The 57,671-nt window shown below is 51.8% G+C and carries 50 protein-coding genes and 1 pseudogene; 23 read left to right on the top strand and 28 right to left on the bottom strand.

What is annotated here, in order from left to right; genetic code table 11:
* Positions 1-3 precede the first annotated feature (3 nt).
* A complete protein-coding gene (locus SGBXF1_RS12290) occupies positions 4-696 on the bottom strand; it encodes a B3/B4 domain-containing protein (RefSeq protein ID WP_186426894.1) in 693 nt (230 codons plus the stop codon).
* A 43-nt stretch (positions 697-739) separates the two neighbouring features.
* On the opposite strand from SGBXF1_RS12290, the gene SGBXF1_RS12295 reads away from it, so the two are divergent.
* Positions 740-1,342, top strand: a complete 603-nt coding sequence (locus tag SGBXF1_RS12295) for a helix-turn-helix transcriptional regulator (protein WP_061806244.1) — start codon at positions 740-742, stop codon at positions 1,340-1,342.
* A 19-nt stretch (positions 1,343-1,361) separates the two neighbouring features.
* Here SGBXF1_RS12295 and SGBXF1_RS12300 read toward each other — a convergent pair whose 3' ends face one another.
* From SGBXF1_RS12300 to SGBXF1_RS12315, 4 genes are read right to left on the bottom strand one after another with little or no spacing between them, the layout of a single operon-like run.
* On the bottom strand, positions 1,362-2,243 hold the full coding sequence (locus tag SGBXF1_RS12300; protein ID WP_061806245.1) for an efflux RND transporter periplasmic adaptor subunit: 882 nt from the start codon (positions 2,241-2,243) through the stop codon (positions 1,362-1,364).
* Between the two features lie 7 nt (positions 2,244-2,250).
* Positions 2,251-2,463: a DUF1656 domain-containing protein gene (locus SGBXF1_RS12305; RefSeq protein WP_037415290.1), complete on the bottom strand. Its 213-nt coding sequence runs from the start codon at positions 2,461-2,463 to the stop codon at positions 2,251-2,253.
* A gap of 1 nt (position 2,464) precedes the next feature.
* The gene (locus SGBXF1_RS12310; protein ID WP_186426895.1) at positions 2,465-4,402 is read right to left on the bottom strand and encodes an FUSC family protein; all 1,938 of its coding nucleotides are present in this window, start codon (positions 4,400-4,402) and stop codon (positions 2,465-2,467) included.
* Positions 4,399-4,863, bottom strand: a complete 465-nt coding sequence (locus tag SGBXF1_RS12315) for a MarR family winged helix-turn-helix transcriptional regulator (RefSeq protein WP_061806247.1) — start codon at positions 4,861-4,863, stop codon at positions 4,399-4,401. Before SGBXF1_RS12315 ends, SGBXF1_RS12310 begins: the two co-directional genes overlap by 4 nt.
* A 474-nt stretch (positions 4,864-5,337) precedes the next feature.
* Here SGBXF1_RS12315 and SGBXF1_RS23860 point away from each other — a divergent pair.
* A pseudogene (locus SGBXF1_RS23860) lies at positions 5,338-5,727 on the top strand (nuclear transport factor 2 family protein).
* Positions 5,728-5,943: 216 nt separating this feature from the next.
* Here SGBXF1_RS23860 and SGBXF1_RS12320 read toward each other — a convergent pair.
* Both SGBXF1_RS12320 and dsdX read right to left on the bottom strand, forming a co-directional pair.
* Positions 5,944-6,552 carry a class I SAM-dependent DNA methyltransferase gene (locus SGBXF1_RS12320; protein ID WP_186426896.1) on the bottom strand — a complete coding sequence of 203 codons (609 nt, stop codon included), beginning with the start codon at positions 6,550-6,552 and terminating at the stop codon, positions 5,944-5,946.
* Between the two features lie 485 nt (positions 6,553-7,037).
* Positions 7,038-8,375 carry a D-serine transporter DsdX gene (dsdX, locus tag SGBXF1_RS12325; RefSeq protein ID WP_061806259.1) on the bottom strand — a complete coding sequence of 446 codons (1,338 nt, stop codon included), beginning with the start codon at positions 8,373-8,375 and terminating at the stop codon, positions 7,038-7,040.
* Positions 8,376-8,582: 207 nt separating this feature from the next.
* Here dsdX and dsdC point away from each other — a divergent pair, with 207 nt between their 5' ends.
* Entirely contained in the window at positions 8,583-9,524 is a 942-nt protein-coding gene (gene dsdC, locus SGBXF1_RS12330; RefSeq protein ID WP_061806260.1) for a DNA-binding transcriptional regulator DsdC, read from the top strand.
* On the opposite strand, the gene SGBXF1_RS12335 is transcribed toward dsdC, so the two are convergent.
* Positions 9,487-10,449, bottom strand: a complete 963-nt coding sequence (locus SGBXF1_RS12335; RefSeq protein ID WP_186426897.1) for a 2-hydroxyacid dehydrogenase — start codon at positions 10,447-10,449, stop codon at positions 9,487-9,489. The two genes, dsdC and SGBXF1_RS12335, sit on opposite strands and share 38 nt — an antisense overlap.
* Between SGBXF1_RS12335 and SGBXF1_RS12340 the strand changes: the two genes are divergently transcribed.
* The 3 genes from SGBXF1_RS12340 (at position 10,448) to SGBXF1_RS12350 (ending at position 13,589) form a co-directional block, all read left to right on the top strand.
* Complete coding sequence (locus tag SGBXF1_RS12340) at positions 10,448-10,714, top strand: hypothetical protein (RefSeq protein ID WP_130380742.1); 267 nt, start codon at positions 10,448-10,450, stop codon at positions 10,712-10,714. The genes SGBXF1_RS12335 and SGBXF1_RS12340 overlap by 2 nt on opposite strands.
* A 121-nt stretch (positions 10,715-10,835) precedes the next feature.
* Entirely contained in the window at positions 10,836-11,303 is a 468-nt protein-coding gene (locus SGBXF1_RS12345; RefSeq protein WP_130380744.1) for a DUF2946 domain-containing protein, read from the top strand.
* Between the two features lie 306 nt (positions 11,304-11,609).
* The gene (locus tag SGBXF1_RS12350; protein ID WP_420329905.1) at positions 11,610-13,589 is read left to right on the top strand and encodes a TonB-dependent copper receptor; all 1,980 of its coding nucleotides are present in this window, start codon (positions 11,610-11,612) and stop codon (positions 13,587-13,589) included.
* 21 nt (positions 13,590-13,610) lie between these two features.
* Here the strand turns inward: SGBXF1_RS12350 and SGBXF1_RS12355 are convergent, their stop codons facing one another.
* A complete protein-coding gene (locus SGBXF1_RS12355) occupies positions 13,611-14,519 on the bottom strand; it encodes a LysR family transcriptional regulator (protein ID WP_186426899.1) in 909 nt (302 codons plus the stop codon).
* Between the two features lie 86 nt (positions 14,520-14,605).
* Here SGBXF1_RS12355 and SGBXF1_RS12360 point away from each other — a divergent pair, with 86 nt between their 5' ends.
* Positions 14,606-15,382, top strand: coding sequence for an NAD(P)H-dependent oxidoreductase (locus SGBXF1_RS12360; RefSeq protein WP_186426900.1), 777 nt, complete (start codon positions 14,606-14,608; stop codon positions 15,380-15,382).
* A 57-nt stretch (positions 15,383-15,439) separates the two neighbouring features.
* On the opposite strand, the gene SGBXF1_RS12365 is transcribed toward SGBXF1_RS12360, so the two are convergent.
* The 3 genes from SGBXF1_RS12365 to SGBXF1_RS12375 form a co-directional block, all read right to left on the bottom strand.
* Positions 15,440-16,417, bottom strand: a complete 978-nt coding sequence (locus SGBXF1_RS12365) for a bifunctional helix-turn-helix transcriptional regulator/GNAT family N-acetyltransferase (protein WP_061806266.1) — start codon at positions 16,415-16,417, stop codon at positions 15,440-15,442.
* A gap of 157 nt (positions 16,418-16,574) precedes the next feature.
* A complete protein-coding gene (locus SGBXF1_RS12370; protein ID WP_037415319.1) occupies positions 16,575-17,207 on the bottom strand; it encodes a helix-turn-helix transcriptional regulator in 633 nt (210 codons plus the stop codon).
* Between the two features lie 131 nt (positions 17,208-17,338).
* Complete coding sequence (locus SGBXF1_RS12375) at positions 17,339-18,796, bottom strand: amino acid permease (protein ID WP_037415322.1); 1,458 nt, start codon at positions 18,794-18,796, stop codon at positions 17,339-17,341.
* Between the two features lie 619 nt (positions 18,797-19,415).
* Here SGBXF1_RS12375 and SGBXF1_RS12380 point away from each other — a divergent pair.
* The gene (locus SGBXF1_RS12380) at positions 19,416-20,690 is read left to right on the top strand and encodes a Glu/Leu/Phe/Val family dehydrogenase (RefSeq protein WP_037415325.1); all 1,275 of its coding nucleotides are present in this window, start codon (positions 19,416-19,418) and stop codon (positions 20,688-20,690) included.
* Between the two features lie 56 nt (positions 20,691-20,746).
* On the opposite strand, the gene SGBXF1_RS12385 is transcribed toward SGBXF1_RS12380, so the two are convergent.
* Positions 20,747-22,285 (bottom strand): long-chain-fatty-acid--CoA ligase, encoded by a 1,539-nt coding sequence (locus SGBXF1_RS12385; RefSeq protein WP_186426901.1) that lies wholly within the window; start codon positions 22,283-22,285, stop codon positions 20,747-20,749.
* A gap of 216 nt (positions 22,286-22,501) precedes the next feature.
* Here SGBXF1_RS12385 and SGBXF1_RS12390 point away from each other — a divergent pair, with 216 nt between their 5' ends.
* On the top strand, positions 22,502-23,068 hold the full coding sequence (locus SGBXF1_RS12390; protein ID WP_037415334.1) for a DJ-1/PfpI family protein: 567 nt from the start codon (positions 22,502-22,504) through the stop codon (positions 23,066-23,068).
* A gap of 119 nt (positions 23,069-23,187) precedes the next feature.
* Here SGBXF1_RS12390 and SGBXF1_RS12395 read toward each other — a convergent pair whose 3' ends face one another.
* The 5 genes from SGBXF1_RS12395 to SGBXF1_RS12415 all read right to left on the bottom strand — a co-directional run bounded on the left by SGBXF1_RS12395 (position 23,188) and on the right by SGBXF1_RS12415 (position 31,179).
* Positions 23,188-23,565 (bottom strand): DUF1493 family protein, encoded by a 378-nt coding sequence (locus SGBXF1_RS12395; protein ID WP_061806269.1) that lies wholly within the window; start codon positions 23,563-23,565, stop codon positions 23,188-23,190.
* Between the two features lie 184 nt (positions 23,566-23,749).
* Positions 23,750-25,204: an efflux transporter outer membrane subunit gene (locus SGBXF1_RS12400; RefSeq protein WP_130380754.1), complete on the bottom strand. Its 1,455-nt coding sequence runs from the start codon at positions 25,202-25,204 to the stop codon at positions 23,750-23,752.
* Between the two features lies 1 nt (position 25,205).
* A complete protein-coding gene (locus SGBXF1_RS12405) occupies positions 25,206-28,361 on the bottom strand; it encodes an efflux RND transporter permease subunit (RefSeq protein WP_186426902.1) in 3,156 nt (1,051 codons plus the stop codon).
* 2 nt (positions 28,362-28,363) lie between these two features.
* Positions 28,364-29,518, bottom strand: a complete 1,155-nt coding sequence (locus SGBXF1_RS12410) for an efflux RND transporter periplasmic adaptor subunit (protein ID WP_061806271.1) — start codon at positions 29,516-29,518, stop codon at positions 28,364-28,366.
* Between the two features lie 146 nt (positions 29,519-29,664).
* Positions 29,665-31,179: an MDR family MFS transporter gene (locus tag SGBXF1_RS12415; RefSeq protein WP_037415354.1), complete on the bottom strand. Its 1,515-nt coding sequence runs from the start codon at positions 31,177-31,179 to the stop codon at positions 29,665-29,667.
* A 43-nt stretch (positions 31,180-31,222) separates the two neighbouring features.
* On the opposite strand from SGBXF1_RS12415, the gene SGBXF1_RS12420 reads away from it, so the two are divergent.
* Together SGBXF1_RS12420 and SGBXF1_RS12425 are read left to right on the top strand one after the other, a co-directional pair.
* Positions 31,223-31,921, top strand: a complete 699-nt coding sequence (locus tag SGBXF1_RS12420; protein ID WP_037415357.1) for a TetR/AcrR family transcriptional regulator — start codon at positions 31,223-31,225, stop codon at positions 31,919-31,921.
* 98 nt (positions 31,922-32,019) lie between these two features.
* Complete coding sequence (locus SGBXF1_RS12425; protein ID WP_037415360.1) at positions 32,020-32,223, top strand: hypothetical protein; 204 nt, start codon at positions 32,020-32,022, stop codon at positions 32,221-32,223.
* A gap of 94 nt (positions 32,224-32,317) precedes the next feature.
* Here SGBXF1_RS12425 and SGBXF1_RS12430 read toward each other — a convergent pair whose 3' ends face one another.
* A complete protein-coding gene (locus SGBXF1_RS12430; RefSeq protein ID WP_186426903.1) occupies positions 32,318-33,445 on the bottom strand; it encodes an agmatine deiminase family protein in 1,128 nt (375 codons plus the stop codon).
* Positions 33,446-33,593: 148 nt separating this feature from the next.
* Here SGBXF1_RS12430 and SGBXF1_RS12435 point away from each other — a divergent pair, with 148 nt between their 5' ends.
* Positions 33,594-34,457 (top strand): LysR family transcriptional regulator, encoded by an 864-nt coding sequence (locus SGBXF1_RS12435; protein WP_186426904.1) that lies wholly within the window; start codon positions 33,594-33,596, stop codon positions 34,455-34,457.
* Between the two features lie 142 nt (positions 34,458-34,599).
* A complete protein-coding gene (gene ggt, locus SGBXF1_RS12440) occupies positions 34,600-36,273 on the top strand; it encodes a gamma-glutamyltransferase (protein WP_186426905.1) in 1,674 nt (557 codons plus the stop codon).
* A 49-nt stretch (positions 36,274-36,322) separates the two neighbouring features.
* On the opposite strand, the gene SGBXF1_RS12445 is transcribed toward ggt, so the two are convergent.
* Positions 36,323-37,219: an SDR family oxidoreductase gene (locus SGBXF1_RS12445; protein ID WP_238320963.1), complete on the bottom strand. Its 897-nt coding sequence runs from the start codon at positions 37,217-37,219 to the stop codon at positions 36,323-36,325.
* 75 nt (positions 37,220-37,294) lie between these two features.
* A complete protein-coding gene (locus tag SGBXF1_RS12450) occupies positions 37,295-37,693 on the bottom strand; it encodes a GlcG/HbpS family heme-binding protein (RefSeq protein WP_186426906.1) in 399 nt (132 codons plus the stop codon).
* A 100-nt stretch (positions 37,694-37,793) separates the two neighbouring features.
* On the opposite strand from SGBXF1_RS12450, the gene SGBXF1_RS12455 reads away from it, so the two are divergent.
* Positions 37,794-38,708: a LysR substrate-binding domain-containing protein gene (locus SGBXF1_RS12455; RefSeq protein ID WP_061806277.1), complete on the top strand. Its 915-nt coding sequence runs from the start codon at positions 37,794-37,796 to the stop codon at positions 38,706-38,708.
* A 46-nt stretch (positions 38,709-38,754) separates the two neighbouring features.
* On the opposite strand, the gene SGBXF1_RS12460 is transcribed toward SGBXF1_RS12455, so the two are convergent.
* Both SGBXF1_RS12460 and SGBXF1_RS12465 read right to left on the bottom strand, forming a co-directional pair.
* Complete coding sequence (locus SGBXF1_RS12460) at positions 38,755-40,692, bottom strand: DUF3857 domain-containing transglutaminase family protein (RefSeq protein ID WP_186426907.1); 1,938 nt, start codon at positions 40,690-40,692, stop codon at positions 38,755-38,757.
* A 134-nt stretch (positions 40,693-40,826) separates the two neighbouring features.
* Entirely contained in the window at positions 40,827-41,396 is a 570-nt protein-coding gene (locus SGBXF1_RS12465) for a helix-turn-helix domain-containing protein (RefSeq protein WP_037415387.1), read from the bottom strand.
* Positions 41,397-41,524: 128 nt separating this feature from the next.
* Between SGBXF1_RS12465 and SGBXF1_RS12470 the strand changes: the two genes are divergently transcribed.
* From SGBXF1_RS12470 to SGBXF1_RS12510, 9 genes are all read left to right on the top strand, one after another.
* On the top strand, positions 41,525-42,430 hold the full coding sequence (locus SGBXF1_RS12470; protein WP_186426908.1) for a DMT family transporter: 906 nt from the start codon (positions 41,525-41,527) through the stop codon (positions 42,428-42,430).
* Positions 42,431-42,631: 201 nt separating this feature from the next.
* Entirely contained in the window at positions 42,632-43,582 is a 951-nt protein-coding gene (locus SGBXF1_RS12475) for a 2-hydroxyacid dehydrogenase (RefSeq protein ID WP_037415392.1), read from the top strand.
* A 90-nt stretch (positions 43,583-43,672) separates the two neighbouring features.
* On the top strand, positions 43,673-44,980 hold the full coding sequence (locus SGBXF1_RS12480; protein WP_037415394.1) for an MFS transporter: 1,308 nt from the start codon (positions 43,673-43,675) through the stop codon (positions 44,978-44,980).
* Positions 44,981-45,068: 88 nt separating this feature from the next.
* Positions 45,069-45,803, top strand: coding sequence for a MurR/RpiR family transcriptional regulator (locus SGBXF1_RS12485; protein WP_130380770.1), 735 nt, complete (start codon positions 45,069-45,071; stop codon positions 45,801-45,803).
* A 128-nt stretch (positions 45,804-45,931) separates the two neighbouring features.
* Positions 45,932-47,368 carry a 6-phospho-beta-glucosidase gene (locus SGBXF1_RS12490; protein WP_130380772.1) on the top strand — a complete coding sequence of 479 codons (1,437 nt, stop codon included), beginning with the start codon at positions 45,932-45,934 and terminating at the stop codon, positions 47,366-47,368.
* A 406-nt stretch (positions 47,369-47,774) separates the two neighbouring features.
* Positions 47,775-48,662, top strand: a complete 888-nt coding sequence (locus SGBXF1_RS12495; RefSeq protein WP_130380774.1) for a PhzF family phenazine biosynthesis protein — start codon at positions 47,775-47,777, stop codon at positions 48,660-48,662.
* Positions 48,663-49,008: 346 nt separating this feature from the next.
* Complete coding sequence (gene pcaH, locus SGBXF1_RS12500) at positions 49,009-49,737, top strand: protocatechuate 3,4-dioxygenase subunit beta (protein WP_186426909.1); 729 nt, start codon at positions 49,009-49,011, stop codon at positions 49,735-49,737.
* Positions 49,737-50,360, top strand: a complete 624-nt coding sequence (gene pcaG, locus SGBXF1_RS12505; RefSeq protein WP_186428505.1) for a protocatechuate 3,4-dioxygenase subunit alpha — start codon at positions 49,737-49,739, stop codon at positions 50,358-50,360. The genes pcaH and pcaG overlap by 1 nt, the downstream gene beginning before the upstream one ends.
* A gap of 97 nt (positions 50,361-50,457) precedes the next feature.
* The gene (locus SGBXF1_RS12510) at positions 50,458-51,393 is read left to right on the top strand and encodes a LysR substrate-binding domain-containing protein (protein ID WP_186426910.1); all 936 of its coding nucleotides are present in this window, start codon (positions 50,458-50,460) and stop codon (positions 51,391-51,393) included.
* Here the strand turns inward: SGBXF1_RS12510 and pcaC are convergent.
* The 5 genes from pcaC to SGBXF1_RS12535 all read right to left on the bottom strand — a co-directional run bounded on the left by pcaC (position 51,390) and on the right by SGBXF1_RS12535 (position 57,512).
* A complete protein-coding gene (pcaC, locus tag SGBXF1_RS12515) occupies positions 51,390-51,779 on the bottom strand; it encodes a 4-carboxymuconolactone decarboxylase (RefSeq protein ID WP_037415408.1) in 390 nt (129 codons plus the stop codon). The two genes, SGBXF1_RS12510 and pcaC, sit on opposite strands and share 4 nt — an antisense overlap.
* Positions 51,769-53,136 carry a 3-carboxy-cis,cis-muconate cycloisomerase gene (locus SGBXF1_RS12520; protein ID WP_186426911.1) on the bottom strand — a complete coding sequence of 456 codons (1,368 nt, stop codon included), beginning with the start codon at positions 53,134-53,136 and terminating at the stop codon, positions 51,769-51,771. The genes pcaC and SGBXF1_RS12520 overlap by 11 nt, the downstream gene beginning before the upstream one ends.
* Positions 53,137-53,270: 134 nt before the next feature.
* The gene (locus SGBXF1_RS12525) at positions 53,271-54,449 is read right to left on the bottom strand and encodes a 4-hydroxybenzoate 3-monooxygenase (RefSeq protein WP_186426912.1); all 1,179 of its coding nucleotides are present in this window, start codon (positions 54,447-54,449) and stop codon (positions 53,271-53,273) included.
* Positions 54,450-54,458: 9 nt separating this feature from the next.
* Positions 54,459-55,811, bottom strand: coding sequence for an MFS transporter (locus SGBXF1_RS12530; protein ID WP_186426913.1), 1,353 nt, complete (start codon positions 55,809-55,811; stop codon positions 54,459-54,461).
* A gap of 339 nt (positions 55,812-56,150) precedes the next feature.
* Positions 56,151-57,512, bottom strand: a complete 1,362-nt coding sequence (locus tag SGBXF1_RS12535; protein WP_420329906.1) for an MFS transporter — start codon at positions 57,510-57,512, stop codon at positions 56,151-56,153.
* Positions 57,513-57,671 lie beyond the last annotated feature (159 nt).

Consider the following 57,671-nt stretch of genomic DNA (forward strand, 5'->3'; position numbering starts at 1 on the left):
GTGCTAGGCTCCCGGCCCAATAAGTTGCCGTTGGATTTCCGCCCCAGGCATCATCGCCAACAGTCCCTCAATCAACATATCACCGGCGTCATGCAATGCTGATAAGGGCATTTCTGGCAGGCTTTCCAGGATAAACCACATCTGCTGACTTTCTACACTAAGGCGCGTTCTTACACCTTGGCGCCAGTTCCATCGCCGGCAGGTCACGCCCACATCATCACGCCATATCACTTCGCCAGATTCTGGTGACTCATAAGCAGGCAAACCTTCCTTCATGGTATCGAACTGTTCGCTTGCGTCTGCCAGGGTCAACCGTGGTGTGCCAACATAGGCTGCCAGATTTTCTCCACCCACCGGGATGGCATAACGCAGACTGACTGCATTATAAAGATCAACGATAGGATCGAGCCCCGTCAGCTCACCATCACGGAGCACTCTTTTACGCAGTGCTTCGGCAGAACAGGGGGTGCGCTTAGGTTTAGCACCAAAGCGTTTGAATACTTCGGCCCATGCTGCCAAGTGGGCTTCTGCCCATTCAGGTTCGCCAACGGAAACCGCTTGGCAGGCCTGTTTCAGCGCAAGCTCACCCATCTCAGGATGGGTTACTGGCGCGGCTTTAACCAGGATGCTGAGCGCCCGAAACCCCGGAGCCATATTGGCAATATCGGTATCAATTGACGGAATAACAGAAAACATCGGATAATCCTATAATGACTAATTTATTTCATGATATCGACCAATGACCAATAAAGTCAATAAATCGACCGACTCTGGCGCGGACATTCATTTAGTCAGCGAAGCCGTCGCTGAGCGGATTAAAGCCTTTCGTAAACAGAAAAAACTTTCACTCGATGAGCTTTCACGACGTGCCGGTGTCAGTAAGGGCATGCTGGTAGAAATCGAAAAGTGCCAGGCCAACCCCAGCATTGCCATGCTGTGTAAGATCGCGGCGGCTATGGGGTTGTCGGTGGCAGATATTGTCGATGTGGCCAGCAAGCCGCCGGTGCATCTGATCCAGAAAGAGGAGATCCCAATTTTATGGACAGGCGAAAAGGGGGGAAGTGCCCGATTGCTGGCTGGCACCAGTGGTCCGGATATGGTTGAACTCTGGCGTTGGCACATGCATCCTGGTGAACAGTTTTCTTCTCCTGGGCATCCTGTCGGCACCTGTGAGCTGTTGCATGTGGAAAAAGGGACACTCCAACTTTCTGTCGGCGATACAACGTTGATCGTTCCAGCCAGTTGTTCAGCCGTAGCCAAAACGGATTTTCCACACCAATATGCCAACAACAGCCATGAAGAGCTTGTCTTTACTATGACAGTTGCAGAATTGCACGCTTAAAACTGCACTGTAAGCTCGTCTACTGTGGGGGCATTTCACTTAGGCTGACCGTTGCCGTACGCCCGGCGATCAAGGTTATGCCGCTGGGCACTTCATCAATGGCAACACGCACCGGAATACGCTGAGCCAAACGGATCCAGCTGAAGGTTGGATTGACGTTAGCGAGCAGATTGCCAGTGGCAGTGGTGCGTTCACTGTCATTGATGCCAGCGGAAAGTCCATCGACATGGCCATACAGTGGCCGTTGTTCACCCATGATGCGAATAATGACCTTATCACCGTTTTGAATTTGCCCCAGTTTGGTTTCCTCGAAATATCCGGCAATGTAGAAGCTGTTGGAATCTACCAATGCCATGATCGGCTGGCCTGCGGTCGCGTAGGCACCAGGCCGTAAAGAGAAGTTGGTGATGACACCATCTACCGGCGCATAGAGATCGGCACGCTGCAGGTTGATACGTGCTAACGCCTGATCGGCCAGGGCTTGGTCCAGATTGGCCTTGGCCAGCGACTGTGCATCACGGTGGTTGTCGCGCTCCTGCTGCGAAATCGCCGATTGCAATGCCTGATAACGCTGGTTCTCACGTCGTGAGGAAGCCAATTGTACGCTGGCGCGTTCCACGGCGGCGTCTGCCTGTTCCAGCGCGTTACGTAGACGCACTTTATCCAAAGTGAGTAGAAGCTGCCCTTTGTGCACCACCTGGTTATCGTGGATATGTACAGTGTCCACTTTACCGGAGACATCCGTAGCCAATGGCACCACGTCGGCGCGGATCTTGCCGTCACGGGTTTGCGGCGCATAGGTGTAATAGAGGTAAAGCTGCCACAACACCCATAACGCGGCCAACACGGCAATAAGGGTCAGCGCGGGGCGCAGAAGGACGACGGTACGTTCACGAAACATGGAATCCTCAGGGAGTAGTTAACAATTTAAGGCCATAGAAAAACAGTCCGGCCAAAATGAGAAATAAGGCGGTGTCGAATAATGGGCGCTGTGCCACCAAACGGTAGACCCCCGCGACACTCAACATCCATGACAGCACCATGCGCAGGAAAAATGCGCATACCAAACACAGCAGCAGCGGCGAAATGAAAACGCCATCAATATTGATTTCACCAATCATATTATGGGGTCCAGTGCAAAGCCGTAGGGAAGTGCAGCAACCGTAGTCGCGTGAGCGGCCGCAACATACGCCGGTCATTTTGCTGCCAGGCTTGTTGCAGCCCAGCGTCGATCTGGCTCAACAGCGTCGACGGTGTTTCTGCGGACAGGGATAGTTGGCGGAACGCAGTAAGTAACCCAGCGAGCCACACAGTACCGTTGTTGAATTCACCGGCTTGCTGCAACCGAATCAGATCGATGCCGGTCTTTAATCTGACCAACAGCTGCGGACTGCGATCGGACTGACCGATGGCGGACAAGCGACTTCCCAGGGCTGTAATGCGATCTAAGGTCCGTGCCTGATAGCGCTGCAAGTCTCGTTCGGAAACGTGCCGATTGATGCGCAGCATCTCGTGAGCATCTTGTCGCATCAACCGAACGACTGCCTGGTCGGTACCCCAGCGTCGGAACAGCGCCGCGCACAAGAAAGCGACATAGACGCCGATCAACGTACCTGTGGTACTTTCCAGATACAGTCCCATATTGTTTGCTGCGTAGTGCCCCTGAAAGTTGACGTTGCTGAGTGACAGCGCGATCGCAAGCGTAGCCAGCGGATTGCTTGCAGCCCACACACCCAGTGGCAATAGAAAAAGGCCCATCACAACCAGGAAGCTGCCGTAATCTCCGGCCAACGGCAACAACACGTAACTGAGCAGGGCGCCAAGGGCCATGGCGATGGCAGCGAAACGTCCAAAGGTCGCAATGGTGGTACCGGGGTTATCGCCAGAACCGAAGAAAGCAATAGCGACGATCCCCATCAGCACCATGTTGGCACCCTGTTCCCAGCCAGTGAAATACCATAAGCCGCACAGCAGGATGTAGGTTGTCAAAATACCAGCGAACATACGTACTGCCATGCCAGTATCTGGCGGCGGTGAGAATACGCGGTTGCGCATCATCTGCGACTGAAGTGCCGCAGGCAAGGGTTCGCCATCAAGAAAAGCATTCAATTGTTGAACCTCGGTCCATAGCGTCAACCATTGATCGATGTGTTCCACCAGTTCGTCGACAATCAATTTCTCCCACGGCGAAAGTAATTCGTCGGAGGGTAACAGGGCGAACAAGGGCTTAGATTTTTGCGTGTTTTCGCCGGCCTGATGGCGTACACCATCCAACCAGGGGCGCAGCACCGGACGTAGGCTTATTGGCAAAGCAGCAATGCTGCTACCTATGGAAGAAAGCAGCGGCACGATTTGCAATACTCGCTGCTGTATCGATATTGCCGCCTGGCGGGTGCTTTTATCGACCGAACTGTCATAACCGAGAGTGGTCATCATCTGATTAAACGAAGCGATATCGCTCAACAAGCGAATGCGATCCGCTTCAGCCTGTACGTCGCCAGTATTGCCATCGAGACTGTCTTTTTGCCAACTTTCCAGGTCAGATAACCAGCCTTTCAACCGTGTGCGCAATACTGGCGCCAAAGACGAAGGGAACAGCACGCTATCTACCAGCGTTACCGCCAGGATCCCTAGGCAGATCTCTGTGACGCGGGTTACCACCATAGTGAACATGGTGTCTGGGTGGTTAATGTAGGCAATGGCAACCAGCATCATGGTGATGGCGCCCAACTGAAAGAAGTAAGCACGCGGCGTGCGATCGAGGTAAGAGATACTCAGCATCACCGAAGAGGACAAGCCAGCAACAGCAATCAACAGCACCGGGGTGTTGCTGAGAAAGGCCGAGATCGCCAGCGTCAGCACGCCAGCAAATAGGGTGCCGCAAAAACGGTAGGTAGCACGGGCGCGCACGGCGCCACTGACCGGATTGCTCAGCACGCAGCAGGTTACCATTGCCCAATAGGGATTTTGCAGACCGATGTTTTCCGCCAGCGCAAAGGCCAACATGGCCGAAATAAATAGCTTTACTGCATATAACAGTTGCGGTTTGCCTACTCTCATTCCTCATTGCCAGCTTGTTGCAGGTATTGACTGGCGCGATCTTCGAACAGACGCAGAATGCGTGTGGCAGTTTCGATATCTTCCAACGGCACGTCGTGCATCAGCTCGACCCGCAGTTTGTCCGCTGCGGCTTCGATTTTTTTTGCCAATTCGGCACCGGCAGGCAGGATACGTAGGGTTTTAAACCGACGATCGCCTGCCGATTCCTGTCGTTCAAGAAAGCCTAGCGCCGATGCCTGATCCAGCAGGCGCACCAGCGCACCAGGATTGACGCCGACTTCTTCCGCCAGATCGCGCTGATTAATACCTTGCGGATTGCGGTGTACCCATACCACGACGGTTGCCAGCGACATAGAGATGCCGGATTTTGCTATCACCAACGTCGCAGCTTGCTTCCACACTCGGCGAACCGGTTGCAGTGCATTGGTGAGGGCATAGAGGGATTTTTCTTTTGATAACATGGGGGACCTCAATAAACGGTGCATATAGATTAAATGGCAACAGTTGCTTTGGCAATTAATTTTACACATCAAAATCAGTGATCATCGAGAGTGAAAAACGCGATAAAAGTGACGACGTCACATAAAGTAGATCTTAAGTGAATTATGAACCCATCGTATTTATCAGCTCTGAATGTCAGCTGTTATTAAATGGGCACTGTGTACTCAACGTGACTATTGACAGACCTATCCTGATGAGGAATTTTATAATGAACAAAGATTAGCTTTATTCATTACCAACAACCCCATGATCTCTTTAATAACCGGAAGCGGTACGTTAAGCATTGGGCAAGATGGCCCCGAGTTTGAACATATCGCTGGTCTGACACAGTGATAAAGGTAGGTTGGTACGGCGCGTTTTGAAGAGATCTGCAGAGGGATGAGTGCCAAATGTTTTCAGATTTCACGTAGCGCGATCAAAAAAAGGAGGGTGTTTTGACCGATTCGACACAACTATTGGCATTAATCCAATCCCTGGAAGTTAAGCTGCACCAGTCAGCAACGAGAAACAGCATCACGTCGGTTAGTGAGTTGCTGCATGATGAATTTGAAGAGATTGGGCGTTCAGGTAATTACTATGATAAACAGTAAACTCTGGCAGCACTTCAAATAGAACGTGGTCAGGCACCGATTTATTCCGAAGGGTTTAAGCTAGCCATCATTGCCGAAGGTGCGGTATTGCTGACGTATCGTAGCTTTCATCGCAGTGATGATGGTGGTGTTACTCGATGCACATTGCGCTCATCGATCTGGTTGTTATCTGCAAAAGACAATGGCGATCAATGGCAGATGCGTTTTCATCAGGGCACGCCGACGAGTTGTTGACACGGTAAATGTTGAGCCACAAATAATCACCAATGAATTGACGTTGGGTTGCTGACAGAACCGCTAAAGAGAAAAGTGAGGCGAGTTATAGCCAGAATGGACAGCCTGGTGCGTAGCTATCAATGTAATTTAACATAATATACATTATGCGCACCATAGTGGCGTTACGTGATATCTACAGTTTTGGCTTTGTCATGGCCTTCATCCATGTAATGTTCAGGCTGTTCTTTGCGCCAGCCACACTGTACGACCTTGGCATTCAGGATCTTCAAAAACCATATACACGATATCAAAGCCATTTTCATGCAGTAACTGCTGATACTCTGTTGGCGCCAAACTTGAATGATACAGTGGCTCCCCTTGAAACTCGCCAATGGCTTCGCCATCGCTGGTGCCGCTGGTAAACATCAATGCCGCTTTACTCTTGGCATGTGCTGCGAAAATTTTAAACATCTGGCGTTGGTCATCACGCGGTAAATGAAAAAAACTATCCCAGGCGATCAGCCCATCAAACATTTCATTGAGCGCTAATGTGCGCATATCTATCACGCGCCACTGCTGATGTGGGGATTTTTTCTGGCATGCATCAATCATCGATTGCGAACTATCAATCCCCATAACGTCGAAACCCCGCTGACTAAAATATGCAGCAATTGGCATGCCGTTCCCACATCCGATATCCAGTAACTTCCCGGTTACTGGCACCAAACTCAAAAATCTGTCCAACCATGGCTGCTCAAAGAGATCCGTTGGTCGTAGTTTTTCCCAGGCTTCGGCATGCTGCTCATATAATGAGATGATTTTCCCTGCTGAAGAATGTGTCATTTACCCTCCCATATTTTCAACATGTGCTTGAATCGACGGAATTTTATGATGACCGGACATAAATTTACTGTTATCTGCCTCAACCCTTGGTTACTGGCTTAAATATAGCCTCAAAACCCGCTCTTTTTTGATCGCGCTACGTGAAATCTGAGACATGTTGGCTGTATTATCCTTGCAGAATTCACCAAAACGCACCGTTATAAGCATCTATTGAAAGCATAAAATGAGGCTTTTACATGACTGTGTATCAGATGCCTTAACTGAAAGATGCGTTCTAATTTGGAACAACAAGAAAGGTTTTGTGACGTTGTCACATGGCTATCTGCCAGGCAGATTCTCTGTAGCCTACATACTCAGGATATTTGTGGTCTATTACGGGTTGAATGCCAACTAAATCAGCATTAATTCGGATGGATTTAGGTGACCTTGTCACTAAAATCCATCCTGTTACCTACTTTATAGATACAGTCCTTACCGGCTCAGTTTCAGATTACATATGAAAGCAAGAAGGTCATTCCCAGTGCCAATACTGAAGCGATAAAGGTTGCTGTGGTGTAGTATTTGAAGGTTTCATTTAGCGTCGCACCACAATATTGCTTCACCAACCAGAATAACGAATCCGTCACGATGGTACAGCCTATGGCGCCAGAGCCAATGGCAATCGTCACAATCTCCGGGCTAACATTGGGATAAAGCGATAACATTGGCGCGACAATCGCTGTCGCCCCCATCATGGCAACGGTGGCGGAGCCCACGGCGGCATGTAAAATGAGTGCAACCAACCAAGCCAGCAGAATCGGATGCATATGCAGGTTGGACAGCATCAGTGCCAGGGTGTCCGCTAACCCGCTGGTTTTCAAAATACTATTGAATGCCCCGCCAGCACCGATGATCAACAAGATATTGGCGATAGAAGAAAAACCGGTTTCTGTGTGGCTCAACAGGGCGCTCATCCCCATATGGCGGCGTATCCCAAGCACGTAATAAGCCACGAACACAGCAATAAACATGGCGATAATCGGGTTACCGATAAACTCCATTGCAGCAAACAAGTGCCCTTCTTTACTCAGATTCAGCTCAGCGACCGTTTTAACAAGCATCAGCACGATCGGCAGCAAAACGGTAAACAGCGTTGCGCCAAGGGATGGTAATGTATGTTCTTCCCGCACGGCCAGATTTGAAAACTCTGGCGGTACCGCTTTAAACGGCAAGCGTTTACCCAGCAATTTCAGGAACAACGGCCCCCCGACCAGTGATGCCGTCAGCCCGACGATCAGCCCATAGACAATCACCGTGCCCACGTCTGCACCCAGCTTGTTTGTTACAAACAACGCGGCTGGATGAGGAGGAACGACGCAGTGCACCGCCATCAGCGCAGTACACAAAGGAATCGCCAACTTCAGCAATGAGGTATTGGTTTTTCTGGCGATGGAGAATGCCAATGGGATCAGTAAAACCACGCCCACTTCAACAAACAGGGTGATGCCGCAAACCAAGCCGACCAACACCATAATGACATCGACAGAAAGCCAACGGCAACGCTGCAGCGCAATACCAATTCGCTCTGCCGCACCAGAAACCTCCATCATCTTGCCCAGGATGGTGCCCAATCCTATGACAGCAGCCAAGAAACCTAACGTGCTACCAATGCCATTTTCGATGGCATTGACCATATCAATCGGTCCCATGCCCATCATGCCACCGACAAAAAAGCTCGCTAGCAACAACGCCAAAAATGGGTGAAATTTAAATTTAACGATAGTCAAAATGATAAGCGCAATACTGGCGATCAGCGTGACAGCAACCCAAACGTGTGAATCCATAGCCTCTATCCCCTGCAATTAACCTGCCTTCATTGGACAGGAAAACGGCGATCGGTGACAAACGATAAAAATCCACGCTCACATGAGTAAAACAGAATCAAACGAGTGACTTACGCCAAGAAATGGTGCAATTTAGCGACATGGGTCAAGTTTACTCACCAGACTAGTGCGCTAAGCGCAGATATTTTTTAAGTTCCAGGGGGCGTTATGGCGGTAAATCACCTGCTAACAGGTCAACATCGTTCACTTAATGGTTGGCAATTATCACGGTTGTATACGTTTGAAGTCGCTGCGCGTCATGAATCTTTTGCGATGGCAGCTGATGAGCTTTCAGTCAGTCCTAGCGCGGTCAGTCATAACATTAATCAACTTGAGGCAAACCTGGGTATTCAGCTGTTTGTCCGCTCTCATCGTAAGGTGGAACTCACCACAGAAGGCAAACGGGTTTTTTGGGCGCTGAAGTCTTCATTCGGTACTCTGAACCAAGAGATTTTGGATATCAAAAATCAGGCGTTGTCAGGATCGTTAACCGTTTACTCACGGCCGTCGATTGCCCAGTGTTGGATCGTGCCGGCACTGGCGGATTTCTCTCGCCGTTATCCTGCCATTAATCTGACCATTCTAACCGGTAATGAAAATGTGAACTTCCAGCGGGCGGGGATCGATCTGGCGGTGTATTTTGATGCGACGCCGTCTTCACAGCTCCATTATCAATACCTGATGGATGAGGCGATTATTCCCGTATGTAGCCCGGAGTACGCAAATAAATTTGAGTTGGTCAACTTTCCAGGCAACCTCTCCCATTGTACTCTGCTTCATGATCGGCAAGCCTGGAGCTATGACTCCGGTACCGATGAATGGCACAGTTGGGCGCAGCATTTCGGCGTGAATCTGGATACATCTCCGGGCATAGGATTCGATCGTTCCGATCTGGCCGTCACTGCGGCCATGAACCATGTCGGCGTTGCTATGGGTCGTAAACGTTTGATCGGTAAACAACTCAGTACCGGTGAACTCGTGGCACCCTTCCCCAAAATGGAACTGAAATGCGATCAACACTACTATGTGTCGACGCTTTCCGACCGCCAGTGGCCCAAAATTGATGCGTTCATTATTTGGTTAAAGGCATTGGGAGAACAACCCGCGTAATTGCCGGCTCCCCGCGAAAATATGCGTTGAGGTTATCGAGAACCAACTGCGCCGTTGCCGCTATCGCTTCAGGTGATCGTCCTGCAATATGCGGTGTCAGAATCACATGGGTAGACTGGGTTAACTCGATATGTACCGTGGGTTCACCCTCCACCACATCCAGCGCGGCGCCAGCAATCCGATGGTGCTTGAGGGCATCAATCAAGGCTGACGTGTCCACCACACTGCCGCGGGCAATGTTGATCAAAAATCCGCTGGGACCGAGAGCCGTCAACACTGCTGCGTCCACTATATGCCGGGTAGCGCTGCCGCCTGGCGTCGCGATAACCATAAAGTCAGCCCACTCCGCCAAGGCAATCAAGGTCGGGAAATAGAGGTAAGGTGTGTCTGCGCGCGGCCTACGATTGTGGTAAGCCACCGGCATGCCAAACCCCATGGCTCCTCGGTGAGCAATTTGCATACCGATGTTGCCTAGCCCAAGAATGCCAAGCTTTTTATCGGAGATCATGGGCCGCGCTTGCCGTGCTTGCTTCCATTCGCCTTTGCGCACTGCTGCATCAGCCTGCGGGATCCCACGAGCAATCGCCATCAGCAACGCAATGGCGTGATCAGCGACCGAGGCATCATTCGTACCGTGACCGTGGGTCACAATAATGCCGCGCGCTTGCGCTGCAACAACATCAACATTCTCATAGCCAGCGCCCTGCGCACAGATGATCTCCAGGGCTGGCAACATAGCCATTTCGTCTCTGCTAAGCCCTGTAGAACCGTTGGTGAGTACGGCCTGGATCTTGGCAGCAATATTTGGCGCTAGCATGACCCAATCTGCCACCGAGGTCGCGGTATGCACATAAAAGCCAGCCCGTTCCAATTGCAGTCGAAACTCGGGCGCCAGTTCAACAATGATCAGCAGATGACGACGCATGGGAATACTCCAGCAAAGTGCTCATATTCAGCATAGCGTAATGATCCTCATGCCTCACGACGGAAAGTGCGAACAGCCAGGGGCAATCATACAAAAAGTAATGTCACACTTCCTAAAGCAAGTATTAATTTCCGTCGCTGATTATCGCGTCATTTACCTTGATACTTTCGATGAAAAATCCATCAGCGAAGTTATAACACCTATTTTATTGCCAGTATTATTCGCCAATGTAATCAAGGTGACTATTAATGCTCAAAATGGTTGATAACGTGAGATGAATGGCATTTTACTTTGCGAATTAGCTAACTATGCATAAAATGTTTTAACATTTGCAGCATAAAACAGTACAATCCCGCCCGTTAATATCACGCTATTTTAGGATATATGTGTCGTTAATTCGAACTGCCACATCGCGAAGCTATCTCCCAGCCTGTTTGGGGATTTTTGCGATCCTGATGTTGTTCATCGCTCCGGTGATCTCTCGATCGCTGGAGCATGCACGCGTCGGGCAGTCTGAATCTGCGGGTATGTCTGATTGCGGTATGGATATGTCGATGCCCATGCATCATGAGCCGCCGCCAGCCCAGACCAGTAAAGTCAACTCGCACAGCATGCCGATGTCCATGCAGACCGGCAGCCACAATATGGCGATGATGATGGATGACAGCGCCTGTGGATATTGCGTATTGCTTATCCATGTGCCGCTGTTGGACCTGGCATACTCCCCTCTGTTTTGGTCAGGTTCGTTGCTGTCACGCGCACCACCCGCTCATTATATCTTTCCATTATTCGCCCACGTGATTCACGCCGAGTCGCAGCCGCGTGCTCCACCAGCATCACTTCCTCTGATTTAAAAATTAATAGACCGCAGCCAAATAACACCTGTTGAAATGATTCAACCAGGCGGGTTAATCACGCCTGTAGATTCTATTGCTGCAAGTCATTATTCATCGCAACCCTTCTGACGTTATTTTTGTCGTCAGAACTGGGCCAAGATTTTATTAACGGCGGCGTTATGCTCCGGGCATATTTACGTCTCAATAATAATCTGTTGCGGTGAAAGCTATTTTTAGCGTCAAAATTTGCATTAAGGAACGATGATGTTCGGAAAAACCAAAAATTATACCAAGCGCCCTCTGTCACTGCATATCAGCGCGGCAATGCCCCTGTTTATCCTGGCGGCCTTCAACAGTCATGCGGCAGAGCAGCACCAGCATGATACGGCCGTCAAAACGAATGACGGCGACGTGATCACCGTAACCGCACCGCTTTATTCACCAATGACCATAGTGACATCACCGAAAACGCCACGTCAGCCAGTACCCGCCAGTGATGGCTCGGACTATCTGAAAACTATCCCAGGCTTCTCGCAAATCCGTAATGGCGGTACCAACGGCGATCCCGTGTTCCGCGGCATGTTTGGTTCACGGCTAAAGATTCTGACCGACGGAGGGGAAATGCTGGGAGCCTGTCCTTCAAGAATGGATGCCCCAACGTCTTATATTTCACCCGAAAGCTACGACTTGCTGACCATAACAAAAGGCCCGCAAACAGTACTCTGGGGTGCCGGCTCATCGGCAGGCACGGTGCGTTTTGACCGTGAACGTCCACGCTTTGATCAACCTGGCATCAAAGGCAATGCCAGCGTATTAGCCGGTTCTAATGGACGTTGGGACGAAAATATCGACGCCAGTTTGGGTGGCGAACAAGGTTATCTGCGCCTGATGGGGAACAAATCTCGCTCCAATGATTATCAGGACGGCAATAGCCAACGCGTACCGTCGCGTTGGGACAAATGGAATGGCGATCTGGCGCTTGGCTGGACGCCAGACAATGACACCTTGCTGGAAGTGACCATGGGCCGCGGTAACGGTGAAGCCCGCTATGCTGGCCGCAGTATGGATGGTTCACAGTTCAAGCGTGAAAGTTTGGGCATGCGGTTTGAAAAATCCAACATTGGCGAGGTGTTGGATAAACTTGAAGCTCAGGTTTATTACAACTATGCCAACCATATTATGGATAACGTCACCCTTCGTTCCCCCGGTCAGGGCGGCATGGCGATGGGACACATGGGCATGGGGATGACGATGCAACTGGATCGCCGCACCGTCGGCGGGCGCGTAATGGGTACCTGGTTGTGGCAAGATTTCAAACTGGAAAGCGGTGTGGACACCCAAACTAACACTCATCGCAACAAACAGGGCGACGGCTGGCAGAAGGATGCGCAATTTCATAACTACGGCGCCTTTGGCGAGCTGACCTGGACCGCAACTGAACAAAGTAAGGTCATCAGCGGTGCACGCCTTGATCGCAGCCTGGTCGATAATTATAAATACGGTAATGACACCGAGCGTTCGGACACCTTGCCGAGTGGTTTTACGCGTATTGAGCATACGCTTACCGGCATGCCGCTAATGGTGTACGCCGGGATTGGCTATACCGAGCGTTTCCCTGACTACTGGGAGTTGTTCTCTCCGACCTTTGGCCCGGACGGCAGTAAAAAACCGTTTGATAGCGTGAAGAGTGAAAAGACCACGCAAATCGATATTGGCGCGCAGTACACAGACAAACGCTTTAACAGCTGGGTTTCGGCATATCTTGGCCACGTGAATGACTTTATCCTGTTCAAGTATGATCCGCACCACGCGCGTATCAGCCAGGCCGATAACGTCAACGCCACCATTATGGGGGGTGAGATGGGTATGGGTTACCAACTGACCGAACATTGGAAAACGGATGCCAGCCTGGCCTATTCCTGGGGCAAAAACACCACTGATAACCAACCGTTGCCGCAGATCCCACCGTTGGAAGCCCGCTTTGGCTTGACCTACGAGCGTGGCGACTGGAGCAGCACGGGTCTTTGGCGCGTGGTCAGCAGCCAGCACCGTGTGGCGATCAACCAAGGTAACGTCGTAGGTAAAGACTTTGCCGATAGCCCGGGCTTTGGCGTGCTTTCTGCTAATGTGGCGTACAAGGTTAATCCACATGTAAAACTCAGTACCGGGCTGGATAACATCCTCAACAAAACCTACAGCGAGCACCTCAATCTGGCAGGCAACAGCACCTTCGGTTATTCATCGAATACTTCGGTAAATGAGCCAGGGCGTACCCTCTGGGCCAAGGTTAATGTAACCTTCTAAGCAGAGCCGGGCGATGCATCGTCATCGCCCGGCAGCACTGACCGACGCGACAATATGCTCACGTAGCCATTGGTGTGCCGGATCACGATGAGCACGCTCATGCCACAACATGGTCATTTCGAAGCCCGGTATCTCAACAGGCGGTTCAACGACCTGCAACGCACTATTATTGTGCACCAGGCGTGAAGGTAGCATGGCCACCAGCTCCGAATTTGCCAGCACCGAGATCACAAACAGAAAGTGTGGCACGGAAAGCACCACCCGCCGAGTTAAACCGGCGTCTGCCAGTACCTTGTCGGTGATACCGAAAAATCCCCCGCCGTCCGGCGACACCATTACATGCTCCAGCATGCAAAACTGCGCCAGTGACGGCGTTTTTTGCAAGCCTGGGTGCCCCGCACGACCGACCAGCACGTAACGTTCGCTAAACAGGATCCGTTGACGCAGATTAGGCGGTGAGCCTTCACGCGTATGAAAGGCTAAATCAATCTCACCCAATTCTGCCTGCTTCGCAATGCGTGATGGCACCGTTTCAATCACAGCCAGCCGACTATACGGTGCCGCAGCCCGTAACCCCATTAGCGCCGGTTGAACAATGGTCGACTCACCATAATCAAAAGCCGCCACGCGCCAGATGTTGTCCGCAATACCAGGATCAAAGGGTTCCGATGGTGATACCGCACGCTCCAGGGCTTCAAGCGCCAGGCGCAGCGGTTCTCGTAATTCATCGCCGCGCGCGGTCGGTCGCATGCCACGCGGCCCCGGCATCAACAAAGGGTCGTTAAAGATATCCCTGAGTTTAGCCAGATGCACACTGACCGCAGGCTGTGACAGGTTTAAGCGCTGTGCCGTGCGGGTCACATTGTGCTCCGCCAGCAAGGCGTCCAGCGTCACCAGCAGATTGAGGTCCAGTCGTCTGATATTATTCACAGTAATACCTGTAATATTAGCAATTCATTTCTAGTATAACTGATAAGCGCCTACCCTGACTTCCATCAACCAATGGAGGTCCTGCTATGAATGTTTTACTCGTCTATGCACACCCTGAACCGCAGTCACTGAATGGTTCACTCAAAGATTTTTCAGTCCAACGTTTGGAGGCTGCCGGGCATCAGGTACAGGTTTCCGATCTGTATGCCATGCAATGGAAAGCCACGCTCGATGCCAATGACAGCACTGTCTCCCCATTAGGCACACGCTTTGATCCTTCGCTCGATTCCCAGCATGCATTTGCCAATGGATTACAGAGCCAGGACATTGAGCTGGAACAGGAAAAGCTGCTCTGGGCCGATACGGTCATTTTGCAGTTTCCCCTGTGGTGGTTCTCAATGCCGGCAATCCTTAAAGGCTGGGTTGAGCGCGTCTATGCCTATGGATTCGCCTATGGTGTGGGGGAACACTCTGACTCACGTTGGGGGGACCGTTACGGTGAAGGAACGTTGGCTGGCAAACGGGCAATGTTGATTGTTACTACTGGGGGATGGGAGTCTCACTACGCGGCACGGGGTATCAACGGCCCGATTGATGACATTCTGTTCCCTATTCAGCATGGGATCCTGCATTACCCCGGCTTCGACGTGTTACCCCCTTTTGTCATTTATCGTACCGGTCGAGTCGACGAGGCCCGATTTGCCGAGATGAGTCACGCCCTGGGACAACGTCTGGACAACCTGGCGCACACCGCACCGATCCCCTTCCGCCGGCAGAATGCAGGGGAATATGAAATCCCGGAATTAATCCTGAAACCCGATATAGCCCCTGAGCGGGTAGGTTTTAGCGCGCACATCAAATAATGATTAAGTGCACAGCATCTATCATGCTGTGCACCGTACTTTAATCAAGCGGGGAAATTACTGTGCAATTGAGCGAGAATCCGTAGAACAGCGAATAAATAGCTGCTCCGTCATCTGTTGGCCCCATTGTGTACCCGGTTGTTCATCTGCAAGCACGAAACCGACGCTTTCATACAGGTGCCGGGCTGCATCCAGCCCTTTGAACGTCCATAGGTGTGTTTCATCAAAACCCTGTTCATCACAGAAGCTCACGGCGTGGTTCAAAAGCTGACGGCCAACACCACGACCACGTAAACTGTCATCAATAATGAAAGCGCGCAGATGGGCGCGGTTATCTCCAAGAGTTTCACCATCAATGGAAACAGAGCCAACAATACGTTCCCCACTCACTGCGGACCAGGTTTGATTCTGTGGATGTGATAGCCGGTTCGCGAGTTCGGACAGCATCGAACCGACGGTAGCTTCAAAGAAGGCACCAAAGCCCACGGCACGTGAATAATATTGCATGTGCATTTCGAGCGCCCTGCCGACGAATCCCGGCAAATAACCGCTAACAATCTCAATAGCCGGAGGAGCAACTGATGCTTCACCCAAACGATGCGCGCGCAACGCAGCAGCATAATGCTGTAAACCGTCGGCGATGTCGGCGCTGGCTCCTGCCGGCAGCTTAGCCAGGGCATTAAGTACCTGATGTTCAGCAAACCGATTAATCCCGGCCAGTGTCTGCTGCCCTTTTTCCGTTAACCGCAGTAGCTTTTCTCGAGCGTCACGCTCACTGGGCTGTGTGACTAGCTCGCCGGTTTTGATCAACTTGTTCAACATGCGGCTGACACTGGATTTCTCCAGATTGAGCACGCTACACAGTTCTGCCGCGGTATCCACATGCCGATCACCTATTTCAATCAATGCATGCACAGCTGAAGGAGGCAGATCCGTCCCTGCAAGGGTACTGCCCATAAAGCCCAGTTCACGCACTAAGTGGCGTGATGCATCCCTGATGGAGTGTAAATATGGACTTGGTTGAGTTATCGACATGATTGGCGCTCTGATATAGTTGTATCACGCAACCATATCAGAGTTGTTCACGAATTCAAGCGGTCGTTACGGCTTGGCCAAAAAGTACAAATGCAGTGTGTCTGGTGTAGCATGACATGGTTCAAGAAGCGATTTCAGGCATAGTAAACAGTAAACCCTAGGCATTACCCTCACCTTTTTTTAACTCTTTCAGGTATTTGTACACAGTTGCGCGGCCAAGGGATAACACATTGGCGATATAATCGGCGGCACTTTTGGCTTTGAAGGCACCTTCTTTATACAAATCGATCACCAGCTGCTTTTTCTGCTCACGGGTCAATGAACCCAGCGATGTGTTTTGTAGACGAATCCACTCATGCAAGAAGGTATTGATCTTCTCCTGCCAGTCATCTTTAAACAGCTGTTGAGGCTGTGGCTGCAAACGCGTAACCGACAGAAACATGTCTAGCGCATTCCTGGCGTCTTCAAACATGGCCGTGCTCAGATTGATGCACAAGAGATAACGGGGTAATCCCTGCTCATCCCGGGCGGCAATACTCACAGAACGCATTTTTTTGCCGTCCCAATTGAGCTTTTCGTAAGGTCCCGTTACCTGGCCATCGCTGTCGATATCAAAATCTTCCAGACCGGCGTCATCGCCAGGTTTGCGTTTTGACAGATTATTGGCCAGATAGGCGATTTTGTTGGTAGAGACATCGTGAATCACCACTTCCACGTTGGGAAAAAACAGCGCAGCGATGCCATCAGCGACTGACTGCAATAATTCAAGTTGGGACGTGGTTTTCAACACTTTGCTCTTTCTCCGTAGCGATTAAGCCATGATGATATTGGCCAATTTCTATCATCTGGTCAGCCGCTTAGCATACCTTAATTGCCCTTGAATGCCGAGCAGGAGAGCGGTCTTCCGCCCTCCTGCCAGTATCATTCTGCCTCTCGACTGCGTTGGTAAAACACGTAGCCTTCCCGAGCTACACTGTTTTTGATTCGGAAGCGCCAGACAACCGCCAGAGTGATAAACCACAGTGGCATGCTGCACAGAGCAATCAACGTGTCACGGTCAAATATCATCAGTACCAGCGTGAAAGCAAAAAACGCCAGTGTTAGCCAGGTCATGATTACCCCGCCAGGCATCTTGAAGGTAGAGCGTGCATGCAGTTCAGGCCGCTTTTTGCGATAAACCAGATAGGCCACCAGGATCATCCCCCAGCTGTAAACCACCAGTATCGCTGCCACGGTAGATACAATGGTAAACAACGTCATCACGTTTGGCATCAGAATGAGCAGCATCGTCCCCACCACCATGCAAAAACACGAGAACATCAAACTGCGGATCGGAATAGCGGTATTCCGCGAAAGTATTTTGAACTGCCCGTGTGCATGCTTTTCCATCGACAAGCCATACAACATACGCGTACTGGAATATACGCCACTGTTAGCCGAAGACATGGCCGACGTCAGTGCCACAAAGTTAATCACCGCAGCAGCAGCGGGTAAACCTGCCTGATCGAAAAGCATAACGAACGGGCTACTGTCCGGGGAAATATGGCTCCATGAGGTCACGGCGATGATCGCCAACATGGAAAACACATAGAAGATGATGATGCGCACCGGGATGACGTTGATCGCCTTAGGCAGCACCTTTTGCGGGTTCTTGGTCTCGGCCGACATAGTGCCCAACAATTCGATGCCGGTGCAGGAAAAAATGGCAATCTGGAAACCGGCAAAGAAGCCGAAAATACCATGAGGCATAAAAATAGCGGGATCTGTGATGTTGTTGACCGACGCCTTAACACCGTCCGGCGAGGTCCAGCCAATGAAAACCATCCAGGCCCCTGTAACGATCAACGCAATAATGGCGATCACTTTGATAATGGCAAACCAGAACTCTGCTTCACCAAACATCTTCACCGACAGCATATTAAACAGACACAATAGCCCCAGCGTCAGTAAGGCCGGTAACCACGGCGAGACCTCCGGATACCAATACTGTATGTAGCCACCGCACACCACCACGTCGGCAATGCATGTGACCACCCAGCTCAACCAATAGGACCAACCGAGAAAGAAGCTGGCTTTGGGCCCCAGGTATTCGGAGACGAAATCAGCAAACGAACGATAGTCGAGCTTGGTCAGCAACAGTTCCCCCATTGCCCGCATGACCATAAACATAAAGAAGCCGACGATGACATAAGTCAAAACGATAGAGGTCCCAGAGAGCGCAATGGTTTTGCCTGAGCCCATAAACAAACCGGTGCCAATGGCGCCGCCAATGGAAATAAGTTGAATATGGCGTTCGCTTAAACCGCGTTGCAAGGTTTGGGCGCAGTCGGGCCCCTCGGTTGAAAGGGTATTCAACCGATGTTGCTTACTTTTTGTCATGGTGTTACCTGTCCGTCATTAAGGCGATTAAGCAGCTTGTGCCGCTGCAGCAGGAGTGAAACGCACCGGGCGTTTTACCGGCAAAAAAGAGATTCAGGCAAAACGAAGCCCGCCCTTTTGTTAAAGGGAAGTAAATATCTGTACACATCTGAAAACGGCTATTCTAACTGCGCTGTCGCCCACATTTAGCATGCGAGGCATGAGCGTGGCGGGTAATTGCTTTACTATCAGTTTGTTATAAATATTCTCGCTCAAGAAAAAAACGCTGCAAGCGCCGATTTAACATGAATTTAACTCTGGCGTCAGGAAACGGCATTGTCAACATGACACTTAAATAAAATGAAACTTTTTGATCACATTCAAGGTTCTGAAAAATAGATAAAAACGGGTTTTATGCATTTTTTATGCATAAAGTATGCGTAGTCAGCTAACCGCTTCTGAAAAAGTAATTAACTATTCATTTTTACGGCTCAAAACCCGCTGGCAACCGGCTTCCAGCCCGATGAGGGGGGGCTAACAAGCGGCATTTTTAATGGTAAATTTAGCGTCGCAAAAGTGTTATGCACTTAGTAATCCACGGTTAAACAAAATAAATACCTCTATATAAAAAAGGTTGGTTATGGAAAAGCTATCCTACGCTTCAGAAAGCAGCACAACGGCCTGGGCCACCTATCTGCAACAAATCGACCGCGTTGCGCCTTACCTGGGTGATCTGTCGCGTTGGGTCGATACCCTGCGTCACCCTAAGCGTGCGCTGATTGTCGATATCCCACTGCAGATGGACGACGGTTCAATCCGCCACTTCGAAGGTTTCCGCGTTCAGCACAACCTGTCACGCGGCCCGGGTAAAGGCGGTATCCGTTACCATCCAGACGTTGACCTCGATGAAGTTATGGCGCTGTCAGCTTGGATGACCATCAAATGTGCGGCAGTTAACCTGCCATACGGTGGTGCCAAGGGGGGGATCCGCGTCGATCCTTTCAAACTGTCTGAAAGCGAGCTGGAAAGATTGACCCGTCGCTACACCAGCGAAATCGGCTTTATCATCGGGCCACAGAAAGATATCCCTGCACCAGACGTGGGTACCAACTCTAAAGTGATGGCCTGGATGATGGATACCTACTCCATGAACCACGGCACGACCATCACCGGCGTAGTCACCGGCAAACCTATCCATTTGGGTGGTTCTCTGGGTCGTGAAAAAGCAACAGGTCGCGGTGTGTTCGTGACAGGTTGTGAAGTGGCTAAGCGTTTGGGCGTACAAATCGAAGGTGCTAAAGTTGCAGTTCAGGGCTTTGGTAACGTAGGTAGCGAAGCCGCTCGTCTGTTTGTTGGCATCGGTGCGCGTGTGGTAGTGATTCAGGACCACTCAGCAACGCTGTTCAACGCTAACGGTATCGATCTGACTGCATTGACCGAATGGCAAGCCAAGAACAAGCAAATCGCCGGTTTCCCTGGCGCTAGCGAGATCGAAAGCGAAGCATTCTGGTCTGTTGATATGGACATTCTGATCCCAGCTGCGCTGGAAGGCCAGATTACCCGTCAACGTGCAGAGATTCTCAGTGCCAAACTGGTTCTGGAAGGCGCTAACGGCCCAACCTACCCAGATGCGGACGACGTTCTGCGTTCACGCAACATCACTGTGGTACCTGACGTTATCTGTAACGCCGGCGGCGTAACCGTGAGTTACTTCGAGTGGGTTCAGGACATGGCCAGCTACTTCTGGAGCGAAAGCGAGATCAACGAGCGTATGGACAAGATCATGACCGACGCGATGATTCACGTTTGGAACAAATCCGAAGAGAAAGAGTGCAGCCTGCGCACCGCGGCCTATATCGTCGCTTGTGAGCGTATCCTGACCGCACGTAAAGAGCGTGGCATTTACCCAGGTTAATGCATTATCCCTCCCGGCTTGCTCTGCAGGCCGGGAGTCTTTTATAAGTGCCCCCTTCAACGCAACAGTCGTTTCAGCACCTTCCCGGTACTGGTCATCGGCAACCGCTCAACAAACTCGACGATACGCGGGTATTTAAACGCCGCCAACCGCTCTTTGGTCCACGCGATCAACGCGTCTTCACTCACCGGTTCGTCCAGATCCTTCATCACCACCACAGCTTTAATCTCTTCGCCAAGTGATGGATGCGGTACGCCAATCACTGCCACAAAGGACACTGCCGGATGGCGGATCATCAGCTCTTCCACTTCTCGCGGATACACATTGAAGCCGCCGCGAATAATCACATCTTTTGACCTGTCGACAACAAAATAGAAGCCATCGGCATCACGCCGTGCCAAATCACCGGTTCTAAACCACCCATTCTCCAACACCTCAGCCGTCGCTTCTGGGCGGTTAAGGTAGCCTTTCATCACGTTGTGACCACGCACCGCAATTTCACCAACCTGATCTATGCCTTCTATCGTTTTACCGGTGACATCAACCAACCGCACTTCAATACCCCAGATAGGCTGGCCAATAGACCCCACTTTGTTGACTCGCCCCGGATGGTTAAAGGTGGCAACCGGGCTGGTTTCCGACAACCCATATCCTTCAAGTATGTTGACGCCAAAACGCCGGGCAAAATCCTCAATGATTTGGACTGGCAAACTGGCGCCACCGGACACGGCCATGCGCAAATTTTTACGTAACAGTGGCAGGTCTGCTGTATCGTCCAGCGCGTTCAATAATGCCCAGTACATTGTGGGGACGCCGGCAAAAAAGGTAATGCCATGCTGTTGCATCAGCACGATAGCCTGCTTCGCATCAAAACGCGGTACTAACACCAGTGTCGCGGCCAAGGCAAAACCGGCATTCATCTGCACCGTGGAGCCAAACGTATGGAATAGCGGCAACGTGACCAAGTGACGATCGGGACGTTCCACGGAACTGTTGAACAGTTGTACTGAACCTAGTGCATTTAACACCAGATTGGAATGGGTCAGCTCCGCGCCTTTGGCACGGCCCGTGGTGCCACTGGTATAGAGGATTACCGCAGTATCAGACTCCACCGTGGTGGCACTGTCAAAATGGGTGGGTTGTGTACTGATGGCTTGGCTGAAGCGGTCACCTGTGAGCGGTATGCTGTCGCCAATAATAATAAACTCACGGCAGTTTTCTGCGGTTTCGAAGGCGCGCCGCGCCTCTTCCCCCAGGGGCAATCCCTGACTCCCTTCGAAACAAAAGAAGGCCACCGCCTGTGAGTCTTGCAGGTAATACTCAAATTCACCGGCTTTCAACAACGTGTTCAAGGGTACGACTACCGCACCGACTTTGAGCACGCCATAATAAATGGCCGGGAACTCCCATATGTTTGGACAAGCCAGCGCCACCCTTTCTCCAGGTTGCACCCGCAAAGTGACAAGCAGATTGGCAACCTGATTGGCTCGGTGATTAAGCTCAGCATAGGTGAGTTGGAATGTGTCTTGTACCAGTGCCAAACGATCTGGAAATGAACGCGCACTTTCTTCAAGCAATGTGGCCAGGTTTAGCATGTGATGTACTCGTAAGCAGAGACCGGGGATCTCCCGGCGAGCCAATGGATGAGATACTGCGCCACCTCGCTGAGGTTGCTCTCCCTGAACAGCCTACGGCGGAAAAAGCCACGGCACCAAAAAGTATAGACAAGGTCATACCTGTGTACAGGTTCGCGTTCCCCTGTTCAATAGTCTATATGTTAGGCATTCTTTCCCTCCCAGAGGACTGCCCCCATGAGTAAAAAAAAGATCCTGATGCTGGTCGGCGACTATGCCGAAGATTATGAAACCATGGTGCCGTTTCAGGCATTGCAGATGATTGGTCACCAGGTTGATGCAGTTTGCCCCGACAAAGTTAAAGGCGACTACATTATGACGGCGATCCATGATTTTGACGGTGCACAAACCTACAGTGAAAAACCCGGTCATCGTTTTATCTTAAATGCAGACTTTGCAGCAGCAAAAGAGGAAAACTACGACGCCTTGTTGATCCCCGGTGGCAGAGCCCCTGAGTATCTGCGCCTGAACCCGCAAGTCATTAAGCTGGTACAAGCCTTTGATGCCGCCCGTAAGCCAATCGCAGCCGTTTGCCACGGGCCACAACTGTTGGCCGCCGCTGGTATTTTAAAAGGCAGAACCTGTAGTGCCTATCCGGCTTGTGCACCAGAAGTGCAATTGAGTGGTGGCCACTATGCGGACATTGGCATTGATCAAGCGCATGTTGACGGTAATCTGGTAACGGCTCCGGCATGGCCTGCACATCCGCAGTGGTTGGCAAAATTTGCCGAGTTGCTGGCTTAATAGCACCATAAGAAAGGCCCGGTATTAACGCCCGGGCCTTTCTTTGTTATTTATATGCGATAAATACCACGTAATGAATTTGGCCACGAACACACTATTTTATTCAGAATGTCACCGCGTCACTTTAGTTGTTCTATCAGAAAATGGATGTCATACAACCAACGTTTGGCCCGGGCAGATCGCACCAGCATATAAACATACAAGGGCCTGATCCTTTCTATTTCAAGATCCCAGTGATTACTGCGGCGCGTTGATGAAGAAAATAACAGTGCTGATTTTGATGCCTGCCGAAAATATAACTCATGATTGTAATTGCTGCTATCGATAAGAAAAGCGTCGAAATAGCCACGCATCAACGTCTCCGACACCGGTAACGACAGATTGAGCTCTTTGTTTATTTCCGTATTAAGAGTAACGGCTATCCCCCGTTTGAGGAGGCTGGATGGGTTATATCGCTCAATTACCGAGATCACCTGTTGCTGAATATCACTTTCCATTTCAACCTCAAACTATTTGGCTGCGAGAATGATGCAATATCATTCAGACCCTGATGATTGTTACGAGTTCTTTACAGCGAGGTTATTTTCCTTTTCTTTACACTTTCACCACAGAATGGATATAACAATACGCAGAGCGGAGTCACTCCACCCTGCGTAATAGCGTTATTGTCGGCGATAAAATTTATTGGGTTAGCGAGGCATTATTGGCGATCACACCGTCACTCTGTTTTTCTGCGGTAATACCGCCCCCCAAAACTTTATACAGCGTAATCAGGTTCTGATACTCAGTTTGCCGGGCGGTAATCAACGACTGGCGGGCGGTATACAATGTCCGTTGCGCATCCAGCATCGTCAGATACGTATCCACACCCTGTCGATAACGCAGTTCAGCGAGGCGGTAGTACTCTTGTGACGCCGCCACATAGCCAGTTTGCGCTGCCAACTGTTCCTGAATAGTCCCCTTGCGTGCCAACGCATCGGCAGTTTCCTGGAAGGCAGTCTGTATCGCTTTTTCATAGGTGGCGACATACAGGTCTTTCTGCGCTTTGGTGTAATTCAACTGCGCGGTGTTATAGCCCCCGGTGAAGATCGGCAGACTGATGCTTGGCGCGAACGACCAAACGCCAACACCTTTGCTAAACAGTGACGACAGTTCCCCACTCCCCACTCCGCCGCTAGCCGTCAGGCTGATCGACGGGAAGAACGCCGCACGAGCAGAGCCAATGTTGGCATTGGCGGCTTTCAGGTTATGTTCGGCCTCCAGTACGTCAGGCCGGTTCAGCAACACTTGCGATGACACGTTAGCCGGCATGTCTTTCATGATGCCTGACAGTGCTTCAATATCCGTTGGCAGCAGGTTTTCTGGCACGCTTTGCCCCACCACCAGATCCAAGGCATTCTTTGCCTGTGCGGCACTGGTGGTATAACTGGCCACGTCCGATCGTGCCTGTTGATACACCGTGTCCGCCGAGGCGACATCGACCATCGACAAAATGCCGTTTTGTTGGTTTTTGCGTGTTACCTCCAGCGACAATCTGGCGCTTTCCATGGTGCTTTTAGCCACGGCGAGATTACTGCGTGCAGCCGCAACATCGACCCAATCGGTGACAATATCGGCGATCAACGTCAGGCGCGTGCTTTTCGCCGCTTCTGATTCCGCCAGATAGGTTTCAAAGGTAGAACGCGACAGGCTGCGATTTTTGCCGAATAAATCCAATTCAAATGCACTGGTGCCTGCCGTAGCTTCGTAGCTCTGGCTTATTGCGGTGGCATTACCGTTGCCGGTCAGCGCACGACCACGACTGCCATCCACTCCGGCATTAATGGTTGGGAACAAATCAGAACGCTGTTCGCCGTATAGCGCCCGCGCCGATTCGATATTGGCAATTGCTTCACGCAGGTCACGACTGCTGCTCAGCCCCATTGCCACCACCTGCCGTAACTTGGCATCGACCACATAGTCATGCCAGGGGATATCCGGGTAGCTCAATGACAATTTACCGGAAGGTGCGGCATATGCCGCACCCTGCGGCAGATTGGCAGGAACCGGCGCTTGTGGGCGCTGGTAGTCTGGATCCAGCGAGAGGCATCCCGCCAGTAACAGCGGAAATGTCAGAGTGATTATACGTTGCAGCACATTATTCTCCTGCCTGTGGCGCAGTATTTTTTACCGGTGTAGCGAGGGTCGTTTTGCGTGAAAACATCCGGCGCACCAATACATAGAACAAAGGAACAAAGAAGATGGCCAATAACGTCGCCGTGATGGTGCCGCCAATGATCCCTGTACCAATGGCGATCCGGCTGTTGGCCCCTGCACCAGTGGAAACAGCCAACGGCAAGACACCGGCGCTAAACGCCAACGAGGTCATCAGGATAGGTCGCAAACGCATGCGGGATGCTTCAATGGCTGCGGCGATCAAGGTTTCACCCCGCTGGTATTTCTCTTCGGCAAACTCAACGATCAGGATCGCGTTCTTGGCCGACAAACCGATAATGGTCAGCAACGCTACCTGGAAGTAAATGTCATTTTCCAGACCGCGCAGCGTGATCGCCAACAGCGAGCCAACCACACCCATCGGTACCACCATCATCACTGCAAACGGAATGGACCAACTCTCATACAGCGCAGCCAGGCACAGGAACACAACGACCAGCGAGATAGCATACAGCGATGCCGCTTGCCCACTGGTCAGCCGCTCCTGATAAGAAAGGCCGCTCCACGAGAAACTGCTGGCGGAGGAGAATTTTGCTGCCAGCGTTTCCATCTCATCCATCGCCGTGCCAGAACTGACACCGGGTGCGCCCTCACCGGTGATTTCAAAGGACGACAAGCCGTTGTAACGAGATAAGTTTTCCGGTCCGTAGATCCAATGGGAAGCGGCAAAGGCAGAAAACGGCGTCATGCTGGTGGTACTTGTGCTGGATGTCCCGCGCACAAACCATTTATCGAGATCTTCTGGTTTGGAGCGATATTCCACGTCACCTTGCATATAGACTTTCTTCACCCGGTTGCGATCGATAAAGTCGTTGACGTAGGTGCTGCCGAACGCGCTGGACAGGGTGCTGCTAACGTCGCTGGCGCTTAGACCTAACGCCTGCAATTTGTCGTTGTCGATTTCCACTTGCAGCTGCGGCGTATCCGGCAACGTGTTGGCACGTACGGCGCTCAGGTTCGGATTTTTCCCCGCGGCGGCAATGATCTGATCGCGCATCACCTGTAGCTCCGCACGGGTGGTTGCCCCCTTGGCCTGCAACTCGAAGGTGAAACCGTCAGACTGGCCAAAACCATCAATCGCCGGCGGACTCATCGAGAAGACTTGCGCGTCGCGGATAGTGGCGAAATGCGCCATTGCACGTTTGGCAATCGCATCAGCGGTATTCGCACTGCCGGTGCGTAGACTCCAGTCTTTCAGGCTAACGAAAGCCATACCGGCATTTTGCCCACTGCCGCTGAACCCAAAACCGTTAATGGTGAAAATAGTGCTGACATTGGCCTTCTCGTCGGTCAGGAAATAATCTTTCACCACGTCACTGACCGCAGCGGTACGGGCATTGGTTGCCCCGGCCGGTAACGTATACTGCACCATCACCACACCCTGATCTTCGTTGGGCAAGAAGCCGGTCGGCAACCGCATATACATCACTGCGGCGGCGATCAACAAAAGGCCATACAGCAGCAGATAACGCATTGGGCTGTGGATCACCCGGCCAACTTTGTCTGCGTACTTTTCCTGCAGACGGTTATAGCCGCGGTTGAACTTGCCAAGCAGACCTTTGTTGGTCAGATCGTCATGGGCAGGTTTCAGCAAAGTCGCACAGAGTGCCGGTGCCAGCGTCAGTGCCAGGATCACCGACAGCACCATAGAAGCCACAATGGTGACGGAGAACTGGCGATAGATCACCCCGGTCGAACCACCAAAGAACGCCATTGGCAGGAATACCGCTGACAGCACCATGGCAATACCCACCAATGCGCCAGTGATCTCCGACATCGATTTTTCCGTTGCCTCGCGCGGTGGCAGTTTTTCTTCTCGCATCACGCGTTCGACGTTCTCTACCACCACGATGGCGTCATCGACCAACAGGCCGATCGCCAACACCATACCAAACAGGGTCAGCGTGTTGATCGAATAGCCGAAAGCGGCGAGCACGCCAAAGGTACCCAGCAACACCACCGGCACGGTAATGGTCGGGATCAGTGTGGTGCGTAGATTCTGCAAGAACACAAACATCACGATCACCACCAACACCACTGCCTCGATCAGCGTTTTCACCACTTCTTCGATCGAGATGTTAATAAAGTCGGTGCTGTCTTTCGGGTAAGCTACCTTGTAGCCATTCGGCATGGACGTTTGGTATTCCGCCACTTTTGCCTTAACCAATTTGGCGGTGTTGAGCGCGTTGGCACCGGCAGCCAATTTAACCGCAATGCCGGACGCAGGATGACCATTCAACCGAGCGCTGGAGGAGTAATCCTCATTGCCCAGCTCAACCCGTGCCACATCGCCCAAGCGTACCAGCGCCCCGCTGCTGTCACTTTTCAGGATGATATTGCGGAACTGCTCCGGCGTTTGCAGACGTGATTGCGCCTTCACGGTAGCGGTCAGTTGTTGATCGGCTCCCGACGGCAAATCGCCGATCTTACCGGCTGAAACCTGGGTATTTTGCGCCTCAATGGCCGTTTCTACATCAGATGGCATCAATGAATAGGACGCCAGCTTGGTTGGGTTCAGCCAAATGCGCATGGCATATTCTGAACCGAATACCTGCACGTCACCGACGCCCTCAATACGTGACAAGGGATCTTGAATGTTACTCACCAGGTAGTCAGAAATATCCGCAATGCTGGCCTTGTCCGTCTCGTCATACAGACCGACGATCAGCAAAAAGCTGCTCTGGGATTTCTTAACCGTCACCCCTTGGGCGGTGACCTCGGTCGGTAAACGGCTTTCCGCCTGCTGTACCTTGTTCTGTACCTGAACCTGGGCAATATCTGGGTCCGTGCCTTGATCGAAGGTCACGTTAATACTCACTGAACCGTCGGAACTGCTGGTCGCCGAAAAATAAAGCAACCCATCCAAGCCGGTGAGCTGCTGTTCAATCACCTGAGTAACGCTATTTTCCAGGGTTTCCGCATCTGCGCCCGGATAAGTTGCGGAAATGGAAATCTGCGGTGGCGACACGTCAGGATATTGCGAAATGGGCAGCGAATTGATCGACATCAGGCCGCACAACATGATGATGATCGCAATCACCCAGGCAAACACCGGGCGACGAATAAAGAATTGCGCCATGGTTACTGTTCCCCGCCGTTAGCCACAGCGGTATCCGCCTGTTTTTGCACGTCAACCGCTTTGACCTCAGCGCCGACAGCCACCTTGCTGGTGCCTTCGACGATCAACCGGTCACCTTCACTCAGCCCTTTACTGACCAGCCAACTACTGCCAATAACTTGCTCGGTAGTAACAGTGCGCTGCTCAACCTTGTTCTGTGCGTTAACCACCAGCGCGGTCGCCTCACCCTTAGCGTTGCGGGTTATGCCCTGTTGTGGCGCCAGAATCCCCTTGGGGTCGACACCGTTATCAACTTTGGCGTGAACATACATACCGGGTAATAATTCGTGTTCTGGATTGGGGAATACGGCACGCAGCGTGACGGAGCCCGTAGACTCATCTACCGACACTTCTGTCAGTTCAAGTTTGCCTGAGTGAGAATAAGGCGTACCGTCTTCGAGATTGATGGTTACCGGCGTGACATCGTCACGTTGTAACGAAGCCTGCTGTTTGCGTAATTTCAGCAGTTGGCTGCTGGACTGTGTGAGATCGACGTAGACAGGATCAAGCGCACGAATGGTTGCCAGTGCATCTGTCTGGCTGGCAGTCACCAACGCACCAGGGGTAACCGAAGAAATACCGATACGGCCGGAGATGGGCGCACGCACCTGTGTATAGGCAAGATTTATCTTGGCCGTTTCCAGTGCAGCCTTGTACTGTGCAACAGCGGCAACGGCTTCCAGATAGGTCGCCATTGCATCATCTGCATCTTGCTTGGATACGCCATTCTCTTTAACCAAAACAGCGTAGCGTTGCGCTTTCAGACGGCTGGAATTCACCGTGGCCTGGGCACTTTTTACCTGTGCGGCCGCTTGATCATAACTCGCCTGATAGGTCGCTGGATCGATTTGATATAACACCTGACCGGCTTTGACCTCCGCACCTTCGGTAAATAGGCGACGTTGGATAATGCCTTCCACCTGAGGACGGACATCCGAGGTCATGGTGGCGTTCACTCGACCGGTCAGATCACTGCTCAGCGTTACAGATTGACCATGCAGTGTCGCCACCCCAACCTCCTGCACGCCACTGGCGCCTGTGGGGGCGCTGCCACTTTGGCCATCACAGGCGGCCAGTAACAACGACAGGCTGACAAGAAAAACCTTTTTCCTTTGCATCGACTTTCTATCCTATTGAGAACGTTTATTCTCAATATATAGAAAGCGACGTTTTTAGTCTGACAGGGTTGCGTAAGGATTCAGTAAAATTGCATCGCAGAGCATGAAGAGAGCCGGCGCGCGCTTACGACGCACCGGCGAACAGGCTATTTCTTCCGAAGTGGGATATCTTTCAGCAACCAGGTTAACGCAAAGGCCAGTGCCATCACCACGGCGGCAATTTGGTACACCGAGTGAATCGCACCACCGAATGCCTGCAAGTAGTCCTGTTGCAGCGCTGCTGGTAGATGATGCACGGCAGTTGCCCCCAATGAGCGAGGCAACTCAGCACCTTCAGGCAGCAGACTGGACAGACGGCTGTGCAATACGTTGGTAAAGATCGCGCCAAATACGGCGACCCCAATAGACCCCCCGATAGAACGAAATAGCGTGGCACTGGAGGTCGCGACCCCCATGTGTTTCGGCTCTACGCTGTTTTGTGCCGCGAGGATCATTACCTGCATCACCATACCCAATCCTAGCCCCAACAGGCTGATGTAGAGATACAACAAATGCACCGGGGTCGAGTTTTTCAGCGTACCCAGCAGTATCATCCCTGCCAACGCACATAACGTGCCGATGATCGGAAAGATGCGGTATTTACCGTGCTTACTGATCAACCGTCCGCTGATGATCGAGCTGATCATAATCCCGCCCATTAGCGGCAATAATTGCATCCCAGCCTGGGTCGGTGTGGAATCCTTCACCACCTGCAAATACAACGGCAGGAAGGTGACCGAGCCAAACAGCGACATGCCGACAATAAAGCCTATTAACGCACATAACACAAAGGTGCGATTACGGAACAGCCCTAACGGGATGATCGGCTCACTCGCCAGTCGCTCTTCGTAGATAAACCCGCCTATCGACACCAGGCCAAAGGCTAAAATGCACCACAGTTGGCCGTCGGACCAGGCCATTACGGTGCCGCCCTGGCTGGTAAACAAAATGATGCAGGTCAATGCCGCCGCGAGATAGCTGGCCCCGAGAAAGTCAATTTCATGTTTAACCCGATTGACCTTGGACTGGAATACCGCGCCAATCACCAACAGCGCAAAAATCCCCAGCGGCAGGTTGATATAGAAAATCCAACGCCAAGAGAAATGTTGCACCAGCACCCCACCGATCAGCGGCCCAACCACCGTTGCCAGACCAAAGACCCCGCCAAATAAGCCTTGATAGCGCCCACGATCGGCCGGTGGGATCACATCGCCAACCACGGCCATGGTTACCACCAACAAGCCACCCCCGCCCAGTCCTTGCAACGCACGCATCAGGATAAGCTCCGTCATATTCTGGGCTAACCCGCACAGCACGGAACCGAGTAAGAACACCACAATAGCGATCTGCAATACGATCTTGCGACCGAACAAATCGCCGAACTTGCCATACAGCGGCACCACAATGGTCGACGCCAGCAAATAAGCGGTCACTACCCACGACAGGTTCTCCAGACCACCGAATTCACCGACGATGGTCGGCAACGCAGTAGAGACAATCGTCTGATCGAGCGCCGCCAGTAACATGACCAGCAGCAGTGCTGAGAACAACAAACGGATCGAGGGGGCCTGTTCCGACACCCTGCCGTTTTCTTCGTTGCCTGCTACGTTATCAGTACCCATTTAAGTGAGCCCGCTTGTAATTAATTAATCGAGTAATTAATATATGAGTTATTCTTTTCTCCGGTCAATGGATCTCACCGCGATGACAGCACAAAACGTTCAAAAACCACGACGGCCCGGCCGCCCTAGCGGCAGCGCTAATGGCGCAGAAAAACGCGAGCATTTGCTCGACACGGCGCTGAATATGTTTGCCCGTCAAGGCATTGCTGATACATCGCTGAATGCCATTGCCCGCGAGGCCGGCGTAACCCCTGCCATGCTCCACTACTATTTTCACAACCGTGAACAGCTATTGGATGTGCTGATCGACGAACGTTTTCTGCCGGTAAGGCTTGCCGCTGGCAGTGTGTTTGACGCGAATACAGACGACCCGGTAGCCGCCTTCACCCAACTGGCGCAGCGGTTTATCGATATCTCGACTGATCATCCGTGGTTTGCCCCACTGTGGTTGCGTGAAGTGATGAGCGATAACGGCGTTCTGAAGCAGCGCATGAACGAACGTTTTGGTGATGCGCAACGCAAAACGGCGCTGCAATCGATCACTCGCTGGCAGGCAGAAGGCAAGCTGAATGCAGGCCTGGAGCCATCACTGATGTTTATTACCCTGTTTGGCATGACGCTGTTGCCATTAGCCACTGCGCCAAAATGGCAGCGCAATGACGATGATCATCCATTGAACGCTGACGTTATTGCCCGTCACGCCATCACGCTGCTTACCCAGGGGCTGGGACCACAACGCTGAAAGGTGAGATCGCTTGGAAAATGGGAACGAACGATTTGCGTTGGGCCGTATAGATGAGAGATTGTAATATAACGTCTTTGAGATCGAAGGGATTAACGATGAAACAGGAACGGCGTAAAAGATTGGCACAGGTCGCAGGTATCTCTTTCGCAGTCTATTTGATAACACATATCGGGGAGTTTCATTTTCCCAACTCCCTGATTAAAGCCTGCTTTGCTTCAATCATCATCACCCTGCTTTACGCATTCCTTTCAAGCCATTTCTGGAAAAAGTATGTTTTAAAACTAAAGGATTATCAATAAACTACTACTTCTCGAGCGGGTTTGTGGAATACACTGACAAGCCATCAGAATTATACAAACAGGGCCAAAAGTGGCCCTGTTTTGCGAATGCTATTTACACTGCCGGCAGTTGGTTGGTCACGCAGTGAATCCCCCCGCCGCCAGCGGCAATGGCGTCAATATTCACCTGTACCACTTCACGCTCAGGGTAAAGCTCCGTTAATAAATTCAGTGCTTCGGTGTCTGCCTCAGGGTCACCAAACTCCGGGGCAATAACCGCACCGTTGATCACAAAGTAATTGATATATCCCGCAGCAAAATCCGGATTGCCCTTACTGAAACGACTGCGACGTGGATCCATCGGGGGCGACATCGTATGGATCTTTAACTTGCGACCATCAGCATCAGTTGCCTGTTTGAGGATAGCCAGATGGGCCTGCGTCACCTTGTGGTCGTAAGATTCAGGATCGGTATCCAGATTGGCAACCACGACCCCTGGACTGGCAAAGCGGGCATAAAAATCAACGTGGGCATCCGTAATATCTTTACCTTTAATTCCCGGCAGCCAGATGATTTTGCGCAGGCCGAGCATGTCTTTTAACTCTTGTTCCACCCGGTCACGGCTCCAGCCAGGGTTACGGTTAGCATTGACCCAACTGCTCTCGGTCATGATCCCGGTGCCATGGCCATCCACCTCTATGCCGCCGCCTTCACCCACCAGTCCGCTGCGCCGTATATTGGCGACGCCGTAATGTTTCGCTTCAAATGCCGCCAGGCGCGAATCGTAGGTATGCTGTTGTTTGTTACCCCAACCGTTAAAGTTGAAGTCCACGGCCCCCAGCTGACCTTTATCGTTAATCACAAAGTTGGCGCCAATGTCGCGCATCCAAATATCATCAAGCTCAGTGATAATGAAGGTCACATTGTGAGTACCGCATTTCTCTTCGGCCAATTGCCGTTCTTTCTCTCGGCAAAACACCGTTAACGGCTGATATTGAGCGATTGCACGGGCCACTCGCCCCAAAGCATCTTGTACGCCCGATGTGTAATCAGCCCAAATCGCCCGCTGCGCACCAAAGGAGATAAACGCGCGCTGTTGCACTTCTCCTTCGTCAGGCATGCGCCAGCCTTCTCCACGTATAGCCTGTGCCGCATGGGCGGGTAACGACAGCCCCATAGAGGCTGTTAGGCTCATGCCGGCAATCAGGGATGCCTGCTTAATAAATTCGCGACGCGTTGACATGGTTTGCTCCTGTATTGCCGTCATTGAAATAAGATATTCTTTTCAGCTGAAGACGGCATGATTTTGATGTAATACATGTTAAGGCTTCCAATACAGCCTGAACAAACGATACATTTAGCAGACACGTGATTAGACAGGCTTATCGATAATGTTAAAACACTGGCCGCCAATGAATGCATTACGCGGGTTTGAAGCCGCCGCCCGGCTAGGCAGCTTCCACCAGGCCGCAGACGAACTGCACCTCACCCAGTCAGCCATCAGCCAGCAGATACGCAGTCTGGAGGCCTTCCTTGAACAACCTCTGTTCTTTCGCAGTGGTCGCAGCGTCAGCCTTACCGACGCCGGCCACGATCTCTATAGCACCGCACAGGTGATGCTTCAGCAACTGGCTATCGGTATTCGTCGTTTAGAGCAGTACCGTAAACCTAATCAACTGATCGTCAACACTACCCCGGCGTTTGCCCGTCACTGGTTGGTACCACACCTGAAGAGTTTTAATCGACTGCATCCAGATATCGACGTGTGGTTGTTCACGACCTTTGATCCGCCGGATATGGCGACAGAAACCGTCGATCTGGCGATCCGCGACGATCTCAGTGCCCAAGCGGAATGCAGCTTCAGAATATTGCATCAGGATCGGCTCTATCCGGCATGCCACCCTGACTTGCTGAACGTTGAGGCCGAACAGCGCACCACTTTGCATGGTGAACGCGAAATGGACTGGAGCCATTGGGTCCTTCAGGGCGGCATCAACATCGGGCAAAGCAGTCATGGGCTGAATTTCTCAGACCCAGGGCTGTTGCTGGATGCCGCCTGCGACGGTCTTGGCATCGCATTGGTTAGCCAACTGTTGGCACAACACGCGCATGACAGAGGGTTGCTGACCTCTTTGACGGAACAAAATGTACGTGGTCCCAATTGGGCATGGCTGATTCATCGCGACAGTGAGAACAACCCGTTTACACAACATTTTTGTGAGTGGTTGCTAACCCAATTACCCCACGCGGTTTAACGTTCTAGCTCACGGTTCCAGACGGTGAATAAAGCACGCCGGATTGTGCAGTGCTACTTTCAATCAAGCGCCCACAGAATGGCGCTAAGTGATTGTTGAGATTGAATTCACCTGTCATCGTTCAATTCGAAAAGGAACCGCTATGCATTCTGTCATATTGAAAACATTAGCACTTGGCGTGGCGCTTGCCACCTTCAGCCCCTCGCTATTGGCCGTGAATTTGAATGCCGGTGCCGTGGCGGCACCGGATCAATACGGCGCAAAAGTGGCCGCACAAATTTTGCAAGCTGGTGGCAATGCGGTAGATGCTGCGGTAGCTACCGCATTTACCCTGGCGGTAACCTACCCAGAAGCCGGTAATATTGGTGGCGGTGGCTTTATGACGCTGTACGTCGACGGTAAACCCTATTTCCTCGATTACCGTGAAATTGCCCCAAAAGCGGCCACCAAAACCATGTACCTGAATAAAAACGGTGACGTTATTGAAAATCTCAGCCTGGTGGGCACCAAGGCGGCCGGTGTACCAGGCACGGTGTTAGGCCTGTGGGAGGCACATAAACGCTTTGGCAAATTGCCTTGGGCAGAGCTCCTGACCCCAGCTATCGGCTACGCGCAGCAAGGGTTTAAAGTGGCCGATCAGCAATATCAGTACCGTGAGGACGCCAATAAGCTGTTTGCTGGTCAAACAAACTTTGGTGATTACTTTGGCAACATGAAACCCGGTGCGGTGTTTAAACAACCTGAACTGGCTAAAACGCTGGAACGCATCGCCAACAAAGGTGCCGACGACTTCTATCAGGGTGAAACTGCCAAACTGCTGGTGGCACAGATGCAGCGTGATGGCGGCCTCATCACGCAGTCTGATCTGACTGACTATCGGGTGAAATGGCGCGATCCGATGCAAATCGCTTGGCGCGGTAACATTATCTATACCGCTCCGCTGCCCAGTTCCGGGGGGATCGCGCTGGCGCAGCTATTGGGGATAAAAGAGGACCGCGCTGCCGATTTCAAAGGTGTAGAACTGAATTCCGCACGTTACATTCACCTGTTGTCTGAGATTGAAAAACGTGTATTTGCCGATCGCGCAGACTATCTCGGCGATCCGGACTTCACTCATGTGCCTGTCGACAAGCTGATCGCCCCGGACTACTTGCAAAAACGGGCGGCGGAGATCAACCCAATCGCGATTTCACCGACCGAAAAGGTGCGCCCTGGGCTTGAGCCCCATCAGACCACCCATTTTTCGATTGTTGATGTCCAAGGTAATGCGGTCAGCAACACCTACACGTTGAACTGGGACTTCGGCAGTGGCGTGGTGGTGAAAGGCGCGGGCTTCCTGCTGAATGACGAAATGGACGATTTTAGCGCCAAGCCGGGCGTGGCTAATGCCTTCGGTGTCGTAGGCAGTGACGCTAACGCCATTGAACCAGGCAAGCGCATGCTCTCTTCCATGAGCCCGACTATCATCACACGTGACGGCGACGTTAGTCTGGTCATTGGTACGCCGGGTGGCTCACGTATCTTCACCTCGATTTTCCAGGTAATCAACAATATCTATGATTACCACTTACCCTTAGAAAAAGCGGTTGCTGCGCAGCGCGTTCATCATCAGTTGCTACCGAAAGACACCATTTTCTACGACGGTTTTGCCCCATTGACTGGCAAAGTGGCCGAACAGCTGAAAGCGATGGGTTATAAACTGGAGGATCAAGGCTGGTATATGGGGGATATTCATGTAATACGCGTTAACGGTAACACACCGGAAACCGCATCTGACCCACGGGGCCGCGGCATGGGACTGGTGGTGAAAAAGTAATATGATATGGCCGACCCACGATTCGACGTGTGGGTCGGCCATCATTCAGTTATTGCTTACGCGTCCATGCGTCATTTTGGTCATTCTTGACCACTTCAATGAAGGATTCAGGCAGCAGATTGCGGAATAACCCATTATCTTCTTCAATAACGCTGACCATTTTGTCGACCATCTCCTGTGGATCGAACTGATCAAATGGAAACTTGAGTTTGCTATGGTCGATGAAGTTCACCTTTGGGTCATACCACTTTCTGAAACTCTCCATCATTCGATCGTTAAAACCTGTCAGATAAGGCCCTGGGTTTATCGTCGCTACTTTTACGCCGAAATCAGCCAGTTCCATACGCAAGGATTCGGCGATCGCTTCCAATGCATGCTTAGATGCACAATATGCACCGGTAAAGGCTCCGGTAAGCAAACCTGCAACCGAAGAAACGAAAACAATCTTGCCGCTCTTACGCTCTGCCATTTGTTTAATGAATCCCTGGGTCAGTGCCATACTGGAGAACACATTGGTTTCAAACTGGGCACGCAGCACGTCAATGGGCATTTCTGCGACAGCACCCGCCTCAGCAATACCAGCATTATTGAACAAGACATCGATATTCCATTTCCACGCGTATTCTCGATCACGGTGATCCAAAATATCCAACTTTTCGACCTGTAACTCGACGCCCCGCTGTTTTGCCGCCTCGAGCAGTTGGGTTACCTGTGGCGTGAGTTGCACACCGGCAATGACTTTATGCCCGCGAGCGGCCAACGCCAATGAAACCTCTCGGCCAAAACCCGATCCTGCGCCTGTCACTAATACCGTTTTTTTAACCATCTGATTATTTCCTCTATCCACATTAATATGATTTGCATTAACGGTCATTGCGGGCAATACCGACGTTGCCGCGACCACACCGCTACTGATAATAAATTTCCTTCGGGTTATTCCATACATGCGCCCTCCTTCTGCATAAGCAGAATGATATAAGCCAGTAAATAGTTACTTAATTAACGCGATGAGTAATGAGTATTATTTTAAGCAGGTTTCTGCGATATAAGCATCCTCATGAGATTTAGCGCCTGAAATGCCAATTGCGCCAATGAATTCATCTGTGGATGAATAGACTGGTAGTCCACCAGCAAAAGAGGCCAAGCCCTGATTACTGTGTTCGATAGACCATAATTCCTGACCAGAACCTGAAAGCTGCCCCAGATCGGCACTAGGTATGCGAAATAACGCTGACGTTTTCGCTTTCCTTTGGGCCAAATCAATGGCTCCCAGCGGGGTATTATCCATACGTATAAAGGTAATCATATTGGCACCGTCGTCATAGACACAAATGCAAACGGCCACTCCCTGCTGCCGAGCTGCCGCAATCCCTCTGGCAATCAATTGCTGGGCATAGTCCAGCGATAGCGATCCTGACATGGTGATTCCCCCCTATTAATGTAATCTTGGGGGAAACTATAAAGTTGCGCTAGGATGTGAACAATACTCACTCACCTGACAACAGTTGTTAGTTTATCTTATGAATAGACAAGACCCGCTTAACGGCATTCACTTGTTTTTGACCGTGGTCGAGGCTGGTAATTTTTCCCGTGCCGCGTCGATGCTGGGTGTCACACCTGCCGCAGTAAGTCTGAGGATCGGGCAGTTGGAAACTGAACTGGCGGTAAAGCTGTTTCATCGTTCAACACGCAGTGTCAGTCTCAGTGAGGCGGGTGAATGGTTCTATCACAGCGTTGCACCTTTTTATCAACATATACTTAATGCCCGCGAAGGCCTGCATCAAAACCAAAACCTGCCGTCAGGCCATTTACGCATCACCGCTGTACAAATGGCCAAAGAACTGCTCAAAGCGCCCTTGTTAGCCGAATTCAACCGCCGCTATCCACAAATCACATTGGAAATAAATTACGAAGATCATCTGGTGGATATTATTCAGGAACGCATTGATGTGGGTATTCGACTCGCGGATAAATTACAACCCGGTATGGTTGGCGTGCAGATCACCCCGGAGCTGCCATGTGCACTCATCGCTTCACTCAGTTATATTGAGCAATATTCTGCCCCAGAGACCATTTCAGATTTGCAACAACATCGCTGCATACGCTTCCGCTTCCCTGATCGCGGCGTATTGCATAAATGGGCGCTGACCGAGGGTGGAAAAGATCATGACATTGACATGCCGGGCGTATTTATTACCGACAATACAGAGGCAGTTATAGAGGCTGCTCGAGCGGGAATGGGTATTGCCCATGTATTTTTACGTCACCGGATAAAAAAAGAACTCGAAGCAGGCTCGCTGGTTGAAATAATGCCAGGCTCTTGTCGTCCTTTGCCACCCATGTGGGTCTACTACGCCAATCGGAAATATGTACCGAAGAAAGTCAGAGTATTTATCGATGAATTAAAACGTCACAGTCAGATGCTGTCATGGTAAAACAATGTCCCATTGTCCGACAGACAACAATGGGACATGAACACGATTACCCGCTGGTTTTATTCACCGCACTGTTCGCCAACTCGCCGTAAACCACCTGCCCGCGGAAACCACGACGCACCTGCTGGAATAACTCGCGGAACGCCGGATAATCCTGCGCCTGACAGAGGGTAGCTTCACCGTGAATGGCATTCAGCTGCAACCTGTGATTGACCATCACCTGTTGTCCATCTCGCTGCCATTTAACCTGATAATCACCCGCCGTATTGCGGAATTGCTGATCTTTTGGAATAGCAATAATGGGGATATTCGCAGGCAATTGCAGACGATAGGTTTCATCATAGCGTTGCGCATTGCAATAGAATGGCGTTTCGTTCGTTAACGCGGCAGTGGTCGTATAAAGTGTGCGGAAAGACTTGCCGCCCGGCGGATTGGGCACGGTCATCCCACCCACAACGCCAAAATCGACATAGTCATCGGCTTTGAAACGGAAGCTGTAACCAAACTGTTTTTTAAGATCCAGCGGATCACCGCTCATCGCCACCTGCCCGCGCCCGTCGATGCCGGAGGAAGACATGATGGATTCCTCGGTCCGCGCCCGATTATGCGGATTAACTTTAGAGAAATAACCTCGCAGGTTGATCTCATCAACTTCACTTAATTTTCGTTCGGTTTGCCCACGCATTGTGCCCGACTGATCGAACACAACGTCAACATTGAGTGGGCTTTCAGTCCGTTGTGCATCATTGTTCGGGGTATGTGCCAATTTCGCTTCACGCGTCAATAACACCGGAACGCCCAGATCACCCTCCGGCAATTGACCAAAGCGTGCCCAAGGACTGGTTGAATCCAGATACACATCAAACTCAGGCACGTAAGTGATGGCATGGTTAAAGCGACCCAGCAGGGGCACTTCAGGCAGAATCGGTCCTTTCATCATGCCAATTAACACCGGCGAACTCTCTATCCCCTTGGCAGCCAACAGCGCCTCCAACAGCACCACATGATCCTTACAATCGCCATAATGGTTGTCGAGAATACTTTGCGCAGAATTAGGCTCCAATCCGCCGTTACCCAGGTACACGGCAACATAACGGATATTCTGTGCCACCCAGCGATAAATTGCTGCGGCCTGTTCACGGCGATCGTCAATGCCGACGGTGATGTTTTCTGCCATTGCCTGCACTGCCGGAGTGACCTTTGCCGCTTCACTGGCCTTCAACTGATAGGCTTTGGCCAGTTGTGGCCACTCGCGGTAGGTACTGGCCATAATGGTTGGGCTGAATGTCCAGCGATCTGCCGCCCAATTCTGCGCCTTCAGTGGCACGCTTCGTTGGTAATGCCAACGCCAGTAAGCCTGCCCATTACGGATCTGCGGCTTATCACTACCTTCTACATCCCGAATATAAATATGCATTGGCAAATCTGCCGGCGCCTGCAAATTGACCTCTGCATCGTCAAATTGCTCGAATACACTAAAGGTTTCCCACAGACCAAAATAATCTGGGAAGTAAGGGACATTTTGGGTTTGGCGCAGCTGATATACGATACGAGACCCTGGTGCCAGGTTGGGGAATACGATCACTTTCACTTTACGGTCGGCATACACGGCGGCTGAAGCGCTGGAGTAGCTTTCCTGGGTATAAATGCGATCAGGTGCCACATCATGACGTTGACCGTCAGCCGTGAGCGTATAGGCCGAAACCACCTCCAGCGTTTCCATTTTCTCGCTGTAACTCAATCGAATTTGACTGAACTTCTCAACCGCTGCCTTGGTTTTAAGCAAGACCTCATAACTTTCGGTTTTCACGCTGTGGGCATTGGCAAGAACCTGATAGTCAGCACGGTAACGTACAAAGCTGAAATCATTGCTGGCTGCCGCTTCCTGCCCTGTGGGCAAGGTCGAATCGGCGGCCAGTAACAAAACAGGGTGTGCCGCCGTCAAACTGGTGAGCAGCAGTATCGATGGGATCGCTATTTTCATTCTCATTCCTTTGACAAAGAGTAACCGGCCATAAGGCACCGTATCCATAGAACCCTGGCACAACACTATGACAATCATTCATGTTCAATAAACATCGGGTCAACCCGGATGCATTATTTCATCAATGCGCAAAACTACCCTTGCTCTATCAACATGACCGCCGTGGTATCCGCTTCCAGGGCTTCAAAGATGTGCTCTCGATCGGCAGAATAACTGATGTAGTCCCCCGCGCTCAGTTCCACTGGTTGTTCTGTCGGTCCAATTCTCGCTCTACCGCTACTGATAATCACATGTTCGATGGTGCCAGGCATATGCGGCCGGGAAATACGTGATTCTCCCGGCTGAACGCGCAGACGGTAAATATCCCTTTGCGCCCCCGGAGGGCAAGTCGCCAACAACGTTGCGGCATAATTAGCGTGTTCAGAAACGGTAGTGACCCCTTCATTAGCGCGGATCACCTGAACGTGCTGGCGCGGTTGTGAGATTAACCGACTGACGGGTACATCGAGCGCCATTGCCAACGACCACAGCGTTTCCAGACTGGGATTACCACTGCCGGTCTCCAGTTGAGAGAGTGTCGATTTGGCTATGCCCGCCCTGCGGGCCAGTTCGGTAACCGTCAACCCAATTCGTTCGCGCTCACGGCGGATTGCGGCAGAAAGCAGGCCAATGGGTGTTGCGTTATTACTCGCATTATCGCTCATCGTTCACCATATCATCCGTTTGTTCGACTTGACGAACACCCTGAGGGTGTTCATCATAATGTCCAGTTGTTCATTTTAATGATATACACCAACATCGGCAAGCGCTGAGCAGATCAGGGAGAAAACGAATGAAAATAAAAACCAGCGGTGTGCTGCAGATGGTCCTTGCCATGGTGATTTCTGGCACCGTGGGTTGGCCTGTCATCTTACTGGGGCAGCCGGCACCCACAGTGGTTTTCTGGCGCTGTGCGTTTGGTGCGCTGGCAATGCTTATTGTCTGTGCCTTGCTCGGCCAGCTAAGAAAAGACGTGCTAACTCGTCGCCAGGCGGCCATTGCGGTACTGGGGGGTATAGCACTGGTGTTGAACTGGACGCTGCTTTTCGGCGCCTACTCTTACGCTTCGATTGCTGTGGCTACGGTCACCTATCACGTTCAGCCTTTTATGTTAGTCGGGTTGGGGGTGCTGCTTTTTGGTGAAAAAATGACGGCGAATAAACTCGGTTGGCTGCTATTGGCCTTTGGGGGAATGTTGCTGATCATTATTGGCAAACAAGATGCCGGTAGTTCCAATGTCCATTACCTTACCGGCGTGTTACTGGCACTGGGCGCTGCCTTTATGTATGCGGTAGCTGCAGCCATCGTCAAGCAATTGAAAGGCGTGCCGCCGCATCTGCTTGTGCTCATTCAGCTCACCGTTGGCATGGTATTGCTGGCACCATTCGCCGGTCTGACTTCTCTGCCACCAACAGCCCACACGTGGCTACTATTGGCCACCCTTGGCTTACTGCATACCGGGTTGATGTCATCGTTGTTGTACAGTGCGATCCAGAAAATCCCCACCAGTCTGATCGGCGCATTGTCGTTCATCTACCCGCTAATGGCGATTATCGTCGACTGGGCTGTATTCGGGCACCGCCTTGGCTTAATGCAGTTGTTGGGCGCTGCCGCCATATTGTTGTCGGCAGCCGGCATGAACTTTGGTTGGCGGCTATTGCGAGCGAGTAAATCCGCCTCACAGGCCGAAGATCACTAACGGCTGTGACATCTACCAATGAGCCTCTTCGCTGTCGAATCGCATGTTACGGCTCGCTGTTACCGGTTTTACCCCCTCGGTCACATTACCGGTAACACCCTTTTTTAACATCCTTCAGCGTGATATCTGTCGCAAAACCGTCTGTGGAAAACCGCTTTTATAGCAATAACGACGTAACGCTATTTTTAAACAGGTGAAACCATGACGACCCATACGCCCGATGAAGTGCTGTTAATTGCCCCAGTAATGGAAAACCTGCTTGCTCGCCTTGATGCCACTTTTGTCGTGCATCGGTTATATGAACAGGCGGACCCGGTCGCCTTCCTGTCAACGAATGGGCGTACTATCCGGGCTGTCGTCACCCGTGGGGACATCGGTGTCACAACGCCGGTTCTCGAACAGTTACCGCACTTGGGGCTGATTGCCGTGTTTGGCGTAGGAACTGACGCCATTGACCTGAACTACACCCGCAAGCGCGGTATTAAGGTCACCATCACCTCCGGCGCATTGACAGAAGACGTGGCCGATATGGCACTCGGGCTGCTGCTGGCAACCGCGCGTCAACTGTGTCACAACGACCGCTTTGTTCGTGATGGCCGCTGGTTACACGAAGCGCCAGGCCTGTCGGTACAGGTCAGCGGCAAACGACTGGGCATTTTTGGCATGGGGAACATCGGTCGGGCCATCGCCCAGCGTGCAGCCGGCTTCAACATGCGCATCCAATACGCCAGCCACCAACAGGACAGTTCACTGCCCTACACCTATTATCCGGATCTGCTGGCATTGGCGCGGGAAAGTGACTTCTTTGTGATTGCCATTTCCGGCGGTAAGGACAGCGCAGGTCTGGTGGATAAAGCGGTGTTCGATGCGCTACCGTCTCATGCGCTGGTGATCAACATTGCTCGCGGCAGCATCGTCAACGAAACGGATCTGATCGCAGCGCTGCAAAGCGGTGCCATTGCCGGTGCCGGACTCGACGTTTATGCCCACGAACCGCAAGTCCCTGCCGCGCTGATCGCTATGGATAACGTTGTACTGCAACCGCATATCGCCAGCGCTACCCAAGAAACACGGCAAAAAATGAGCGATATCGTGTTTACCAACGTCGAAGCCTTTTTTGATCATGCACCGTTGCCCCACGCCATTGAATAAATAACGCGTTTTCTTTCGATTTTATTACCGCCGAATAACAGAACCTCTCTGTCTGGAGGTTCTCCCTGCGCCCTATAAAGAGAGATCGCCATGGATAATAAAATACCCAACACCCGCTGGCTGCGGGTCATTGCACCGATCCTGATTGCCTGCATTATTTCCTTTATGGACCGGGTAAATATCAGTTTTGCACTGCCCGGCGGTATGGAAAGTGATCTGGGCATCACCAGTCAGATGGCCGGTTTGGCCAGCGGCATCTTCTTTATCGGCTATTTGTTTTTGCAGGTTCCTGGTGGACGTATTGCGGTTAACGGCAGCGGTAAACGCTTTATTGCGTGGTCACTGTGTGCCTGGGCAGTGGTTTCAATAGCAACCGGTTTTGTCACCAATCATTATCAACTTCTGGTACTGCGCTTTGTCTTGGGGATTTCTGAAGGCGGCATGTTACCGGTCGTACTGACCATGATCAGCAACTGGTTTCCAGAAAAAGAGCTGGGCCGAGCCAACGCCTTTGTCATGATGTTTGCGCCGTTGGGAGGCATGCTGACTGCACCGATCTCTGGAGCCATTATTAACCAACTCGATTGGCGCTGGTTGTTTATCCTCGAAGGTTTGCTGTCGTTAGTGGTTTTAGCCGTGTGGTGGTTATTGATCAGCGATCGACCACAAGAAGCACGTTGGTTACCGGCCCGCGAGCGAGAATATCTGATAACAGAACTCACGCGAGAACGTCAGGCACGCAGCAGAACACAACCTGTCAGCAATGCCCCACTGAAGGACGTATTCCGTAATAAAGGGCTAATGAAGCTGGTGTTGCTGAACTTCTTTTATCAAACCGGTGACTACGGCTACACCCTGTGGCTGCCCACCATTCTGAAGAACCTCACTGGCGGTAATATGGCCTCTGTGGGCTTCCTGGCAATTTTGCCTTTCGTGGCAACGTTGTTGGGGATTTACCTCATTTCTGTACTTACCGACAAAACCGGCAAGCGCCGTCTGTGGGTGATGGTTTCATTGTTCTGCTTCGCTGCCGCTTTGTTGGCATCGGTAGTGTTACGCCATAACGTGGTGGCCGCCTATATCGCGTTAGTGGTTTGTGGTTTCTTCCTGAAAGCGGCGACCAGCCCATTCTGGTCAATGCCTGGGCGTATCGCCTCCGCAGAAGTGGCCGGTGGCGCACGTGGGGTGATTAATGGTTTGGGCAACCTGGGTGGGTTCTGCGGACCTTATCTGGTGGGTGTGATGATTTATCTGTATGGGCAAAACGTTGCGGTTTGCGGATTGGCGGTGTCACTGATCATTGCCGGGATCATCGCATGGCGCTTGCCAAAAGAGTGCGACCTGACCGACAGTGAAACAGCGCATGACGCGTTGCTGGACAAGGCCAAACGAGCCTGAGTGACAACGAAAACCACAAGCGGGCAACGGCAAAATTTGCTATGTTAGCCCGCTGATTAAGGTCTGTTGTTACTCGCTGGATAGGTCTATGTTTACCCATAAAGCAATTGCCGAACTCAATACACTGGAGTTGATGGTTTATAACTACGTCATCAAGAATAAGAACCCAGTGATATACATGACCATTCGTGAGCTGGCGGAGGCCGCCGGGGTATCCACGACCACGGTACTGCGTTTTTGCAAAAAAATGGGCTGCGACGGTTATTCAGAATTTCGTATTCGCTTTAAATTGTATCTTGAGCAAACCGAAGCACCGCCGATAGATTTCGGCACCAGCGAAATAATCAGTTTCTTTAAAAGTATCAACAACGACGAATTTAACCAACTGCTTGACCAAGCGGTACAATATATTGCTGCCGCAGAGCGTATTATTTTTGTTGGCGTCAGCACGTCGGGGGCGTTGGGGAAATACGGTGCGCGTTTCTTTTCCAATGTAGGAAAATTTAGCACCCATATTGATGATCCTTATTATCCTATCAACAGTGATATGTATAAAAGCGCGGTCGCCATTATGCTTTCCGTGTCTGGCGAGACAGAAGAGATCCTGCGCCTTGCCAGCCAGTTCAGCCTGCATAACTGCAAGATCGTCAGCATCACCAACAATGAAACCTCATCACTGGCACGTATGGCAGATTTCAACCTCTCCTACCATGTTCCCCCGCAGCTGATTGCCGGACAACATAATATCACGACCCAAATCCCGGTAATCTACATTATTGAAACCATCGGAAAACGGCTGGGTCATATTAGCGCCACAAAATAAAACAACCTGTTTTTTTAATGTGACACGTCACCTGAAAGGGTGATTTGTTATATCGTGACATTCAATTTCAGCTTGCTACTATATTCTCAGACGTGACCTTTCATTAATAATGGAATGAGAAACCAACGATGAAACAGCAACAGTTACCGAAAGATTTTCTGTGGGGGGGCGCCGTCGCTGCGCATCAGGTTGAAGGCGGTTGGGATCAGGGCGGTAAAGGCCCAAGTATCGCTGACGTATTGTCGGGCGGTGCACATGGCGTGGATCGTGTGATGACTGACGGTGTGCAGGAAGGCTATCGCTACCCTAACCACGAAGCGGTGGATTTCTACGGTCGCTACAAACAGGACATCGCGCTGTTCGCAGAAATGGGGTTCAAATGTTTCCGCACCTCAATCGCCTGGACGCGCATCTTCCCCAACGGGGATGAGCTTGAGCCGAATGAAGCCGGCCTGCAATTCTATGATGATCTGTTCGATGAACTGCTGAAATACAATATCCAGCCGGTAATCACCCTGTCGCACTTTGAGATGCCCTATCACCTGGTGAAAGAATATGGCGGTTGGAAGAACCGTCAGGTGGTCGATTTCTTCGTGCGTTTCAGCGAAGTGGTGCTGCGCCGCTATCAGCACAAAGTGAAATACTGGATGACCTTTAACGAGATCAACAACCAGAGCAACTATCAGTACCCGCTGTTCGGCTACTGCTGTTCCGGCGTTGTATATACTCAGGAAGAGAACCCTGAGCAGACGCTGTATCAAGTCTTGCACCATCAGTTTGTCGCCAGCGCCCTGGTAGTGAAACTGGGTCACCAGATTAACCCGGAATTCAAAATTGGCTGCATGCTGGCCTGCGTCCCCTTCTACCCGTACTCCTGCAAACCTGACGACGTCATGTACAGCGTCGAAGCCATGCACTCACGCTACCTGTACACCGACGTACAAGTGCGAGGCTACTATCCGTCGTATCTGTTGCGTGACTGGGAGCGCAAAGGTTTTCAGATTGAAATGCAACCTCAGGACGCACAAACCCTGCGCGAAGGCTGTGCGGATTACATCGGCTTTAGCTACTACATGAGCAACGCCCTTAAGGCGGATGCGGTAAGCACGGGCGATGCGATGTTCGACTTCCCTGGCAACGTACCGAACCCGCACGTAAAAGCCTCCGACTGGGGCTGGCAGATTGACCCGGTTGGGCTGCGTTATTCACTGAACGTCCTGTACGAACGCTACCAGAAGCCGTTGTTTATCGTTGAGAACGGCTTTGGTGCTTTCGACAAGGTCGAAGCAGACGGTAAAATCAACGATGACTATCGTATCGACTACCTGCGTGCACATATCGAACAGATGAAAAAAGCAGTGATCGAAGACGGTGTTGATTTGATCGGCTACACCCCGTGGGGCTGCATCGACTGCGTTTCCTTCACTACCGGGGAGTACGGCAAACGCTACGGCTTTATTTACGTCGACAAACACGACGACGGCACTGGCACGCTCGAGCGTTCGCGCAAAAAGAGTTTTGACTGGTACCGAGGGGTGATCGCCAGCAACGGCGAACAACTTTAATACGTCAGTCCCTCAGGTGAGCCACATCTTGTGGCTCATTTTTATTGAGTCACTTCACAGCGCACCCACAGATTAAAGCCCCCAGACACTTCTTTTACACTGATTTCAATGCTCTCCCTGTCGAAGCATGATCCCTAACACCTGAAGACGACCTGACCTGTGTCCCGTTGATGAGCACCCTCTGATGTTAGCCATGTCTTCTGATCCAGTTTGGGTTCGACTGTAGATACAAGACTTATCTATGGCCATGCCTGAAAGAAACAGGCCTGATTCGGGAGGCTGCGGGCCGGGGTATTTATTTTTAAACGTTTCCCTCCAAAAGATGGTAGAAAGCATTTCTACAGTTAAAATAAAGGGATAGATGATGGGCACACGCGTTCACCAAGCCATAATGCAGGAGCAACAAATGCAAAACGAGACAACACACTCGGTCGGAGATGACGTCAAGGTGCACCTTGTGAACGCATTTACCCGGGATAATTCTGGCGGCAACCCCGCCGGGGTCGTTCTCTACCCGCCAGACCTGAGCGCCGCGCAAAAAGTAGCAATCGCGCGGCAGGTGGGCTTTTCCGAGACCGCATTTGTCTATGCCGGTGAGGACACAGATTTCAAGGTGGATTTTTTTACGCCTGAAGGGGAAGTGGATTTCTGCGGACACGCGACATTAGCCGTTTTTTTCACCCTGGCTTCACTCAATCTGCTTACACCGGGCCAATACATGCAAAAAACCAAGGCCGGTATTCTGAGTGTCGCCGTCAGCCCCCAGTGTATCGTTATGGAGCAAACCTTGCCGATCACGCGGCCAGGGCCTGATGTCAAAGATGTCGCACTTGCCCTCGGCGTTCACCCCGAGGTCATTGCAGGGACTGGCTTGCCCATCGCGGTGGTTTCAACAGGGTTACCGGACATTATTATTCCCGTGCAATCCGGCCATTTAGATAGCCTGCGACCCGATTATGACGCGATCGCCAACCTGAGCCGCACATTCGACGCTATCGGCTTCCACGTATTTGAACTGAGTCGCCATGCTGCCATCACAGCCCACTGCCGCAATTTCGCACCGCTTTATGGCATAAATGAAGAGTCCGCAACCGGTAGTGCCAGCGGCGCTCTGGGGTGCTATCTGAACCATCATCTCCAGCCCGGCGAAACGCACTTCCTGTTAGAGCAAGGGCGGGCCATGGGATGTTCTTCTCTGATCCAGGTGACGATTGAGACGCAGGCGCAGGCAATTAGCCGCGTTAGCGTCGGCGGACAAGCAATGATGGCCGGTACAAAAATGGTTAGACTTTAAAAGATAAATGAACGCGTTCTGCACAAATACGGGGTAAACCAGAAGAAAGGTGGTCTGCCCCTGAATGAGATACTACGCGCAGTGAGTCATGTCAGAACCTTCGCTCTTATACCCCCCATTTTTCCATTTTGGGTATATCGCCTTTACGTTCTTGGGGTTAGTAAAGAAGCGAACCCATATCATTACATAACCTTAGGTTATGTAAAATACCGCTAAATTTCACTTTATCGTAACACTCTGGCTTGCGAGACTCAGAGTGGGGAATGACATTCACGCCCCTTCGCGCTGACACAACAATAAAACAGATCAGCCCTCTGCACCCTGCCCACGCCATGAGGATTTCCGCATGAGCCAGATAAATGAACTGTACCATCGCAACTATGATCTGCATCCGCCGGTCCTGGTGCCGGAATATAAAACCAGCGTACTCCGCTCCCCCAAAAATGCGCTGATATCACTGCAAAATTCGCTCTCCGAGATCACTGGCCCCGTATTTGGTCAACATGAACTCGGCGCACTGGATAACGATCTGATCCTGAATTACGCCAAGCAGGGTTTGCCCATTGGTGAACGTATTATCGTGCACGGCTATGTCCGCGATGAAAATGGCCTCCCCATGCGCAATGCGCTGGTCGAAGTGTGGCAAGCCAATGCTGGTGGTCGCTACCGCCATAAAAAGGATCAGTATTTAGCACCGATAGACCCGAACTTTGGAGGCTGCGGACGCATGCTGACCGACAATAACGGTTATTACTTTTTCCGTACTATCAAGCCGGGCCCTTACCCATGGCGTAACCGGGTTAACGATTGGCGTCCGGCACATATTCACTTTTCACTGTCCGGCGATGCCTTCGCCCAGCGGCTGATCACCCAGATGTACTTTGAAGGCGACCCGCTGATTGCCAGTTGCCCAATTGTCCGTGCTATCAAAAATGACGATGCCGTGCGCACGTTGATCGCCGGTCTGGACAAAACGGCTTCGGTTCAACTCGATAGCCTGGCCTATCGTTTCGATCTGGTGCTACGCGGTCACCGCGCCACCTTATTTGAAAACCGTTTGCAGGGGAAAGCATGATGCCGCAAAACTACCTACCGGAAACGCCGTCCCAAACCGCCGGGCCTTATGTACACATTGGCCTTGCTCCCCTTGCCGCGGGTTTTGAGATCTTCGAAAACAACTTTGGGCACGTACTGACCCAACTGGAAACCCAGGGTCAACGCATAACACTTGAAGGACGGGTGTTCGACGGCAGCGGCACACCTATTCGTGACGTGTTGTTGGAAATTTGGCAGGCCAATGCCCATGGACGCTATAACCACCCAGGCGATCAACAACCGCACAAACCGCTTGATCCCACATTCCGGGGTTGGGGACGCAGCTGTTCCGACTTTGAAACAGGCCTCTACCGTTTTGACACCATCAAGCCGGGTGCTGTTTGTGGTCGTGATGGGCGGATGATGGCACCACATATTAACCTGTGGATTGTCGCTCGCGGCATCAATATTGGGTTACATACCCGGGTTTATTTTGCCGACGAGGCTACAGCAAACCAACAAGATCCTGTGCTGAATCTGATCGAACTGGAGGTACGCCGTAAAACGCTGATTGCCCACCCAGAACGTCGGGATAATGAGGTTGTGTATCGCTTTGATATTGTGATCCAGGGCGAAGGCGAAACGGTCTTTTTCGATCTGTAATTTCTGCCTGCCTGTGGCCGCAAAGAATCTGTACGCCAGTACAAATTTGCGGCCACCATCACTTGTTACCTCTGGGGAATTCTTCCTACACTGAGGTATGAAAAAAGCCAATTTATTTATCCAACGCATGCGTTTACGCCACATCAACGGCTTTGTTGCCGTGGCGCAAGAGCGCTCGTTGAGCCGTGCAGCCGATAAGCTGAGCCTAAGCCAGCCTGCACTGTCAAAGACGCTTAACGAATTGGAAGCGTTGACTGGCAACCGCCTGCTGGTACGTAACCGCCAGGGAACACGGCTGACTGAACAAGGGGAGCAGTTTCTCGGCTATGCCACTCGCGTGCTGGAGGCACTCACAGCGGCGGGACACGCGCTCGACCGGCTCGATGACGAACCTGCACGCGTATTGCGTGTCGGCTCGCTGCCGACCACCGCACTGGGCATGTTGCCGCAATCCATCGGACAATATCAGCAGGCGCACCCTTATTCGCGCATTCAGGTCGTCACCGGTAAAAACACGGAGCTGTTAGCACAGCTTAAAGCGGGCGAAATTGACGTGGCAATAGGTCGAATGGCCGATCCCGAAATGATGAGTGGACTGGCGTTTGAGTTATTACTGTTGGAATCGTTGTTGATGGTGACCCGGCCCGGACATCCATTGTTAAGTGAAACCATCACCCTTGAGCGTGCACTGAACTATCCAGCCATTATTTCACCAAAGGGCACGGTGCCGCGCCATAATACTGAGAACCTGCTTTCAACACAGGGATTCAGTCTGCCTGGCCAGTACATCGAAACGCTATCCGCCTCGCTGGCACGACAGATGACACTGCAATTCGACTATCTGTGGTTTGTCCCCTCCAGCGCAGTGAAAATGGATATTTCCTCCGGTCAGCTTGTCCCATTGCCGTTACCCACGCAGGGAATGGAGGAGGCCGTCGGCATTCTGACACGTAACGACGGTGAGCTGAGCGAGTCCGTACTGGCATTTATCACGACGGTGCGCCGTATCGCAGGCGCTGCGCGAAACGTTTAATCGGCTTCCCGGTCCTGCTCGGCAAACACTTCCGCTGCCAGATGGAACGCCGAATTTGCTGCCGGCAGACCGCAGTAAAGCGCGCTTTGCATCAGCACTTCTTTGATTTCGTTCCGGGTCACACCGTTGTTTACTGCCGCTTTTAAGTGCATCCGCAATTCGGCTTCCCGATTGAGCGCGATCAGCATCGCAATGGTGATCAGGCTGCGGCTATGGCGCGCCAGCCCCGGCCGCGTCCAGATCTCCCCCCAGGCGTAGCGGCTGATAAAATCCTGAAACTCTTCGTTTAACGGTGTGAGCTGGCTGAGGCTGCGATCAACATGGGCGTCTCCCAGCACCGCTCTGCGCACGTCAATGCCCTGTTGGTAACGTTGTTCATCGTTCATCTTGATGTGCTCCTGATATTGCAGCGGCAGCCTGTGCAAGTACCTGCTGAGTAAAGGCGTGTGCACTGCCGAGGTATTGCTGCGGATCTAACAGTTCCGAAAGCCGCTGTGCCGACAAATGCGCCATGACGACAGGATCCTCAAGCAGCACATCTAGCAGTGTTAGCCTTTGCGCCAACGCGTAATGGCACTGTTTTTCTATGTGTTGATGCGCTTGTTGACGCCCCATAACCTCACCCAAGGCCATAGTGACGGCTTCTGCCATAATTACGCCATGAGTTAACCTCAGGTTATGCTGCATCTGTTGTGGAAACACCTGCAAGCCGGAGATCAGATCACCCGCAGTATGCAATGCTCCTGCTGACAGCATCACTAACTCAGGCAGGCTTTCCCACTCTGCATGCCAGCCGCCCAAACCGCGTTCGTGTTCTTGCACCATGGCGGCATACAACCCACCGATCAACGCTGGTACGCGATTAGCCGCCGAGAGGATCACCGCGCAGGCCACCGGATTGCGTTTGTGCGGCATTGTGGATGACCCGCCACGGCCCACCGCTTCCGGCTCAGCCACTTCCGCCACTTCCGTTTGTGTCAGCAAAGCGATATCACGTGCCAATTTACCCAGCGTACCGGTTAAGCCCGCATACCAACCCGCAACCTCCAGCAGACGATCACGCTGGCTATGCCAAGGCGCATTAGCGGCGGTCAGTTGCAATCCGAACGCTAACGCGTTCACCAGCCGCTCACCGTTATCCCCCAACGATGCCAACGTACCGGCGGCCCCACCTAATTGCAGTGCTAACACTCGAGGCGACATTTCATTGAGCCGGGAGCGGTAGCGCAACAACGCATCCAGGGTACCCGCCAGTTTTAAGCCCCATGTGGTCGGTAGTGCATGTTGCATCCAGGTCCGTCCAACCAGTATGCAATCCTGATGTAACGTAATGTGCTGCACCAGTGCCGCAATTAACCGGTTCAAATCGCGCTGCGTCAGTTCAATTGCTCGCCGCAATTGCAGCACCAATCCGGTGTCGATAGCATCTTGGCTGGTCGCCCCCCAATGAACAAAGCGTGCGGCTTCGGCCTGCTGCTGCGCCACGATGAAAGTGAGCTGCTTCACCAATGGGATCGCCAGATTACCGGCCTGTGCCGCCGATTGAGCCAAAGCAGCCGCATCAAATAAATGGCTGTGACACGCAGCGGCAATATGCTGCGCAGCTTCCGTGGGAATAATGCCCAAGTCAGCCTGAGCGGTGGCCAATGCGGCTTCGAAATCCAGCATTCCTTGCAGCGTCGCTGCATCACTGAAACAATGGCTTACCGCTGAAGGCCGTAGCAGCGGCGTCAGTAATTCCATAAATCCTCCAGGCAAAGGGCTGATTCTCCCGATGATGGCGTGACGTCGTCGGCAGCGTCAAGAACGATAAACGTGACCTTGGGCGATTGTCGAAACATTGGCCAATTTTATTGGTTTTTGCGATTCCGCACGGATTACATCATCTGAAACGGTGAGCCGACGTAGTTTTCTGCCAACATCGTCATCGCGCTGCGCGACCTTACGGTGTATTGCAGTTCCGACAGCTGCAAACGCTGCTGGAATGCACTGTCGTCCTGATGGGTGTGCAGCATATTGGTCATCCACCAGGAAAAATGCTCGGCACGCCAGACACGTTGCAATGCATCATCGCTGTAGCTATCCAGCCGTCGCCAACTTTTGTGTCGGTAAAATTCATCCAAAGCCTGTGATAACAAGCAAACATCTGCCATGGCCAGATTTAACCCCTTAGCCCCGGTCGGCGGCACAATATGCGCGGCGTCCCCCGCTAACAGCAGCCGTTTACAACGCATTGGCTCAGTGACAAAGCTGCGCATGCCAACCACGTTTTTTTGGAATATCCGCCCTTTTTTCAGTGACCAACCGTCATGATTTTCCAACCGGCTTTCCAGTTCGTTCCAAATACGATCGTCTGACCATTGATCGACATTTTCCGCCGGGTTGCACTGGAAATACATGCGCTGCACCCCCGGTGAACGCGTGCTTATCAATGCAAAACCACGCGGGTGCCGTGCATAGATCAATTCATCACTGGACGGTGGTGCCTCCACCAAAATGCCGAACCAACCAAAGGGATAAACCCGGGTATAATCTTGTCGCAACCCGCCCGGCATCGCGGCACGACTGATACCGTGAAACCCATCGCAACCAATAATAAAATCGCAGTCAAGCCGCTGTTGTTGACCATTGTGGCGGTAATGTACCTGTGGTCGATCCCCATCCAGTTCCTTAAGCTTTACGTCTTCAACCTCAAAGTAAAGCTGCCCTGCTACCGCTTGTCGCGCGGCAATCATATCTTTCAACACTTCGTGTTGGGCGTAAACGGTGATCGCCCGGTCGGTTAGCTCAGTCAGGTCGATCCTGTGTTGCTGGCCACCAAACGCCAGACGGATCCCATGGTGCTGCGTCCCCTCTTTGCGCATGCGCTCGCCCAGCCCGGTTTGATTGAGCAAATCCACGGTACCCTGTTCGAGCACGCCAGCGCGAATAGTGGACTCCACCGCCTGTTGGTCACGTGTTTCTAATACCACCGACTCAATCCCCTGCAGATGCAGTAAATGCGACAACATCAATCCTGCTGGGCCCGCGCCAATAATCGCAATCTGTGTACGCATGGTTATCTCCTATAACGCCTTGTTGAGTGAGCCGGACAATGCCGTCGCTTTTGCAGAAATGTGTTTGATCACCAACGCCAGCGCAGCCACCAGTGCCGGGATCGCCAGGAGTGTGAAAATGGTGCTGAACGTCAACTGCATTTGCATCAATACCCCCCCGCTCATCGCGCCCAGAATGCCGCCAAACCGCCCTAACCCCAGCATCCAGGCCACACCGGTTGCTCGCCCCTGTGTCGGATAGAAACCAGCAGCCAATGCCGGCATTGAAGACTGTGCACCATTCATGCAGGTACCCGCGATAAACACCGTCACGGCCATCAGTATCGGATCCGTGTAAACGTACCCAATGGCGCAAACAAGCAGCCCGGTCAGCAGGTAGCCAACGGCCACGACTTTGTGCGGATTCATGCGATCCATTAACCAGCCGATAATCAGCACACCAATGCCACCACCTAAAGGAAATAACGCGGTAATCAAAGAAGCCTGACGGATAGAAGCGCCCGTTTCCCGGATTAACAGCGGCAGCCAACTGGTCAACAGATAAAAAATCATCAACCCCATAAAGTACGTCAGACACAACATCAGGGTACCCAACAGATAACGCGGGGAAAAAATCACGCCCAGCGCCGACCTGGCTTTCACCTGGCCCTCTTCCACCAGGCTAAACAATGGTTCTGTGACATTGAGTGGTGCGATACGCTTAAGTACGGCAGCAATGCGCTGTGCCGGGTAACCATGCACCACCATAAAACGCGCAGACTCAGGTAGCGCGACAATCAACACGACCGCCAGCAGCAACGGCATCACGCCCCCCAGGATCATCACGCTCTGCCAGCCGAAATGCGGGATCAACCAAGCGGAAACAAAACCGCCCATTGATGAACCCAGCGGGAAACCACAAAACATCAAATTCACCAACAGCGCGCGCTTGCGCTCCGGCGCATATTCCGACATCAGCGTGGCCGCATTCGGCATCGCGGCTCCCAGACCCAATCCGGTCAAAAAGCGCAGCAGTGTGAGCATCGGTAGCGTGGTAGCAAATGCCGTCAACAGGCTAAAACCACCGAAGAGGATCAACGAGAGCACCAAAACCTTTTTGCGGCCGATGCGATCTGCCAACGGGCCGGCAGTCAGCGCACCGACGGCCAGTCCCACTAGCGCAGCGCTCATCACTGGCCCCAGTGAAGTTTTTTCAATCCCCCAGTCTTGTACCAATGAGGTGGCGATAAACCCGATGATTGCAGTGTCGAAACCATCCAGTGCCACAGTTAAAAAGCACAGAGTCAGGATCAACCACTGATAGCGGGAAAAGGGTTTTTCATTAATAAATGATTGAATTTCTATGGTGTTTTGCTGGGTCATAGAGCGCTTCCTAGGTTGGCCTGGCGAATTAACCCCGGCGGGAGCGGCCAGGCGTTTCCCTGGCAAAACCGCTAGTTGTGCGATTATCGAAACTTGGTTCGTTAATCGCCTTTTCATCAAAGCATCGCCAACAAAAAGTTTCAATATTGTTAAATTAATTAGCGTGCGATAACCGAACGGGAAAACAATGAAAACAAAGGAAGGGTTTAATTATCAGAAAGATGCATGGATTTTTCATCCATAGGGAACATGGGTATTTTGTGAGCTGATTAACATTGATGAAACATGGGACCACAGCAGCGCATCGGTCTGAGCTGCCGATGCGCTGCTGCGCTCAGTTCAAAGGCCTTTGGCGACTTCGCGGGGGGCCAACTGCGCCTGACGATTATATCCTTTGGCACCCTTCACAAAGATAGCGCAGGCGGTGATTAACGCCGGAATGGCAATAATGGCAAAAATGCGGTCGACCCCCCACCCCAGCGCCAACATTTCCGCGCCGGCGAAGGCACTCAGGATGGCACCAATACGCCCAACGCCGTGCATCCAGCTGGAGCCGGTAGCCCGTGCTTCTGTAGGATAATAATGAGCGGATAGCGCATTCATGCCGGTATTCGCGCCGTTCAGGCAAAAACCACAGGCCAATGCCATCACACCAAGCATGACCGTGTTATGGGCTGTCAGCCCAATCAATAATGTGAAACACGCGCCCAACAAATATATTACGCCTAACGCCCGATGCGGATTCACACGATCCATTAACCAACCGGTAATCAGGGAACCGAAGGTGCCACCCGCCTGGTACAACGCGGTGATGACCGCAGCCTGCGCCACACTCAAGCCAATACCTTTAACCAACGTCGGTAGCCAGCTGCCCAGCAAATAGACCAGAAACAGCGCCATAAAATAGCCCAGCCACAGCATTACGCTACCGAACCCATACTGTCGTGAGACCACAATCTGCATTGCGCCTTTGCCCGGTTCCACCTGCGTCGGTAAGGTGTAACGCGTATTGGCATCCGTACTGCCGGGTGCCAGTTTTTCCACAATGTTGCCAATGCGTTGACGGCTGGCGCGTTTGGTCACCAAAAATCTCACTGATTCCGGTAGCTTGGCGATCAACAGTGGCACGCACACGAGCGGCAGTACGCCACCAAGCAATAACAGAGCATGCCAGCCTCTGTGTGGAATGATCCAAGACGCAGCAAATCCCCCCAACGCAGCACCGAAAGTAAAGCCGCAGAACACCACGGTGATAACAAACGAACGTTTCTTTTCTGGTGCATATTCGGAGATCAACGTGCCCACATTCGGCATCGCCGCCCCCAGCCCCAATCCGGTCATAAATCGGAAGAAAATCATTTGTTCAATATTGTGTGAGAATGCAGTGACCAGCGTCCATACACCAAAAAAGAACACGCTATTGATAATGATCACTTTGCGACCCAACCAATCTGCCAGCGGGCCGGACAGTAATGCACCTATTGTCAGGCCAACCAGCGCTGCGCTGATCACCATACCAAGCTGATGATTACCAACACCCCATTCATTTTTCAGCTCAGGGGCGATAAACCCCATCAAGGTAATATCGAAGCCATCCAGAGCGATAACGATGAATCCCAGCAAAATGATCAGTTTCTGGTAACCACATATCGGACGATCGTTGATCAGCGTTCGAACATCTATTTCGTTTGAAACCACAATTTTTCCTTCGCGCAAACGCCCAACATGCCCATGCTCAATAATCGAACAAACCGTGAAATACCGTGCTGCTACTGTAAGAATTCCCGCGTGGGTCAGCAACGGAGATTATCGATAATCTGATGATTATCGAACCGTTAGGTACATTCACAACAAGAATAA

Source organism: Serratia grimesii (genome assembly GCF_900186025.1).
GTDB lineage: Bacteria > Pseudomonadota > Gammaproteobacteria > Enterobacterales > Enterobacteriaceae > Serratia > Serratia grimesii.

Bases quoted from the DNA above. Each gene is read 5' to 3' on its own strand.
- SGBXF1_RS12290 (WP_186426894.1), bottom strand. From the start codon at position 696: ATGTTTTCTGTTATTCCGTCAATTGATACCGATATTGCCAATATGGCT.
- SGBXF1_RS12295 (WP_061806244.1), top strand. From the start codon at position 740: ATGACCAATAAAGTCAATAAATCGACCGACTCTGGCGCGGACATTCAT.
- SGBXF1_RS12300 (WP_061806245.1), bottom strand. From the start codon at position 2,243: ATGTTTCGTGAACGTACCGTCGTCCTTCTGCGCCCCGCGCTGACCCTT.
- SGBXF1_RS12305 (WP_037415290.1), bottom strand. From the start codon at position 2,463: ATGATTGGTGAAATCAATATTGATGGCGTTTTCATTTCGCCGCTGCTG.
- SGBXF1_RS12310 (WP_186426895.1), bottom strand. From the start codon at position 4,402: ATGAGAGTAGGCAAACCGCAACTGTTATATGCAGTAAAGCTATTTATT.
- SGBXF1_RS12315 (WP_061806247.1), bottom strand. From the start codon at position 4,863: ATGTTATCAAAAGAAAAATCCCTCTATGCCCTCACCAATGCACTGCAA.
- SGBXF1_RS12320 (WP_186426896.1), bottom strand. From the start codon at position 6,552: ATGACACATTCTTCAGCAGGGAAAATCATCTCATTATATGAGCAGCAT.
- dsdX (WP_061806259.1), bottom strand. From the start codon at position 8,375: ATGGATTCACACGTTTGGGTTGCTGTCACGCTGATCGCCAGTATTGCG.
- dsdC (WP_061806260.1), top strand. From the start codon at position 8,583: ATGGCGGTAAATCACCTGCTAACAGGTCAACATCGTTCACTTAATGGT.
- SGBXF1_RS12340 (WP_130380742.1), top strand. From the start codon at position 10,448: ATGGGAATACTCCAGCAAAGTGCTCATATTCAGCATAGCGTAATGATC.
- SGBXF1_RS12335 (WP_186426897.1), bottom strand. From the start codon at position 10,449: ATGCGTCGTCATCTGCTGATCATTGTTGAACTGGCGCCCGAGTTTCGA.
- SGBXF1_RS12350 (WP_420329905.1), top strand. From the start codon at position 11,610: ATGCCCCTGTTTATCCTGGCGGCCTTCAACAGTCATGCGGCAGAGCAG.
- SGBXF1_RS12360 (WP_186426900.1), top strand. From the start codon at position 14,606: ATGAATGTTTTACTCGTCTATGCACACCCTGAACCGCAGTCACTGAAT.
- SGBXF1_RS12365 (WP_061806266.1), bottom strand. From the start codon at position 16,417: ATGTCGATAACTCAACCAAGTCCATATTTACACTCCATCAGGGATGCA.
- SGBXF1_RS12375 (WP_037415322.1), bottom strand. From the start codon at position 18,796: ATGACAAAAAGTAAGCAACATCGGTTGAATACCCTTTCAACCGAGGGG.
- SGBXF1_RS12380 (WP_037415325.1), top strand. From the start codon at position 19,416: ATGGAAAAGCTATCCTACGCTTCAGAAAGCAGCACAACGGCCTGGGCC.
- SGBXF1_RS12385 (WP_186426901.1), bottom strand. From the start codon at position 22,285: ATGCTAAACCTGGCCACATTGCTTGAAGAAAGTGCGCGTTCATTTCCA.
- SGBXF1_RS12390 (WP_037415334.1), top strand. From the start codon at position 22,502: ATGAGTAAAAAAAAGATCCTGATGCTGGTCGGCGACTATGCCGAAGAT.
- SGBXF1_RS12395 (WP_061806269.1), bottom strand. From the start codon at position 23,565: ATGGAAAGTGATATTCAGCAACAGGTGATCTCGGTAATTGAGCGATAT.
- SGBXF1_RS12405 (WP_186426902.1), bottom strand. From the start codon at position 28,361: ATGGCGCAATTCTTTATTCGTCGCCCGGTGTTTGCCTGGGTGATTGCG.
- SGBXF1_RS12410 (WP_061806271.1), bottom strand. From the start codon at position 29,518: ATGCAAAGGAAAAAGGTTTTTCTTGTCAGCCTGTCGTTGTTACTGGCC.
- SGBXF1_RS12415 (WP_037415354.1), bottom strand. From the start codon at position 31,179: ATGGGTACTGATAACGTAGCAGGCAACGAAGAAAACGGCAGGGTGTCG.
- SGBXF1_RS12420 (WP_037415357.1), top strand. From the start codon at position 31,223: ATGAGTTATTCTTTTCTCCGGTCAATGGATCTCACCGCGATGACAGCA.
- SGBXF1_RS12425 (WP_037415360.1), top strand. From the start codon at position 32,020: ATGAAACAGGAACGGCGTAAAAGATTGGCACAGGTCGCAGGTATCTCT.
- SGBXF1_RS12430 (WP_186426903.1), bottom strand. From the start codon at position 33,445: ATGTCAACGCGTCGCGAATTTATTAAGCAGGCATCCCTGATTGCCGGC.
- SGBXF1_RS12435 (WP_186426904.1), top strand. From the start codon at position 33,594: ATGTTAAAACACTGGCCGCCAATGAATGCATTACGCGGGTTTGAAGCC.
- ggt (WP_186426905.1), top strand. From the start codon at position 34,600: ATGCATTCTGTCATATTGAAAACATTAGCACTTGGCGTGGCGCTTGCC.
- SGBXF1_RS12445 (WP_238320963.1), bottom strand. From the start codon at position 37,219: ATGTATGGAATAACCCGAAGGAAATTTATTATCAGTAGCGGTGTGGTC.
- SGBXF1_RS12450 (WP_186426906.1), bottom strand. From the start codon at position 37,693: ATGTCAGGATCGCTATCGCTGGACTATGCCCAGCAATTGATTGCCAGA.
- SGBXF1_RS12455 (WP_061806277.1), top strand. From the start codon at position 37,794: ATGAATAGACAAGACCCGCTTAACGGCATTCACTTGTTTTTGACCGTG.
- SGBXF1_RS12460 (WP_186426907.1), bottom strand. From the start codon at position 40,692: ATGAAAATAGCGATCCCATCGATACTGCTGCTCACCAGTTTGACGGCG.
- SGBXF1_RS12465 (WP_037415387.1), bottom strand. From the start codon at position 41,396: ATGAGCGATAATGCGAGTAATAACGCAACACCCATTGGCCTGCTTTCT.
- SGBXF1_RS12470 (WP_186426908.1), top strand. From the start codon at position 41,525: ATGAAAATAAAAACCAGCGGTGTGCTGCAGATGGTCCTTGCCATGGTG.
- SGBXF1_RS12475 (WP_037415392.1), top strand. From the start codon at position 42,632: ATGACGACCCATACGCCCGATGAAGTGCTGTTAATTGCCCCAGTAATG.
- SGBXF1_RS12480 (WP_037415394.1), top strand. From the start codon at position 43,673: ATGGATAATAAAATACCCAACACCCGCTGGCTGCGGGTCATTGCACCG.
- SGBXF1_RS12485 (WP_130380770.1), top strand. From the start codon at position 45,069: ATGTTTACCCATAAAGCAATTGCCGAACTCAATACACTGGAGTTGATG.
- SGBXF1_RS12490 (WP_130380772.1), top strand. From the start codon at position 45,932: ATGAAACAGCAACAGTTACCGAAAGATTTTCTGTGGGGGGGCGCCGTC.
- SGBXF1_RS12495 (WP_130380774.1), top strand. From the start codon at position 47,775: ATGCAAAACGAGACAACACACTCGGTCGGAGATGACGTCAAGGTGCAC.
- pcaH (WP_186426909.1), top strand. From the start codon at position 49,009: ATGAGCCAGATAAATGAACTGTACCATCGCAACTATGATCTGCATCCG.
- pcaG (WP_186428505.1), top strand. From the start codon at position 49,737: ATGCCGCAAAACTACCTACCGGAAACGCCGTCCCAAACCGCCGGGCCT.
- SGBXF1_RS12510 (WP_186426910.1), top strand. From the start codon at position 50,458: ATGAAAAAAGCCAATTTATTTATCCAACGCATGCGTTTACGCCACATC.
- pcaC (WP_037415408.1), bottom strand. From the start codon at position 51,779: ATGAACGATGAACAACGTTACCAACAGGGCATTGACGTGCGCAGAGCG.
- SGBXF1_RS12520 (WP_186426911.1), bottom strand. From the start codon at position 53,136: ATGGAATTACTGACGCCGCTGCTACGGCCTTCAGCGGTAAGCCATTGT.
- SGBXF1_RS12525 (WP_186426912.1), bottom strand. From the start codon at position 54,449: ATGCGTACACAGATTGCGATTATTGGCGCGGGCCCAGCAGGATTGATG.
- SGBXF1_RS12530 (WP_186426913.1), bottom strand. From the start codon at position 55,811: ATGACCCAGCAAAACACCATAGAAATTCAATCATTTATTAATGAAAAA.